The 57312-nt window shown below is 71.0% G+C and carries 51 protein-coding genes (2 of these 51 only partly in view); 25 read left to right on the top strand and 26 right to left on the bottom strand.

Translation table 11 applies throughout. The features are described from left to right. The 3 genes in view from ACIO3P_RS34460 to ACIO3P_RS34450 are tightly spaced (at most 13 nt apart) and all read left to right on the top strand, a layout consistent with a single transcriptional unit that may run on beyond the window. Nucleotides 1–2221, top strand: the 3' portion of a protein-coding gene (locus ACIO3P_RS34460) for a glycoside hydrolase domain-containing protein (protein ID WP_401850996.1). It extends 2 nt beyond the left edge of the window; only the last 2221 of its 2223 coding nucleotides appear in the window; the start codon is cut by the window's left edge — 1 of its three bases falls inside, at nt 1; its stop codon occupies nt 2219–2221. 13 nt (nt 2222–2234) lie between these two features. Next, nucleotides 2235–2699, top strand: a complete 465-nt coding sequence (locus ACIO3P_RS34455) for a hypothetical protein (protein WP_401850999.1) — start codon at nt 2235–2237, stop codon at nt 2697–2699. Beyond that, nucleotides 2696–3439: a hypothetical protein gene (locus ACIO3P_RS34450; RefSeq protein ID WP_401851002.1), complete on the top strand. Its 744-nt coding sequence runs from the start codon at nt 2696–2698 to the stop codon at nt 3437–3439. The genes ACIO3P_RS34455 and ACIO3P_RS34450 overlap by 4 nt, the downstream gene beginning before the upstream one ends. 112 nt (nt 3440–3551) lie before the next feature. On the opposite strand, the gene ACIO3P_RS34445 is transcribed toward ACIO3P_RS34450, so the two are convergent. After that, the gene (locus tag ACIO3P_RS34445; protein WP_401851005.1) at nt 3552–5888 is read right to left on the bottom strand and encodes a HelD family protein; all 2337 of its coding nucleotides are present in this window, start codon (nt 5886–5888) and stop codon (nt 3552–3554) included. A gap of 266 nt (nt 5889–6154) precedes the next feature. Between ACIO3P_RS34445 and ACIO3P_RS34440 the strand changes: the two genes are divergently transcribed. Beyond that, entirely contained in the window at nt 6155–6916 is a 762-nt protein-coding gene (locus ACIO3P_RS34440; RefSeq protein WP_401851007.1) for a response regulator transcription factor, read from the top strand. A 189-nt stretch (nt 6917–7105) separates the two neighbouring features. Then, a complete protein-coding gene (locus ACIO3P_RS34435) occupies nt 7106–7621 on the top strand; it encodes a hypothetical protein (protein WP_329829585.1) in 516 nt (171 codons plus the stop codon). Between the two features lie 141 nt (nt 7622–7762). On the opposite strand, the gene ACIO3P_RS34430 is transcribed toward ACIO3P_RS34435, so the two are convergent. The 5 genes from ACIO3P_RS34430 to ACIO3P_RS34410 all read right to left on the bottom strand — a co-directional run bounded on the left by ACIO3P_RS34430 (nt 7763) and on the right by ACIO3P_RS34410 (nt 14687). Continuing rightward, a complete protein-coding gene (locus ACIO3P_RS34430) occupies nt 7763–9085 on the bottom strand; it encodes an NAD(P)/FAD-dependent oxidoreductase (protein ID WP_401851009.1) in 1323 nt (440 codons plus the stop codon). Continuing rightward, the gene (locus tag ACIO3P_RS34425; RefSeq protein WP_401851011.1) at nt 9082–10695 is read right to left on the bottom strand and encodes an NAD(P)/FAD-dependent oxidoreductase; all 1614 of its coding nucleotides are present in this window, start codon (nt 10693–10695) and stop codon (nt 9082–9084) included. The genes ACIO3P_RS34430 and ACIO3P_RS34425 overlap by 4 nt, the downstream gene beginning before the upstream one ends. Next, nucleotides 10692–12134 carry an FGGY family carbohydrate kinase gene (locus ACIO3P_RS34420; protein WP_401791183.1) on the bottom strand — a complete coding sequence of 481 codons (1443 nt, stop codon included), beginning with the start codon at nt 12132–12134 and terminating at the stop codon, nt 10692–10694. Before ACIO3P_RS34420 ends, ACIO3P_RS34425 begins: the two co-directional genes overlap by 4 nt. Further along, nucleotides 12131–13816, bottom strand: a complete 1686-nt coding sequence (locus ACIO3P_RS34415; protein ID WP_401851012.1) for an amino acid permease — start codon at nt 13814–13816, stop codon at nt 12131–12133. Before ACIO3P_RS34415 ends, ACIO3P_RS34420 begins: the two co-directional genes overlap by 4 nt. Before the next feature lie 106 nt (nt 13817–13922). After that, on the bottom strand, nt 13923–14687 hold the full coding sequence (locus ACIO3P_RS34410) for a DeoR/GlpR family DNA-binding transcription regulator (protein WP_329829581.1): 765 nt from the start codon (nt 14685–14687) through the stop codon (nt 13923–13925). A gap of 360 nt (nt 14688–15047) precedes the next feature. Here ACIO3P_RS34410 and ACIO3P_RS34405 point away from each other — a divergent pair, with 360 nt between their 5' ends. Beyond that, nucleotides 15048–15905 (top strand): hypothetical protein, encoded by an 858-nt coding sequence (locus tag ACIO3P_RS34405; protein WP_329829580.1) that lies wholly within the window; start codon nt 15048–15050, stop codon nt 15903–15905. A 70-nt stretch (nt 15906–15975) separates the two neighbouring features. Here the strand turns inward: ACIO3P_RS34405 and ACIO3P_RS34400 are convergent, their stop codons facing one another. Both ACIO3P_RS34400 and ACIO3P_RS34395 read right to left on the bottom strand, forming a co-directional pair. After that, complete coding sequence (locus ACIO3P_RS34400; protein WP_329829579.1) at nt 15976–16332, bottom strand: thioredoxin domain-containing protein; 357 nt, start codon at nt 16330–16332, stop codon at nt 15976–15978. Continuing rightward, nucleotides 16329–16748: a MerR family transcriptional regulator gene (locus ACIO3P_RS34395; protein ID WP_329829578.1), complete on the bottom strand. Its 420-nt coding sequence runs from the start codon at nt 16746–16748 to the stop codon at nt 16329–16331. The genes ACIO3P_RS34400 and ACIO3P_RS34395 overlap by 4 nt, the downstream gene beginning before the upstream one ends. A 234-nt stretch (nt 16749–16982) precedes the next feature. On the opposite strand from ACIO3P_RS34395, the gene ACIO3P_RS34390 reads away from it, so the two are divergent. Further along, on the top strand, nt 16983–18446 hold the full coding sequence (locus tag ACIO3P_RS34390; protein WP_401851016.1) for a glycoside hydrolase family 16 protein: 1464 nt from the start codon (nt 16983–16985) through the stop codon (nt 18444–18446). A gap of 568 nt (nt 18447–19014) precedes the next feature. Here the strand turns inward: ACIO3P_RS34390 and ACIO3P_RS34385 are convergent. Genes ACIO3P_RS34385 through ACIO3P_RS34375 form a run of 3 tightly spaced genes read right to left on the bottom strand, consistent with a single transcriptional unit; the run spans nt 19015 to nt 21792 of the window. Then, nucleotides 19015–20655, bottom strand: coding sequence for a protein kinase (locus ACIO3P_RS34385; protein ID WP_401851018.1), 1641 nt, complete (start codon nt 20653–20655; stop codon nt 19015–19017). Between the two features lie 49 nt (nt 20656–20704). Then, entirely contained in the window at nt 20705–20881 is a 177-nt protein-coding gene (locus ACIO3P_RS34380) for a DUF397 domain-containing protein (RefSeq protein WP_401791195.1), read from the bottom strand. Between the two features lie 35 nt (nt 20882–20916). Then, on the bottom strand, nt 20917–21792 hold the full coding sequence (locus tag ACIO3P_RS34375) for a helix-turn-helix domain-containing protein (RefSeq protein ID WP_401791197.1): 876 nt from the start codon (nt 21790–21792) through the stop codon (nt 20917–20919). A gap of 262 nt (nt 21793–22054) precedes the next feature. On the opposite strand from ACIO3P_RS34375, the gene ACIO3P_RS34370 reads away from it, so the two are divergent. Continuing rightward, on the top strand, nt 22055–22498 hold the full coding sequence (locus ACIO3P_RS34370) for an ATP-binding protein (RefSeq protein WP_401851021.1): 444 nt from the start codon (nt 22055–22057) through the stop codon (nt 22496–22498). Next, nucleotides 22495–22959 carry a hypothetical protein gene (locus tag ACIO3P_RS34365; protein WP_401851024.1) on the top strand — a complete coding sequence of 155 codons (465 nt, stop codon included), beginning with the start codon at nt 22495–22497 and terminating at the stop codon, nt 22957–22959. The genes ACIO3P_RS34370 and ACIO3P_RS34365 overlap by 4 nt, the downstream gene beginning before the upstream one ends. Nucleotides 22960–23089: 130 nt before the next feature. Here ACIO3P_RS34365 and ACIO3P_RS34360 read toward each other — a convergent pair whose 3' ends face one another. Continuing rightward, nucleotides 23090–24109 (bottom strand): NAD(P)-dependent alcohol dehydrogenase, encoded by a 1020-nt coding sequence (locus tag ACIO3P_RS34360; protein WP_401851027.1) that lies wholly within the window; start codon nt 24107–24109, stop codon nt 23090–23092. A 102-nt stretch (nt 24110–24211) separates the two neighbouring features. Between ACIO3P_RS34360 and ACIO3P_RS34355 the strand changes: the two genes are divergently transcribed. Continuing rightward, a complete protein-coding gene (locus tag ACIO3P_RS34355) occupies nt 24212–24784 on the top strand; it encodes a TetR family transcriptional regulator (RefSeq protein ID WP_401851030.1) in 573 nt (190 codons plus the stop codon). A 4-nt stretch (nt 24785–24788) separates the two neighbouring features. On the opposite strand, the gene ACIO3P_RS34350 is transcribed toward ACIO3P_RS34355, so the two are convergent. After that, entirely contained in the window at nt 24789–25844 is a 1056-nt protein-coding gene (locus ACIO3P_RS34350) for a zinc-dependent alcohol dehydrogenase family protein (protein ID WP_401851032.1), read from the bottom strand. A gap of 82 nt (nt 25845–25926) precedes the next feature. After that, nucleotides 25927–27423 (bottom strand): B12-binding domain-containing radical SAM protein, encoded by a 1497-nt coding sequence (locus ACIO3P_RS34345; protein ID WP_401851035.1) that lies wholly within the window; start codon nt 27421–27423, stop codon nt 25927–25929. A 412-nt stretch (nt 27424–27835) separates the two neighbouring features. On the opposite strand from ACIO3P_RS34345, the gene ACIO3P_RS34340 reads away from it, so the two are divergent. Further along, nucleotides 27836–28612: an isopentenyl transferase family protein gene (locus ACIO3P_RS34340; protein ID WP_401851038.1), complete on the top strand. Its 777-nt coding sequence runs from the start codon at nt 27836–27838 to the stop codon at nt 28610–28612. Continuing rightward, nucleotides 28609–29166 (top strand): TIGR00730 family Rossman fold protein, encoded by a 558-nt coding sequence (locus ACIO3P_RS34335; RefSeq protein ID WP_329829566.1) that lies wholly within the window; start codon nt 28609–28611, stop codon nt 29164–29166. The genes ACIO3P_RS34340 and ACIO3P_RS34335 overlap by 4 nt, the downstream gene beginning before the upstream one ends. Nucleotides 29167–29179: 13 nt before the next feature. Here the strand turns inward: ACIO3P_RS34335 and ACIO3P_RS34330 are convergent, their stop codons facing one another. After that, a complete protein-coding gene (locus tag ACIO3P_RS34330; protein ID WP_401851041.1) occupies nt 29180–29500 on the bottom strand; it encodes a hypothetical protein in 321 nt (106 codons plus the stop codon). Between the two features lie 397 nt (nt 29501–29897). Between ACIO3P_RS34330 and ACIO3P_RS34325 the strand changes: the two genes are divergently transcribed. Further along, on the top strand, nt 29898–31079 hold the full coding sequence (locus tag ACIO3P_RS34325) for a Cmx/CmrA family chloramphenicol efflux MFS transporter (RefSeq protein ID WP_329829564.1): 1182 nt from the start codon (nt 29898–29900) through the stop codon (nt 31077–31079). Here ACIO3P_RS34325 and ACIO3P_RS34320 read toward each other — a convergent pair. Together ACIO3P_RS34320 and ACIO3P_RS34315 are read right to left on the bottom strand one after the other, a co-directional pair. Then, entirely contained in the window at nt 31054–31704 is a 651-nt protein-coding gene (locus tag ACIO3P_RS34320) for an SAM-dependent methyltransferase (protein ID WP_401851044.1), read from the bottom strand. The two genes, ACIO3P_RS34325 and ACIO3P_RS34320, sit on opposite strands and share 26 nt — an antisense overlap. Before the next feature lie 123 nt (nt 31705–31827). After that, complete coding sequence (locus ACIO3P_RS34315) at nt 31828–32922, bottom strand: NAD(P)/FAD-dependent oxidoreductase (RefSeq protein ID WP_329829562.1); 1095 nt, start codon at nt 32920–32922, stop codon at nt 31828–31830. Between the two features lie 201 nt (nt 32923–33123). On the opposite strand from ACIO3P_RS34315, the gene ACIO3P_RS34310 reads away from it, so the two are divergent. Next, complete coding sequence (locus tag ACIO3P_RS34310) at nt 33124–34338, top strand: cytochrome P450 (protein ID WP_329829710.1); 1215 nt, start codon at nt 33124–33126, stop codon at nt 34336–34338. A gap of 29 nt (nt 34339–34367) precedes the next feature. On the opposite strand, the gene ACIO3P_RS34305 is transcribed toward ACIO3P_RS34310, so the two are convergent. Further along, a complete protein-coding gene (locus tag ACIO3P_RS34305) occupies nt 34368–35009 on the bottom strand; it encodes a TetR/AcrR family transcriptional regulator C-terminal domain-containing protein (RefSeq protein WP_329829561.1) in 642 nt (213 codons plus the stop codon). A 58-nt stretch (nt 35010–35067) separates the two neighbouring features. Between ACIO3P_RS34305 and ACIO3P_RS34300 the strand changes: the two genes are divergently transcribed. Continuing rightward, nucleotides 35068–36672 (top strand): FAD-dependent monooxygenase, encoded by a 1605-nt coding sequence (locus ACIO3P_RS34300; RefSeq protein WP_401851047.1) that lies wholly within the window; start codon nt 35068–35070, stop codon nt 36670–36672. 176 nt (nt 36673–36848) lie between these two features. Here ACIO3P_RS34300 and ACIO3P_RS34295 read toward each other — a convergent pair whose 3' ends face one another. After that, nucleotides 36849–38243: a cation:dicarboxylate symporter family transporter gene (locus tag ACIO3P_RS34295; RefSeq protein WP_329829559.1), complete on the bottom strand. Its 1395-nt coding sequence runs from the start codon at nt 38241–38243 to the stop codon at nt 36849–36851. Between the two features lie 134 nt (nt 38244–38377). On the opposite strand from ACIO3P_RS34295, the gene ACIO3P_RS34290 reads away from it, so the two are divergent. The 5 genes from ACIO3P_RS34290 to ACIO3P_RS34270 all read left to right on the top strand — a co-directional run bounded on the left by ACIO3P_RS34290 (nt 38378) and on the right by ACIO3P_RS34270 (nt 44101). Next, complete coding sequence (locus tag ACIO3P_RS34290) at nt 38378–40069, top strand: sensor histidine kinase (RefSeq protein WP_329829558.1); 1692 nt, start codon at nt 38378–38380, stop codon at nt 40067–40069. Then, complete coding sequence (locus ACIO3P_RS34285; protein ID WP_329829557.1) at nt 40066–40776, top strand: response regulator; 711 nt, start codon at nt 40066–40068, stop codon at nt 40774–40776. Before ACIO3P_RS34290 ends, ACIO3P_RS34285 begins: the two co-directional genes overlap by 4 nt. A gap of 141 nt (nt 40777–40917) precedes the next feature. Continuing rightward, nucleotides 40918–42282, top strand: coding sequence for an ABC transporter substrate-binding protein (locus ACIO3P_RS34280; protein ID WP_401791221.1), 1365 nt, complete (start codon nt 40918–40920; stop codon nt 42280–42282). Beyond that, nucleotides 42279–43289 carry a carbohydrate ABC transporter permease gene (locus tag ACIO3P_RS34275; protein ID WP_401851051.1) on the top strand — a complete coding sequence of 337 codons (1011 nt, stop codon included), beginning with the start codon at nt 42279–42281 and terminating at the stop codon, nt 43287–43289. Before ACIO3P_RS34280 ends, ACIO3P_RS34275 begins: the two co-directional genes overlap by 4 nt. Continuing rightward, nucleotides 43289–44101 carry a carbohydrate ABC transporter permease gene (locus ACIO3P_RS34270; protein WP_401791222.1) on the top strand — a complete coding sequence of 271 codons (813 nt, stop codon included), beginning with the start codon at nt 43289–43291 and terminating at the stop codon, nt 44099–44101. Before ACIO3P_RS34275 ends, ACIO3P_RS34270 begins: the two co-directional genes overlap by 1 nt. Before the next feature lie 116 nt (nt 44102–44217). Here ACIO3P_RS34270 and ACIO3P_RS34265 read toward each other — a convergent pair whose 3' ends face one another. The 4 genes from ACIO3P_RS34265 to ACIO3P_RS34250 all read right to left on the bottom strand — a co-directional run bounded on the left by ACIO3P_RS34265 (nt 44218) and on the right by ACIO3P_RS34250 (nt 47014). Then, the gene (locus ACIO3P_RS34265) at nt 44218–44526 is read right to left on the bottom strand and encodes a GNAT family N-acetyltransferase (protein WP_401851053.1); all 309 of its coding nucleotides are present in this window, start codon (nt 44524–44526) and stop codon (nt 44218–44220) included. A 130-nt stretch (nt 44527–44656) separates the two neighbouring features. Then, entirely contained in the window at nt 44657–45124 is a 468-nt protein-coding gene (locus tag ACIO3P_RS34260; protein ID WP_329829552.1) for a MarR family transcriptional regulator, read from the bottom strand. Nucleotides 45125–45284: 160 nt separating this feature from the next. Beyond that, entirely contained in the window at nt 45285–45887 is a 603-nt protein-coding gene (locus ACIO3P_RS34255) for a DNA-binding response regulator (RefSeq protein WP_401791225.1), read from the bottom strand. Further along, nucleotides 45884–47014 (bottom strand): histidine kinase, encoded by a 1131-nt coding sequence (locus ACIO3P_RS34250; RefSeq protein WP_329829550.1) that lies wholly within the window; start codon nt 47012–47014, stop codon nt 45884–45886. Before ACIO3P_RS34250 ends, ACIO3P_RS34255 begins: the two co-directional genes overlap by 4 nt. Nucleotides 47015–47148: 134 nt before the next feature. Between ACIO3P_RS34250 and ACIO3P_RS34245 the strand changes: the two genes are divergently transcribed. Both ACIO3P_RS34245 and ACIO3P_RS34240 read left to right on the top strand, forming a co-directional pair. Continuing rightward, nucleotides 47149–48030 (top strand): ABC transporter ATP-binding protein, encoded by an 882-nt coding sequence (locus ACIO3P_RS34245; protein WP_329829549.1) that lies wholly within the window; start codon nt 47149–47151, stop codon nt 48028–48030. A 36-nt stretch (nt 48031–48066) separates the two neighbouring features. Continuing rightward, complete coding sequence (locus tag ACIO3P_RS34240; RefSeq protein WP_401851055.1) at nt 48067–48786, top strand: ABC transporter permease; 720 nt, start codon at nt 48067–48069, stop codon at nt 48784–48786. A 139-nt stretch (nt 48787–48925) separates the two neighbouring features. Here the strand turns inward: ACIO3P_RS34240 and ACIO3P_RS34235 are convergent, their stop codons facing one another. Next, nucleotides 48926–49951 carry an ATP-dependent 6-phosphofructokinase gene (locus ACIO3P_RS34235; protein ID WP_329829547.1) on the bottom strand — a complete coding sequence of 342 codons (1026 nt, stop codon included), beginning with the start codon at nt 49949–49951 and terminating at the stop codon, nt 48926–48928. A 457-nt stretch (nt 49952–50408) separates the two neighbouring features. Here ACIO3P_RS34235 and pta point away from each other — a divergent pair, with 457 nt between their 5' ends. The 3 genes from pta to pyk all read left to right on the top strand — a co-directional run bounded on the left by pta (nt 50409) and on the right by pyk (nt 55308). Further along, entirely contained in the window at nt 50409–52484 is a 2076-nt protein-coding gene (gene pta, locus ACIO3P_RS34230; RefSeq protein WP_329829546.1) for a phosphate acetyltransferase, read from the top strand. A gap of 65 nt (nt 52485–52549) precedes the next feature. Continuing rightward, nucleotides 52550–53806, top strand: coding sequence for an acetate kinase (locus ACIO3P_RS34225; protein WP_401851056.1), 1257 nt, complete (start codon nt 52550–52552; stop codon nt 53804–53806). Nucleotides 53807–53880: 74 nt separating this feature from the next. Further along, nucleotides 53881–55308 carry a pyruvate kinase gene (gene pyk, locus ACIO3P_RS34220; RefSeq protein ID WP_329829544.1) on the top strand — a complete coding sequence of 476 codons (1428 nt, stop codon included), beginning with the start codon at nt 53881–53883 and terminating at the stop codon, nt 55306–55308. Between the two features lie 121 nt (nt 55309–55429). Here the strand turns inward: pyk and ACIO3P_RS34215 are convergent, their stop codons facing one another. Beyond that, on the bottom strand, nt 55430–56830 hold the full coding sequence (locus ACIO3P_RS34215; RefSeq protein WP_401851059.1) for a hypothetical protein: 1401 nt from the start codon (nt 56828–56830) through the stop codon (nt 55430–55432). Next, nucleotides 56820–57312, bottom strand: the 3' portion of a protein-coding gene (locus ACIO3P_RS34210; protein WP_329829542.1) for a DUF6114 domain-containing protein. 77 nt of this gene lie beyond the right edge of the window; the window shows 493 of its 570 coding nt (coding positions 78–570); its start codon lies beyond the right edge, outside the window; its stop codon occupies nt 56820–56822. The genes ACIO3P_RS34215 and ACIO3P_RS34210 overlap by 11 nt, the downstream gene beginning before the upstream one ends.

Below are 57312 nucleotides of genomic sequence, written 5' to 3'. Positions count from 1 at the left end.
GGCCGACGAGATGGTGCGTAAAGCCCAGCAGTTCATCAACGGTGTCTACGGAGGAAAGCTCGGCATCGATCGTGTCCCCGAGACCGGGGCGACCGGATGGACGACGATGTTCGCCCTCACCCGTGCCCTCCAGTACGAACTCGGCATCACCAGCCTGTCGGACACCTTCGGGCCCACCACGCTCAACACCCTCCAGTCCAAGTACCCGACGCTCAACGGCGCCACGGTCCCGTCCCAGAACTTCGCCAAGATCATCCAGTCCGCCCTCTACTGCAAGGGCTACGACGGCGGCGACATCGACGGGACGTACAACTCCCGTGTGGCCGCGTCGGTCACCAAGCTGAAGCAGGACATGGGCGTGGACTTCGTCCACCCCGGCGGCAATCTGGTGCCGAAGGTCTTCAAGGGCCTGCTCAACATGGACGCCTACATCACCGTCAACGGCGGCTCCGACACCATCCGGGCCGTGCAGAGATGGCTGAACGGGTCGTACGTCAACCGAAGAGACTTCTTCGTCATCCCGGCCGACGGCCATCACTCGCGTGACGTCGCCAAGTCCATGCTGTTCGCCGTGCAGTACGAACTCGGCATGGCCGACGGTACGGCCAACGGCGTCTTCGGACCCGGCACCCAGAGCGGACTGAGGTCCCACACCGTCTCCAGCGGCAGCTCCGGCCCGTGGGTACAGCTCTTCTCGGCCGGCATGGTCCTCAACCAGCGGCCCGTGGCCTTCACCTCCACCTTCACCAGCGCCCTCGCCTCGGCGGTCTCCGCCTTCCAGTCGTTCGTGAAGCTCCCCGTCAACGGCACCGGGGACTTCGCGACCTGGGCCTCCCTCCTGGTCTCCTACGGCGACCAGTCGCGCAGCGGTGAAGCCTGTGACGGCGTCACCCTCATCACCCCGGCGCGCGCGGCGACGCTGAAGGCCCAGGGCATCACGTACATCGGCCGCTACCTCACCAACCCGATCCCCGACGACCCGGACCTGCCGGAGAAGGCGATCCAGCCCGGCGAACTCCGGACCATCGCCGACAACGGACTGCGCTGCTTCCCGATCTACCAGACCTTCGGGCGCGCCGCCGACAACTTCAGCTACCCGCAGGGGCGCGCGGCCGGGCAGGCCGCGATCAACGCGGCGCTGGACCACGGCTTCAAGTCGGGCACCCGGATCTTCTTCGCCGTGGACTTCGACGCCCTCGACGAGGACGTCACCAGCAGTGTCCTGCCGCACTTCAAGGGCATCGTGGACGCGGTCGCCGACGACGGCAACCGGTTCGGGATCGGGGTCTACGGTCCGCGCAACGTATGCACCCGGGTCTCCGCGGCCGGTCACGCCACCGCGTCGTTCGTCTCCGACATGTCCTCCGGGTTCTCCGGGAACTTCGGCTACCCGCTGCCCGAGAACTGGGCCTACGACCAGATCGTCACCCGTACCGTCGGCTCCGGTGCCGGATCGATCAACATCGACATCAACATCGCCTCCGGGCGGGACACCGGACAGGGATCGTTCAACGCTCCCCGTACCCCTCTCCCGGACACCCGGCTCGACTCCTCCGTCATCAGCTCCATGCAGACGGACGTCGGCAAGTACATGGAGTCGATCGGCTTCCCCAACGACGGCGGATTCAGGTCGCACACGCACGAGACGTGCTTCCGGACGGTCGTGGTCGAGTACGACACCGTCATCACCCAGCTCGCCTACCGGTACAAGATGCGCAAGGCCCTCATCCAGACGTCCGCGTACTGGGAGATGCGGCACATCGACGCGATCGACGTGGGCAAGGACCTCGAAGTCATAGCGGAGTTCAACACCACGGGATCGTTCAGGGACAGCTCCACGGGCATCTGCCAGATCTTCGGAAGGACCGCCGTTCTGGCCTGGAACCACTGCATCGGCAGGGGCTACACCGAGGGCACCATCCGCAATGTCAACAGCAACCAGGACAAGTACAACGTCTGGCGCGACTGCATGGACGACGACCAGTTCGCCATATCCACCGTCCCCCTGATCCACCTGTGGAACGCGGACGGGGCTCCGGGGAACGTCATCGAGGAGACCGCTCTCCGCTCCATGCGCCTCGACTACACGGAGAGCGAGATATTCCAGATACTGCGCCGCTACCAGGGGTCGGCCGAGTCCGAGGCGACCCCGCACGCCAGGCAGCGGATGGCGCTGTACCAGGTCATGGAGAAGTACAACTCCATCTCCCGCAACGTCTGACAGGCTTCGCCCCATGCTGGTGACAGACACGTCCGACGACCTCTCCATCGGCCTCGTGCTCCTGCTGAACGTGATCGGCCTCGGTGTCACGCCCTGGCTCGCCGTCCGCGGAGTGCGGTTGCTGACCCGGAGGAAGAACCGCGACACGCACACGGTCGTCAGAGGAACCGCCGCACTGGCGTGGGCCTGTGCGATCGGTATGTACACCTGGGGTGTGCTGCACTTTCTGCTCCTGGACGAGAGCAGCCAGACCCAGGCATGTCAGGAGCGGGTGGGATCGGAGCGGGCCAGGTCCGTCAGCGGCCACGAGTACTCCTTCCTCCCCCTGCGTTTCAGGTGTCAGGTCACCACCGGGGAGACGTACGACGCCGTCGTGCCCGGATATGTGAATCCCGCGGCAGGAGCCTTCGGGCTCGCCGCCGCCGCGTTGACCTTTGTCGCACGCCCCAAGTACTGGTACGAGGAGGAAAAGAAGTGACGGTGCACATTTCTCGCCGCACAGCCCTGCGACGGGCCGCGTTCGTCGCGGCCGGCGTCGCCGTCGGCTCCCATCTGCTGTCCCTTCCCGCCCACGCCGCGGGCAGGACCCCGGACCCCGCGAAGATCCGTCAGGAGATACGGAAGGCGCAGGAGCGCAACAAGCGGGTCCTGACCGGCGTTCCGTCGAAGAACGGGTGGGAGATGGAGAAGACCGTGGACGACCACGGTCACATCTACACCAGACCGCTCCCCGGACTCCCGCTCGACGGTGTCCAGATGCGGATGGCCGAGGTCGAGACGGTGCTGGTCCACGTGGTCAGCCGGTTCCACTACGAGATCGACGCCCTGCGCGCGGGCGAGGTCGTCGGCTGGCAGCGGCCCGGCTCCGTACGGAAGGGGCTGGCGGAGTCCAACCTGGCCTCCGGTACGGCGGTACGGATCCGGCCCGGCTCGTACCCGTCCGGGGCGCGCGGCGGCTTCTACCCGCTGGAGGAACTGGTCCTGAGGGACATCCTCGCCGACTGCGAAGGCGTGGTCCGCTGGGGCGGCGACGACCGTACTCCGGACGAGTCGCTGTTCTCCATCGACGTGCCCCCGGGTGACGAGCGGCTCACCGAGGTCGCCGCGAAGATCCGTGGCTGGACCCACACCCCCGGTCAGGGCTCCGGCGTCCTCGTCGACCCCCGCAGGCCCGAGCGCCGCAAGGCCGCCGAGCGGCTCGCCGCCCAGCAGGGCTGAGGCCGGGCCCCGGTGGTGAGGCGGACGGGCCGGTCCTCCTCACCACCGCTCAGGGGGCCATGACGCGGCGCGGGGGCGGCGTGCGGGAGACGCGGGTGGGCACGCCGCCCTTCTACAGCGTCGTCTTGAGCCGGGAGGGGACCGCCCTGTCCCTGACGATGCCGAGCCGCTGCGTCGCCCGGGTCAGCGCCACGTACAGGTCGTTCGTGCCGCGCGGTGAGCCGTCCATGATGGCCTCCGGGTCCACGACGATCACCGTGTCGAACTCCAGCCCCTTCGCCTGGCGGGGGTCGAGGAGGACCACCGGCCGGGTCAGGTCGGGGGTGACGCCCCAGGACGCTTCCGGGATTTCGGCCGCCAGGGCGGGGAGCAGAGCCGTCGGGGCGATCACCGCGAGACGGCCGGAGCCGGGGTCCGTGTCCGGGCGTTCGGTTGTCAGTTGTGCGGCGGTGCGGGCCAGTTCGGATTGGTCGACGGCACGTACGACCGGGCCGTGGCCCGTGGACCGTACGGACCTCGGCGGTTCGAAGAGCGGGTCCGTCAGCCGTCGTACCTCGGCCGCGACCTCCATGATCTCGGTCGGCGTACGGTAGTTGACGCCGAGCTTCGTCAGCTCCCAGCGCTGCTGGACGTACGGCTCCAGGATCTGGCTCCAGGAGTCGCAGCCCGCCGCGTCGCCCGTCTGGGCCGGGTCCCCGACCAGGGTCATGGACCGGCTCGGGCAGCGGCGCATCAGCAACCGCCAGGCCATCGCGGAGAGTTCCTGCGCCTCGTCCACGACGATGTGACCGAAGGCCCAGGTGCGGTCGGCGGCGGCCCGCTCGGCGGCGCTGCGGGTGTCGGTCTCCTCGTGGCGCTCCGCGAACCGTTCGGCGTCGATGATGTCGTGCGCCGCCAGGACCTCCGAGTCCTCGTCGGCCTGGTCCTCGAACTCCTGGGTACGGGAGCCGTACGACAGCTCCAGCACGCCCTGCGCGTAGGCGATGCGCTCCTGGCGCTCCAGTGCCGCCGTGGCGCGGGCCGCCGCGTCGTCCTCGCCGAGGAGCTCCGCCGCCTCGTCGAGCAGCGGCACATCGGCCGGGGTCCAGTCGATCCGCGCGTCGGCGCCGGTGCGGGGTCCCGGGCGGCGTACGGCGGCGGCGTCGGCCGTGTCGAGCCGTACCGGCGCCGCCAGGACGTCGGCGACGAACCGCTCCGGGGTCAGGCTCGGCCAGAGCGTGTCGATCGCGGCCTGGACGTCGCGGCTGGTGGCGACCTCCTTGCCGAGCTGGGCGACGTCCGCCGGTTCGAGGAGGTTGTCGCCGCCGAGCGGGTCGGCGCCGAGCCGGTCCACGAGCTGGGCCGTGAGCGCGTCGATGATCCGGAAGGCGAAGGTGGGCCGCGCCAGGTTGTGCGGCAGGCCGGTGTCGCGGGCGCGCTGCCTGGCCTCGTACGCCGTGGCGCGGTCCAGCAGCAGGGTGCCGTACTCCTCGTGCGGGATCTCCAGGACGGGGTCGGGCAGGGTCTGCCGGTCCCGCAGCTCCTCGGCCAGGACGCGCGCCATGTCGGCCCGGCCCTTGACCTCGGCGGCCTCCGGGGTGTCCGTACCGGTGGCGTGCACCCCGGGGAACAGCTCCCCGGTGGTCGACAGCAGCACGCCGGTCTCGCCGAGCGAGGGCAGCACCTCGCCGATGTAGCCGAGGAAGGCCGGGTTCGGGCCGACGATCAGCACGGCGCGGCGGGCGAGCTGCTCGCGGTAGGCGTAGAGGAGGTACGCGGCACGGTGCAGCGCGACGGCGGTCTTGCCGGTGCCGGGGCCGCCCTCGACGACCAGGACGCCGCGGTACGGGGCGCGGATGATGCGGTCCTGCTCGGCCTGGATGGTCTGGACGATGTCGCTCATCCGGCCCGTGCGCGCGGAGTTGAGCGCGGAGAGGAGGACGGCGTCGCCGTCCGGGTCCTCGTACCCGGTGCGGGTGGTGTCGCTGAGGTCCATGATCTCGTCGTGGAGCGCGGTGACCGTGCGCCCCTGGGTGGTGATGTGACGCCGGCGGCGCAGCCCCATCGGGGTGTGGCCGGTGGCGAGGTAGAAGGGGCGCGCCACGGGGGCCCGCCAGTCGATCAGCAGCGGGGTCCGGTCGGGGTCGTCGCGGCGCATTCCGATACGTCCGATGTGGTGGGTCACGGTGGCCCCGGGTGCGATGTCCTCGGGGCCGATGTCCGCCCCGGGCACGGTGTCCTCGGACGCACGGTCGTGGAGGTCGATACGGCCGAAGCACAGGCCGGACTCCACGGCGTTGAGGGTGGACATGCGGCCGGCGTGCTCCGCGACGCTGACGTCCCGCTCGACCCTGGCCTGCCGCACGGTGCTGACCTGGCCGATCGACGCGTCCATCGCCGACTCGGCCTGCTCCCTCAGAGTGTCGAGCCGGTCATAGAGGAGGGAGACGAATTGCTGCTCGTTCCGCAATTCCTCGAATGATTCCTCGGTTGACAATTCAGCCCCTGTCCGATACGCTGATTCTTGATGTACTGAGCTCCCGTTCTCCGCCAACTAATCGGCGCGAGACATGGAAACAATCAATATACCCAGACCCGCACCCCGGCCGTCAATTCGGTACCGGGGCATTTTTGTGCGGAATTCCGCGCCCTCCCGGCTCCCCCGCGCGCCGCTTCCCAGCCCGCTCCTACGTCGGGCCCAGCCCGCACACAGACTCGCGGGCGAGGCTGGGGCGCATGCACACCACCGCCCGGATCCTGGTCGTGGACGACGAACGCGCGGTGCGCGACACCCTGGAGCGGGCGCTGACGTCCGAGGGGTACGCCGTCGGCACCGCGGCGAACGGCCTGGAAGCGCTCCGGGCCGCCCAGGAGCTGCCGTACGACCTGATCCTCCTCGATGTCGCCATGCCGGGCCTCGACGGGCTGGCCGCCGCGCGCCGTATCCGCGCGAGCGGCGACACCGTCCCCATCATGATGATCACCGCGCGGGGCTCCGTCGGCGACCGTATCGTCGGGCTCGACAACGGCGCCGACGACTATCTGACGAAGCCGTTCGCACCGGAGGAACTGCTCGCGCGGGTCAGGGCGCTGCTGCGGCGGCGCGCGTACGACACGTACGACATGTGCGGCACGTACGGCAGCGGCGGGGAGGCGAGCGCCGCCGGGCCCACCGCCGCCGAGCGGCTCCTGTACGAGGACCTCACCCTCGACGCGCGCGTCCGGCACGCCACCCGCGCCGGACGCCGGCTGGACCTCACCAGGACCGAGTACGCGCTGCTGAAGCTCTTCGTCTCCCACCCGCGCCAGGTGCTCCCCCGGCCGGCCATCCTGCGCGCCGTGTGGGGGCTCGGCTTCGAGCCCGCCTCCAACACGCTCGACGTGTACGTGATGTACCTGCGCCGCAAGACGGAGGCGGGCGGCCTGCCCCGGCTGCTGCACACGGTGCGCGGCGTGGGGTACGTCCTGCGGGCGGGGACGCCGGCGACCCGGCGCTGACCGGTCGGTGCCGGTCCGGCGGAAGCGCCGGTCCAGCGGGAGCGCCGGCCCTGCTGGAGCGCCTGACCGACGGCCGACGCCGCATGCTGTTACATCTCCCGGAGCGGATGATTCCGCGCGTTTCCACGCCGATTCCCCGCGCTTCCCACCCAGCTCCCCCCGTTCTCACCCCTACGAGAGGCGGCCCCCTTGTCCAGCGTCTCCGTCCCTCGCCCTCCCCGGCGCCGCGCAGAGCCCCTGCAACGGCTGCTGTTCGGCGGGGTGTACGGGACCGTGCTCGCCAGCGTGCTGGTGGCGGCCCTGGATCACGACAGCGGGCGGCCGGATCCCGGGTACGACGCGGTGTGGGTGCTGCTGGCGGCCCTCGCCTCGGCGGCGGCGCACGGTTACGCGCACGCCATCGCGCACCGTACGGCCGGGGAGACCACGGTCACCACCAGCACCGTACGGTCGGTGCTGACCGAATGGCCGCTGGTGGCCGCCGTGGTGCCGACCGTGGCCGTGCTGCTCGGCGCGTACGGGGGATGGTGGAGCGAGGACGCCGCGATCGATGTCGCGCTGCTCATCAACACGGTCGCCCTGTTCGGGTGGGGGCTGTGGGCGGCGCGGGCCGCGGGACGGGGGTGGGCCTCGTCCTGCCGGGCCGGCGGGGTGGACATGCTGCTCGGGTTCTTCATCGTGGGCGCGAACGTACTGAGCAAGTAGCCGCCACGCGCCGCGCGGGGAGGCACTTGGGGAGGCACTTCAGGAAGGTGATCTCGCACCGGCTCGGGCACCGGCTCGGGAATTCTCCCGCTGGCGGCTGTGGAGCCGTGAGCGAATTTCAGGGAAATCCGGGAACCGAATTCACAGTCCGATCCGTACGGGCCCGTTCTTCGGGTCGATACCGCGCAGCACATTCCACGGCACGCGGAACACCCGTCCCGGCGCCGCCGGCCACGGCACCATCCGCCGGTTGAGGACCCGGGAGCCCTGACGGACCGTCACCCGGGGCGCGCGGACCAGCCGGTCCGTCCAGAGCAGCAGGCGTCCGCGCGGCGGCGCCGGGTCGCCGACCCGCAGCAGCCCGGGCGCCACCCAGCGGAACGGCTCGTCGGCGACGATCGGCACGGTGACGGCCGCCGGGACGAGCCCGTCCAGCCAGAGCCGTACCTGCCGCGCGACATGGCGCCCGTCCAGCGCGGCGATGTCGGCCGTGTCGACCGGGTGCAGCAGGTTCCCGGCGGCGAACACCCCGGAGCGGCTGGTCCGCAGCGCGGTGTCCACCAGCGGTCCCTTCGTCCCCGGGTCGATGTCGAGCCCTGCGGAGCGCGCGAGTTCGTGGTCGGGGATCCAGTCGCCGGTGAGGACGAGGGTGTCGCACTCGACGGTGCGGCGCCGGCCCGTGGCGATCTCCTCGATCTCGACGGCCCGCAGCCTGCCGTGTCCGATGATCCGGATCACCCGGGTGCCGGTCGCCACCGGGACCCCCATCAGCGCCCGCCCCGGCAGGTGGAACGCGGCGTACGAGTCGGGCGTCGGGTGGGCGGTGGTCATCAGCTCCGTACGGCATCCCGCCTCGCGCAGGGTGAGTACGGCGGACCAGCTCACCAGTTCCGCGCCGACGACGACGGCGCGCCGTCCGACCTCGCGGTGGTGCAGGTGGACGAGGTTCTGGAGCTGCCCGGTCGTGTACACGCCGGCGGGCCGGTCGCCGGGGATGAGCCGCGCGGGGCGGGGCCGCTCCCGGGCGCCGGTGGCCAGGACGACGGCGCGGGCGTCGACCCGTACCCGCCCCTGGGGCGTGGTCACGTCGAGCGAACGGTCCCCCGCCCAGCCGGTGACGGTGGCCTCGGTACGGATCGTCGCCCCGGCCAGATGGGCCCGGCCGACGAGGGTACGGGCGTACGCGGGGCCGGTGACACACCGCTTGAGGTCGCGGACGCCGTAACCGGTGTGGTCGCTGTGGCGGGGGATGCCGCCGGCCGACGGTTCGCGGTCCAGGACGAGGACGCCGCCCCGGAGGTGCGGGGCGAGGTCGGCGGCGGCGGTGAGGCCGGCCGGGCCCGCGCCGACGATCACGACGTCGGGGGTGAGCACGTCGGGGGCGGCGGCGGGCGAGGCCGCGAGGGAGGCCGTGAGCGCGCCGGTGCCGGTCCCTGTGCCGGTGCCGGGAAGGGGCGTGGTCATGTGGATGCCTCCTGGTCCTGCGCCGACTCGTTCTTCGCCGACTGGTCCTGCGCCGGTTCGTTCTTCGCCGGTCCGTCCGTCGCCAACTGTCCCTGCGCGCACTCGTCCTGCGCCGAGTGGGCCGGTGGCCGCGGCCCCGACGCGTGCCGCGTGCCGCATCCCGCGCCCGGCGCCGCGGTGCCGTGCTCGGCGAGCAGGGCTTCCGTCCGTGCCCCGCAGTAGAAGCCCTGGCAGCGGCCGTTCATCACGCGGGTGCGGCGGCGCAGCCCGTCGAGTCCGGCGGGCGGCAGCGGGGAGCGGAAGGCGTCCCTGATCTCGCCCTCGGTGACCCGCTCGCAGAAGCAGACGACGCGTCCGTAGGCGCCGTCCTCGGCGATGAGCGCGGCGTCCTGGTACGGCCGGGTGAACGCCTCGCCCAGGTTGGGCATCGCGGGCGGCTCCGGCAGGTCGGCGCGCGGCTCCAGGGCCGGGCCGGCCCCGGCGAGGACGTCCCGTACGTACTCCGCGATGGCGAGCGAGGCCGTGAGGCCGGTGGAGCGGATCCCGCCGACCAGCAGGTAGCGCCGGTCGTGGTCGGGCTCGATCAGGTAGTCGCCGTGGTCGATGGCGGCGCGCAGCCCCGCGTACGAGGCGGTCACCTCCTCCTCCAGGAGCGTGGGCATCAGCCGGGCGCCCTTGTCGAGGAGGAAGGCGAAGCCGGACTCGGAGGTGCCGGTGTCGGTGCGGTCGGTCAGGTCCTCGGCGGTGGGGCCGAGCATGACGTTGCCGTAGATGGTGGGGCTGATCAGTACGCCCTTGCCGGCCTTGCTGGGCACCGGCAGCACGATGCGGTCCGCGAGCGGCCTGGCCAGCTTGTCGTAGACGAGGAGTTCGCCGCGGCGCGGGGTGACGGTGAACCGCCGGTGGCCGAAGAGGGCGTCCAGGACGTCGGCGCCCAGACCGGCCGCGTTGACCACCCAGCGGGCGGTGACAGGGCCGCGGGAGGTGAGCAGGGTGGTCGTGGGACCCGTACCGCCGTCGGTGCCGTGGGCGTCGTCGGCGGCGTTCCGCCGTACCGACTCCACCCGGTGGCCGAGGAGCACGCGCGCGCCGCGCGCCTGGGCGTCGGTGGCCAGCGCCAGGGTGGTGGTCCACGTACAGATGATCGACTCGTCGGGGACGGTGAGGCCGCCGAGCGCGCCGGGGCCGAGCGCCGGGACCTGGCGGTAGACCTCCTCGGCGGTGACGGGCTCGCAGTGCTCGTACCCGTTGGCGACGGCCTTCTCGCGCAGCCCGGGGAGGGCGTCCAGCTCCTCCCGCGTCCAGGCGACGAGGAGCGCCCCGGTGCGTTCGACGGGGATGCCGGTGGCTTCGGCGTACGCGGACAGCAGGGTGTAGCCGCGCCGGACCAGCCGGGATTCGAGGGTGCCCGGCTTGGCGTCGAACCCGGTGTGCAGGATGGCGGTGTTGGCCTTGCTGGTGCCGTCGCCGACGTCGTCGCGGGCGTCGAGCAGCGCCACGGAGAGCGCGTGGCCCGCCAGTTCGCGGGCGATGGCGGAGCCCACGACGCCGGCGCCGATGACGGCGACGTCGTAGGGGGCCGCGGCCGGTGGGCTGTTGTCGTCGGTCATACGGTTCCTCCTGCGGCCGGCGGCACAGTCGCGTCCACCGCCGCCAGCCAGCGGGCGCGGAACTCCTGTGCCCGGTCCTCGGACCAGCGGGGTTCGTAGGTGGTGCCGGGTGTCCACTCCGGTACCGCCTGTTCGAGGGTCAGACCGGGCTCGACCGCCAGTCGTGCCATCGCCGCCGCGCCGAGCGCCGTGGCGTGCGGCGACGAGTAGACGTCGACGGGCATCCGGGCGAGGTCGGCCTGTGCCTGCATCAGTGTCCCGCACCGGGTGAGGCCGCCGTCCGCGCGCAGCCGGGTCAGCGGGGCGCCCAGGTCGGCGGCGACCAGCCCGGCCACCTCAGCGACCTGGGCGGCGATGCCCTGGAGCACGGCGGTGACGAGGTGTTCCCGCCGGGTCGAGAGTGTCATACCGGTGAGCGACGCGGTGGCGTCGGGGCGCCACCAGGGCGCGGCGAGCCCGGCGAGGGCCGGTACGCACAGGACGCCCCCGGCGTCGCTCGCCGCCACCTGGTCGAGATCGGCGGCGGTCTCGACGAAGCCCAGGTCCTGGAGCCAGCGCACCGCGGAGGCGGCGGTGTAGACCTGCCCGTCCACGCAGTACGGGGTCTCGCCGCGGGCCCGCCACGCCACGGACGAGGTGAGGCCGGAGGCGGAGCGGAGCGCGGTGTCGCCGGTGTGGGCGAGGAGGAAGGCGCCGGTGCCGTACGTGCACTTGGCGGTGGCGGGGGTGAGGCAGCCCTCCGCGAAGAGGGCGGCCTGCTGGTCGACGATCAGCCCGGCGAGCGGCAGCCGCTGCCCGCCGAACGCGTCCGTCGTCCCGACGATCTCGTCGCAGGCGACGATACGGGGCAGCTCCTCCCCGTCGAGCCCGAACAGCGCGGTGAGCTCCGGGTCCCAGTCGACGGCGTCGATGCCCAGCAGCAGCGAGCGGCTGGCGGTCGACGCGTCGGTGACGAAGGCCCCGGTGAGCTGGTGCACCAGCCAGGTGTCGGTGGTGGTGACCACGCCGTCCCTGGTCAGGTTCGCGCGCAGCCAGGCCATCTTGGGGGCGGAGAAGTACGGGTCGAGGACCAGCCCCGTGCGCTCGGCCACCCACTCCCTGGCGTCGGCGCGGTCCGTGCAGAGCTGCTCCGACCTGCGGTCCTGCCAGACGACGGCCGGGGAGAGGGGCCGGCCGGTGCGCCGGTCCCAGGCGAGGACCGTCTCGCCCTGGTTGGCGAGGGCGACGGCCCGCAGGGGGCGGCCCCCGGCCTGGTCGACGGCCTGGCGGCCGGCTTCCAGGACGGAGGCCAGAAGCTGCTCGGGGTCCTGCTCCACGCCGCCACCGGGCAGATGGACGGGGGTGACGGGCACCTCGGCGACGGCGACGACACCGTCCGCCGGGTCGACGACGAGGGCCTTGGTCCCCGACGTCCCCTGATCGATGGCGAGCACGGTCACAGCGAGTCGGCCTCCGTGGCGCGCTTCGCGTCGCCCTCGGCGGGCAGTTCGTCGCCGATCAGCCCCTCGCCGTCCAGGCTGGGCTGCTGCACCAGCTTCTCGCGGCGGGTGAACCAGACGGAGGCGAAGAGCAGACCGCCGACCACCAGGGTGGCCAGGGCGTACTGCTGGGCGCCGCGGAAGTCGGACGGGATCATGAAGATGCAGAGTTCCAGCACGAGCCAGAGCACCGCGCCCGCCACGACGGGCTTCTCCCACTTGCCGAGCTGGAAGTCGTCCGGGCCGGGGGTGTACTTGCGGCGGGTGAAGATGAAGAGGGTGACCGTTCCCGCGTACAGGATGGCGGGCATCAGCGTGCCGGCGCCGAGGAGCTGCGGCAGCGCGTCGGCGTTGCCGGAGAAGACCGCGACGATGGCGATGGACGCGAGGGCGACGGTCAGGGTGGCCCAGGTCGGGCCGCCGGTGGGGCGCGGCACCTGGCTGAGCGTCTCGGAGAACGGCAGGCGTCCGTCACGGGCCATGGAGTGCACGAGGCGGCTGTTGCTCACCATGATGACCAGGCCGCAGGCGAAGATGGCGATGCAGACGACGACCAGCATGGCGGTGGCGACGGCGCTGCCGACGGTCGACTCGATGATGGAGGCGACGGGCGCCGAGTCGGCGGTGAGCGCGGCGACGTCGTCGCCGACGCCCGCGGTGATCACGATGAGGAAGAGCATGCCGATGCCGCCGCTGAGCAGGATGGCGCGGACCATGGCCTGCGGGACGACCTTCTTCGGGTTGTGCGTCTCCTCGGCGAGGTTGGCCGCGGACTCCCAGCCGACGAGGGTGAAGGCACCGAGCAGCGCGGAGAGCATGAACGGGCCGAGGAAGCCGTAGTACCCGTCCGCCGGGATCGTGCCGTACGAGCCGAGGTTGCTCCAGTCGCCCTTGCCGAAGAAGAGGACGGCGCCCGCGATCAGCACGGTCAGGCCGACCATGGCGATCACCTCGGCGCCCACCGCCAGGTTGTTGACCTTGGTGGTGATGGGCGTCGACCAGATGATCAGCGACATCTGGAGGAGCAGGACGATGACGGTGCCGATGGCGCCGCCGGTCGCGGTGTACGTGATGTCGAGCAGCGGGAAGAGCGCGACCTGCGTCAGCCCGTAGTCGACGGCGACGACGACGATCGCGAGGAACGCGAACGACACCCAGCCGAACCACCAGCCCAGCACGGGCGAGGCGAGGCGGCTGGCCCACTGGTAGCTGTAGCCGGAGATCGGGATACGGCTGGCGAGCATCCCGTACACGAGGGCGACGAGGACCGTGCCGAGGGTGACCAGCGGCCAGGTCCAGATACCGGCGGGGCCCGCCGAGCCCAGCACCGTGCCGTAGGTGGTGAAGAGGCCGGTGGTGATGGAGATGAAGGAGAAGGCGACGGCGAACGACTCGAAGCGGCTGAGCGTACGGGCGAACTGCGGCTTGTAGCCGGTGGCATGGCCGTCAGCGGCGGACGCGGCGGCGACCGCGGCGGCGGTGGCCGGGTCGGCGGTACCGGTGCCCGTGGCCGGGGTGACCGGGGTGGCCGCAGGGGCTGCCGACGCAACCGACGCGGCGCCGTTTCCGTCTGTTCTTGTGGGTGTGCCGGGGGCGAGAGGGGAAACCGCCGCATTTTCCGCTGGTGTGGAAGACTGGGACACGATCGACTCCTTTACGTTGATAGGTGGGGATTTCGGTCATGGTCAGGTGACGTAGCCGCGTCACCTGACCGCTTTTCTTCACGTACGCGCGCTTCCGCGTTCCGCCCTAGGCGACGACGACCACACCACCGGAGCGCTCCATGCCCGCTTCCAGCGTCGGGGAGGGGCGGGCGTCGGTGATCAGCCCGTCGACGTCCTCCAGACCGCAGACGCGGTACGGCGCCACCCGGCCGAACTTGCTGGAGTCCGCGAGGATGTACGAGCGGACGGTGTTGGCGAGCATCACCCGCCGGGTGGCCACCTCGTCGAGGTGGAAGTCGGTCAGCCCGGCCGAGGCGTCCACCCCGCCGGAGCCCAGGAACGCCACATCGGCGCGGATGTCCGCGAAGAACGCCAGCGCCTGCGCGTTGGAACAGGCCAGATCGCCCGCGCGCAACCGGCCGCCGCTGACCAGGACTTCGACATGCGGGCGCCCGGCCAGTTCGGCGGCGACCAGCAGCGAGCAGGTGGCGACGATGCCGCGGTGGTCGGAGGGCAGCGCGCGGGCGACCTCCACCGCCGTCGTACCGATGTCGATCACCACGGTCTGGCCGGGGCGCACCAGCGCCGCCGCGGCGGCCCCGATGGCCACCTTGGCCTGCCGCTCCATCCCGGACCGCTCGTCGAACGGCGCTTCCTCGCCGAACCCGCCCGCGGTATTGGTCGCCCCGCCGTGCACCCGCACCAGCAGGCCCCGGCGTTCGAGGGTGACCAGGTCCCGGCGGACCGTCTCCTGGGAGACGTCCAGCATGCGGGAGAAGTCCTCCGTGGAGACGATCCGCTGCGCGCGAAGCGCCTCACAGATACGGCGATGTCGTTCAGCGGGCAGCACGGCGAATGCCCGTTCCTGTGGATTCCTGACCGTTCACGAGGAAGAGTGTGGAGGGTGCCGTCGACACGCGTCAAGGCTCGTACACCCCAACTGCGGCCTCGTAACCATGAATTAATCTCGGTGCGATCGCAGCACCCCGGCGCGGGGGAGGGAAGCGTCCTTTCGGGCAGATCGGTTGCCCTCGGGGAGGTACGGGCGACCGTTCCCCCGGGCGCCACCCGTCGGTAAGGGTGTGGCGGGATGAGAGCGCCGAGGCACACCCGCGAAGAAGTACAGGGCGACGGAAGGCACGGAGGGCGTGCACCTGGCCGGCCTCCCGCCCGCGCCCTGTCCCCGGAACCGCTGTCCGGCCCGCGGACGGTGCCGTCCGATCCGGCCACGCTGTCCTACGTCCAGTCCACCGCCGGCAACGCCGTCGCGGTACAGATGCTGCGCGGCGACGGACGGAACTCCACCGAGGAGCCGGCCGTCCAGCGCGTACCCACGGACACGGCGGCGGCGTCCACTCAGGCTCCTGCTCCTGAGCCGCGCTCGGTGTTCCACTTCGATTCGGACTCCGAGACGGAATCGGAGACGGAGGCCCCGGCGAAGCCCGCCGCGGACGCCCCGACCCCCGAGCAGGAAGCCCGACTGCCGTACCACAAGAGCCTGCGGGCGCTGCGGACGGTGATCAGGAAGGGCATGATCGCGCCGGAGGCACAGGACAAGAAGTGGACCGTCAAGGCGAAGATCGACCCCGGGGCGCCCTGGACGAGCAGCGAGTTCCGCGACGAGGGCGAGGTGGGCCACGTCTGGCTCGAAATCACCTCCCCGCTCGGTGACTCGACGGAGTTCGGGTTCTATCCGCAGACGCCCTCCCCGCTCCTCAGCGTTCCCGGGGAGATCATCTGCCCCGACGGGCACGGCGGCGACAAGGAGCAGAAGACCGCGAGCGTCGGGCTCGAACAGGTGCTGCACGGCTACCAGGCGGCGTTCGCCAGGAAGGACGCCAAGTACAACCTCACCCTGTACAACTGCGCCAGCTTCGCCTCCGACGTCTGGGAGGCCATGACCGGCAGGCCGCTGCCGAAGGGCCTGATCATCTCCAACCCGGCGTCCGCCTCGGACTCGATCAAATCCGAACGCGAGCTGCGCAAGGCGTACGGCGACAAGCAGAACGACGACACAGAAGACCTGATCGAGATGCTGACCTCCGGGCACATCCCGCCGGCCATGTGAGACCGGCGGGCCGACCACCGGCCCGGCGGTCGGCCCCGCCGACTCCGGCTCCCGTCAGCTCCGGCTCCCGTCAGACCTGGTGGGCGGTCGCCGGGAGTACGTCCTCCAACTCCCGCAGCAGCGTGCGCTTCGCGCGGGCGCCGACCATCGATTTCACCGGCTCACCCGCCTGGAACACCATCAGCGTCGGCATCGCCAGGACGCCGTACCGCGCTGTGGTCGCCGGATTGGTGTCCACATCGAGCTGGACGATCCTGATCCGGCCGCGCTCCTCCTCGGCCACGGCGGCCAGGACCGGCGCGATCTGGCGGCACGGCGGGCACCAGTCGGCGGTGAACTCCACCAGGACCGGCAGGCTCCCCTCCGCCAGGACCTTCTCGTCGAAGTCCGCGTCGGTCACGGAGTCGACGCCCTTGATCTCGATCATCTCTCATCCCTTCGTTCGTCCACGGGTACGGCCGTCATCGCGCACAGCGGATCCGTCTCCGCCCGGAACGCCTCGGCGCGCGCGAGCTGTTCGCCCACCTGGGCCCGTACGGAGACGAGCTGGTCGATCAGACCGTCCAGCTCGGTCAGCTTGCGCCGGTACACGTCGAGCGAGGCGGGGCAGGAGTCCCCGGCCGGATGCCCGGCGCGCAGGCACTCGACGAACGGCCGCGTCTCCTCCAGGTCGAACCCGAAGTCCTGGAGGGTCCTGATCTGCCGGAGGAGGCGCAGATCGCTCTCGTCGTACGCGCGGTAGCCGTTCACCGCACGCCGCGCGGGCAGCAGCCCGCGCGATTCGTAGTACCGCAGGGCCCGGGTGGTGGTCCCGGCCCGCCTCGCCAGCTCACCGATGCGCATGACACCGACCGTAATCCTTGACGCCGACGTCAAGGCAAAGCCCGGGACGGGAAAGGGAGAGGGACGGGGAGAAGGAGAGGGCGAGCACGGGGGCGGGGACGGGGGCGGTCCGATCCATTGACGACCGGCCGGGGCGCCGCTACAAGACGTACTGACAGCACTGAGAGCGCTCTCATCCCTCGTGGCGACCTCGCCTGCACCATCCCCGCGCACCATCCGTACCGGAGGTGTTCCTTGAGCACGAGCCACGTAAGACGCACGCCCCGCACGCCCGTCCTCGCCGCGCTCATCGCCCTGGTCGTCGCCCTGGCGGGCTTCGTCGGCGTCACCGGCGCGGGCACCGCCCAGGGCGCCATCCCGCCCGCGCCCGGCTGGACGCTCCAATGGAGCGACGACTTCAACGGCGCGGCCGGAGCCTCGCCCTCCGCCGCGAACTGGCAGATCGACACCGGTCACGGCTACCCCGGCGGGCCCGGCAACTGGGGCACCGGCGAGATCCAGAACTACACCGCGAACGCGAACAACCTCAGCCTCGACGGCAACGGCAACCTCCGGATCACCCCGCTGAGGGACGGCGCGGGCAACTGGACCTCGGCCCGGATCGAGACCCAGCGCGCCGACTTCAAGGCTCCGGCGGGCGGCACGCTCCGCATGGAGGGCCGTATCCAGATGCCGAACGTGACGGGCAGCGCCGCGCTCGGCTACTGGCCCGCGTTCTGGGCGCTCGGCTCCCCGTACCGGGGCAACTACTGGAACTGGCCGGCCACCGGCGAGTTCGACATCATGGAGAACGTCAACGGCCTCAACTCGGTCTGGGGCGTGCTGCATTGCGGCGTGAACCCGGGCGGCCCCTGCAACGAGACGACCGGCCTCGGCGCCAGCAGGGCCTGCCCCGGGTCGAGTTGCCAGTCCGCCTTCCACACCTACCGCTTCGAGTGGGACCGCACGGCCACCCCGAACCAACTGCGCTGGTACGTGGACGACCAGCTCTTCCACTCCGTCAGCCAGAACCAGATGGACGCCACGACCTGGTCCAACATGACCGACCACGCCGGGTACTTCATCCTGCTCAACGTCGCGATCGGCGGCGCGTTCCCCGACGCGCTCGGCGGCCAGACCCCGACCGCCGCCACCGTCCCCGGCCACCCGATGCTCGTCGACTACGTGGCCGTCTGGACCAGCGGCGGCAGCACGCCGCCCACCGACCCGCCCACCGATCCGCCGACCGGCTCCTCCACGCTGTACGCGCGGGCGGGCGGCGGCCTCGGCGACTCCACCGGCTCCGCCGCGACGGCGACGATCGCCTCGGCGGGCGGCGTCAACCACGACGGCACGGTGAACAGCCCGCAGGTCTTCACCTCCGGCGCCATCACCCGGACGTACAACGGCGGCGCCACGCAGTTCGACCTCTCCGTGGACGCGGGCACGACGGTCGGCAACGGCCAGCAGGTGCGGGTGAGTTACGACCGTACGGGCGACGGCACCTGGGACCGTACGGAGACGTACCAGTACTTCGCGACCGACCCCGTCGCCGGGTACGAGCACTACACGCAGGCGAGGGGGCTGAAGTCGGCCACCGGATCCCACGGAAACCTGGTCAACGGCAAGGTCCGTATCGAGGTCTGGAACGCCATCGGCAACGGCGCGAGCACGCTCGGCATCGGCAACCAGTCGGTGGTACGGATCCCGTTCGGCTGAGACAGCGGACAGGCAGGCCGCGCGTCAGCGGACGCCGCTGAGAGCAGAACGACCTCGGCACCGCCGGCCCGCACCCCGGCGACCGGTACGGCGCAGCTCGCGGCGACGGCGTCGACCAGGCTCACCCCGTCGCCCGACGTGAAGACCCGCAAGGCGCCGGTGCGCGTGTCCACCGCCGGTACCCACAACGCCCGGTCCGGCCACCGGTCCGGCCAGCCGTCCGGCCCCTCCCTCAGCAGGGCCCGGACGGCCCGGAGGACCTCCTCCTCGGGGACCGTACGGGCACGCAGCGCCGCCCGTCCGAGCCGGCCGGCCGATCCCTCCGGGCTCCGGGAACCGTAGGCCGCGCGGAGGAAGGCGAGGATCCCCCGGAGCGTGACCGTCCAGTCGGGCGTGTACGCCGAGCCGTCGAGCTGACCCCTGTACAGCTCGTCCGCCCCTCCCACCATCCCTCCGGGCCGCCGCCGGAGCACCACCCGTGCAGCAAATGGGGAGTGCTCCCCATTTGCCTCGGCCCAGACGGTAGCAGGCGACCCGAGGGTTCAGGAACGGGGCCGGGCAACGGCGCTCAGGACATCGCGGGGTTCACCTTCGTGACGTTGCCCTTACTGTCGGCCTCCAGATAGCCGCTGCCGTACGCGTTCGTCAGATAGAGCGTCAGGCCCGGCGACGAGCCGAGGAGCGCGTTCGGCTGCCTGATCAGGAGATAGCGCGAGGTCGGCTTGTCGATGTTCAGGTCCTTCGCGGCCCGCTTCAGCAGCGCGGGGACCGCGTCCCAGTCGAACACGTCGATACTCACCGGCAGTTGACCGCCTATGAGCGTCCCGCCCGCCGGGCCCTTGGTCACGCCCTCGCCCGGACGGTAAGTGTACGTGTCGTACCGCTTGTCGCTGCCCTTGACCATGCCCTGCGCGGAGACGAAGTCCGCGTACACGGAGAAGCTGCCCACCTGGTCGGTGCCCATCGTCGCCTTGAGCTCCTTGACCGCCGTACGGATACCGGTCGGCGTCAGCAGACCCTTGACGGCCTCCGTCGACCGCGACGACGACGGTGAAGACCCGGGCTGCCCGGTCGAGTCGGGCGCGTTCGGCCAGGTCAGGTCGCCCATGTCGGGCAGCAGCGTCCACAGGAGCACGCCCGTCAGCGCCGTCCCGGCGAGCGAGGACCCGATCGCGACCCTGCGGGCCACCCGGGACCGCCCGTTCCCCGGCGTCAGCACGGCCGGTCGCGGAACATCGCCGTACGGCACGGTGGTACGCGGGCCCGCCTCCGCCGGAACGGCGTCCTGCGGCGTCACCGCCGAGGGGGTCACCGGAGGAGCCAGGCGGTACGACGTCGTCCCGGGCTTCCCGGACTCCGGCTCCGCCGCCTCGCGCACCACGGCCGCCAGCATGCGGTCCACGGCCTCGGCGTCCGGCCGCCCGGCCGGATCCCGTACGAGCACGGCGTTGAGGACGGCGGTCAGCGGCCCGGCCTTGACGGGCGGCGGCAGCGGCTCCTTGAGGACGGCGGCGAGCGTGGCCAGGGTCGAGCCCTTCCGCAGCGGATGCCGGCCCTCCACGGCCACGTACAGCATCATCGCCAGCGACCACAGATCCGAGCCGGGCCCGCCGTCGTCCCCACTGATCCGCTCGGGGGCCATGTAGTCGGGGGTGCCGATGATGGCCCCGGTCGCGGTCAGCGCGGTCGCCTCCCGGATGGCGGCGATACCGAAGTCGGTGAGCACGGGCCGGCCGTCCGGCCGCAGCAGCACATTCGCCGGCTTCACGTCACGGTGCTGAATGCCCGCACCGTGCGCCGCCCGCAGCGCGGCCAGCACCTCCCGCCCCAACTCGGCCGCCTCGACCGGCTCCATCGGCCCCCGGGCCAGCCGGTCATGGAGCGTCCCGCCGGTGACCAGCTCCATCACGATCCAGGGGTACGGGTACGCGTCACTGTCCACGACATGGTGAATGGTCACGACATTGGGATGGTTGACCCGCGCCAGCGCACGGGCCTCCCGCAACACCCGGGCCCGCAGCAGATGCGCGGCCTCCGGGTCGTACTCGGCGAGCACCGGATCGACCAGGCGCATCTCCTTCAACGCGACGACCCGGTCCAGCACGACATCCCGGGCCCGCCACACCGTCCCCATCCCGCCCCCGCCGAGCCGCGCCTCCAACTCGAACCGGCCGTCGACGACCCGTCTGCCGCTCTCCCCGTCACTCATGGCCGGGAGCATACGAGACGTAGACACCCGGCCGACGGGTGGCCGGGCCCTACAACTGGGCGCCCACGGCCTGGACGAAGGCGGTCCACGCGGGGCCGGTGAAGACAAAGGCGGGGCCGTGGGGGGTTTTGGAGTCGCGCACGGCTATGCGGCCACCGGGGAGGTGGGCGCTTTCGACGCACATGCCGTTGTTGTCGTTGCTGTAGCTCGCAGTGAACCACTCCACACCAGTCAGCGCGTCTGACGTGGTTGTCGTCGGTATCAAAGCTCCTCCATTGCTTTCTTGATCAGGCTCAAGGACTCCTGCGGCCCCGGAGACAAGGCTCGCAGTTCATTGAACGCCTCGTCGTACAGCTCCACATCAGCCTCCCGCCGTAGAACCCAGTGATCGGCCAGGTGCTCCAGGTACGTGATCGGCTTCAGAGCGAAGCCGTCCGGGAACCGCAGGATCGTGAACGGTCCGTTCATCGCCCTGTGGACACCAGCCTTGAACGGAACGACCTGGACGTTTACATGGGGCGCGGAAGCAGCCTCCATGATCTGGGCGAGCTGCGCCCTCATGACCGATGGACCGCCCACCTGCCGAAGGAGTACCGCCTCATTTATGACGACGGCGCACTTCAGTGGTGGATCGCGGCGAAGCACCTCCTGCCTCTTCAGCCGCAGTTCGACCATGAGGTCGATGTCCTCGTCGGAGCAGTGGCCATGGGCATGCCGATGCAGCACACGAATGTAGTCTGCCGTCTGGAACAGACCAGGCACGTACTCGGAGTTGTAGCTGTGCACCGCAGAAGCTGAAGACTCCAAGCCAAGGAACGCCTTGGGAGCGGGGCCGATGACCGGACGGTACTCAGGCGATTGCCACCAGTCCCGCTTCGTCTTGGTGACCGCCGCATACTCCTTGAGCTGGTCGGCGGCCTCCTGTTCGACCCCGTAGATCTGGCAGAGCGCCATGACGTCGGCCGGCTCGACGGTTACGTTCTCCCCCGTTTCCAGTCGGGTCAGCTTGGACGGGCTCCAAATGAGCTTCTTGACCACCTGAGTTGACGTCAGCCCCCTCTTGAGCCGGATTTGCCGCAGCTCACTGCCCAGTTGCAGTCGACACAGAGTGGGCGTTGCCGCCTGTGTGTCCGTCATTGCCTGCCGTCCTCTCCGCACACTGCCCAGTGGAACGTTCTGCGCCACAGCGGGAGTCACCAACGCCAGGTGAACGACTCGTGCGCAAGAGGAAATTCACGACACAACTTGCTCGCGCACTTTCGCCGGACCACTTCCGGGAGCTACCGCCACGATGCGAGGCTATACCCGCTACTCACGCAGCGCAGCCGTTTCACTCCATAACGTGAGCATGCTCGGCGCCTGCGACGGCAACCCCAAGGTTCGACCGTAAGGACTCTCGATGCCCCCCTCGACACAGAGCGCAACTCCCCTTCCCGTCACGTCCGTCGAGATACGGGACGCTCTGCGGCTGAGCCTCACCTTCCGCGCCCACCCCCACCGCGTCGCACACATGCGGCGCATCGCCGGCACGGTGCTCCGCCAGGACGACATCGGCGGCGACGCGGTCGCGACCGTACAACTCCTGGTCAGCGAGATCGTCACCAACGCCGTGGTGCACGGGAAGGCCGAGCGGGTGCGGTTCTCGCTGTCGTACGACCGGAACGGCATCGTGCTGATCGAGGTGGACGACCACTCCCCCGCCCCCGTCGCCGTGCGGCTGCCCGGCCCCGACGAGGAGAGCGGGCGAGGGATGTTCCTGGTGTCAGAGCTGGCACGGGCATGGGGCAGGCGCGGGTCGTGTACGTGGTGCACCGTCGCCACGCGGGAGGTGGCGGCCGGATGACGCTCACGCCCCGCACTCCTGGCACCCATTGGCGCGACCGGGTCGGCCCGTCGTTCGTGTCCGACGCGGACACACTGCGTCGGCTGCGTGCCGCGCTGAGCCGGTGGCGCCTCCAGGAACGGCCGGTCACCGCAGGCGACCCGGCGCCCCCGATCGACGTGGCAACCATCTCCCGCACCGTGGACGAGGCCCTTGACCAGCGGACCGCCCTCCCCGAGCGGGAGTGGGTCGACGTCACCGTATTCCTTCTGCGCGACCACCTCGAACTGCTCGTACGCGAGTACCGAGGCACCACCGACACACCTGCCGTACGGCAACTGCACCGCGACGCCTACGCATTGCTCGAACTCGGCCGACGGTTCACCGCCGACACACCGCCCCTCCACCTCTACGAGCTGATGCTCGCCCTGGCCACCACCGCACACGCATTCCTCGCCCTGCATCAAAAGGGCCGGGCCTGAGGTGTGGTGCGGGGGGAGTGGGTGCGGGTCGGCCTGTCGGGGCGGGCCGGTGGTGAGTTGGGCGCCGCAGCCCGCCCCCTCGAACCCGGCCCACCCCGACAAGCCAACCCGCACCCCCGCCCCCGCCCCCTCAAAGCTCCAGCACCGCCCGGTACCGCGCGCGTCCGTTTCGTACATGGGCGAGCGCTTCGTCCATGCGCGTGACCGGGAACGTCTCGACCTCGGGTCGGATGTCGTGGCGTGCCGCGAAGTCGAGCATCTGGCGGTTCTCGATGGGCGAGCCGGGGATGCCGCCCACGAGTTTCTTCTCGCCCAGCAGCAGGCTCAGCGCGGGGACGCTCATCGCCTCGTGCGGGAGGCCGACGACGCACAGCGTCCCGTGCGGGCGCAGCGTCGCGAGGTAGGCGTCCCACGGCAGATCGGCGGTGGCCGTCGAGAGGACGAAGTCGAAGGAGTCGGCGATCGGGTCGAGTCCGTCGCTCGCCGCGTGGAACGCGTGCGCGCCGAAGCGGCGGGCGTCCGCCTCCTTCTCCGGGGTCGAGGAGATGGCCGTCACGTGGCAGCCCCACTTCGCGAGGAACTGGATCGCCAGGTGGCCGAGGCCGCCCACGCCGACCACGGCGACGCGGTCCGTCGGGCGGACTCCGTGCCGCAGCAGTGGTGCGAACACCGTCGCGCCGGCGCACAGCAGGGGCCCGGCCTGTTCGGGGCTGATGGCGTCGGGGAGGGGGTAGACGTGCCGCCAGTCGCTCGCGCGTACCTGGGTGGCGAACCCGCCGCCTTCGCCGCGGAACACGGTCCGGTCCTTGTCGGGGCACAGGTACTGCCGTCCACTGAGGCACCATTCGCAGGCGAAGCACGACCCCGCGATGGCGCCGACGCCCACGCGCTGCCCGACCGCCAGCCGCGTACCGTCGACCGCGCTGCCCAGGGCCCGGAGGACGCCGACCGCCTCGTGGCCCGCGACGATCGGGTATCCGGTGATGCCGTGCACGTCGTCCAGCATGTCCACGTCCGTACGGCAGATGCCGCAGTGGGTCACGTCGACCGCGACCTCCAGGGGGCCCAGGGGTCCGGGCTCGTACTCCCGCACGCGTACAGGGCCGCCGGGCCGTTCCATCGCGTACGCGCGCACTGTTGTCACCGTCATCGGGTGCCGCCTCCCACCAGAAAAACTAACTAGTTGGTTTTAGGTGGACAGTAGACGCCGTCGGCCCCTGACCGCAACTAACCGGTTGGTAAGCTGCTCCGCGTGTCCCCCGCCAAAGCTGACGCCACCCGCCGCCGTCTCCTCGACGCCGCCACGGCCGACTTCGCCGCCCACGGCATCGCGGGCGCCCGGGTCGACCGCATCTCGGCCGCAGCGGGTGTCAACAAGGCGCAGCTCTACGCCTACTTCGGCGACAAGCTCTCCCTCTTCGACGCCGTCTTCGGCGTGCACGCGGACGCCGTCGTCGACGCCGCGCCGTTCACGGCCGACGATCTCCCCGGCTACGCCCTGGGGCTGTACGACGCCTGTGTCCAGCGGCCCGAGCTGGTCAGGCTGGTCACGTGGGCGCGGCTCGAAGGCGTGAGCACCGCGAACCGGGGGGTCGACACGGCGGCGGGCGCCGCCAAGCTGCGGGCGATCGGCGAGGCGCAGCGCGACGGCCTCGTCCGCGCCTCGATCGCCCCGCAGGATGTGCTCGCGCTGCTGATGTCCATGGCGATGACCTGGTCGTCCGCCGGCCTGTCCGGCGCGGCGGCGGAGGACGCGCCGCCTGCCGAGCACGCGCGGCGCAGGCAGGCGCTGGCCGAGGCGGTGTCCAGGGCCTTCGTCCTGTGAAGCCCTACCCGGCGGTGTACGGGGCGGTGTGCGGGGTGATGACGGTGATGCCCGCGGCCGAGCCGTCGCTCAGCGCGGCCAGGGCGGCGGGGGCCGCGTCCAGGGGGATGGTCGTGGACACCAGCAGGTCGGGGCGGAGCGTGCCCGCGTCGATCTGGCGCATCATCTCCGGGTAGGCGTGGGCGGCCATGCCGTGGCTGCCCAGGATTTCGAGTTCGCGGGCGACGACGTGGGCCATCGGTACGGGCGTACGGTCCCCGGGGAGCAGCCCGACCTGTACGTGCCGGCCCCGGGTCCGCAGGCCCTTCACGGACGCCGCGCAGGTCGCCGCCGAGCCGAGGGTGTCGAGGGAGACGTGCGCGCCGCCGCCCGTGGCCGTCCGTACGGCGGCGGCCGTGTCGGGGACCGCCCCGGCGTTCACGCACACCGCCGCGCCGAACTTCCTGGCCAGTTCCAGGGCGCCCGGGGTGACATCGACGGCGACCACGCGCGCGCCCGCGGCCACCGCGATCATCACGGCGGAGAGGCCGACCCCGCCGCAGCCGTGGACCGCGACCCACTCGCCGGGGCGGGTGCGGCCCTGGGCGACGACGGCGCGGTAGGCGGTGGCGAAGCGGCAGCCGAGGGCCGCCGCGGTGGCGAACGAGAGGGTGTCGGGGACGGCGACGAGGTTGGTGTCGGCGCGGGGCACGGTGACGTACTCCGCGAACGATCCCCAGTAGGTGAACCCGGGCTGCTCCTGACGCTCGCAGACCTGCTGGTCACCGGCGACGCACGCCGGGCACGTACCGCAGGCGCAGACGAAGGGGACCGTGACCCGGTCCCCCACGCGCCAGTTCGCGACGGCGTCCCCCACCGCCACCACGCGCCCGGCGAGTTCATGGCCGGGCACGTGCGGCAGGGAGATCCCTTCGTCGTGGCCCATCCAGCCGTGCCAGTCGCTGCAGCACAGGCCGGTCGCCTCGACCCGTACGACCACACCGGCCGGGGCGGGCTCCGGGTCGGGAACGTTCCGTACCTCGGGCAGCCGCCCGAACTCCTCGAACACCACGGCCCGCACGCGCACCACTCACCTTTCCCGATGGTCCCGGACCCCCATTGGACCACCCGGGGCTTCCTCCCCCGCCGCTCCACCGCTTCTGTCACTCGGCGGTGGCGCTGACCCCCTGGTCGGCGAGCTGGGCGAGGAGGGCCGGCTGCCGGCGGGCCGTCTCGGCGGGGTCGGTGAAGTCCGCGCCGAGCATGCCCAGACGGTCGACCAGCTTCTCGACCACCCTGTTCCGGGCCGCGGAGCGGTCGGGCAGCAGGGGCGAGTCGTACGCGTGCTGCCAGACGCGGGCGATGGCCCGGTCGTTCTTCCAGCGCACGTCCCGCAGGGTGTCGAGCCGCAGCCGGTGGGCCGTGTCGCTGTCCATCCCGTGGTGGGTCCACCGCTCGGACTCGCCCTCGGGGTCGAAGACCTCAAGGCCGAAGCGCTCCGCGTCCTGCCAGACGGGCATGGTCTCGTCGTTGAGCATGAACGGATAGAGGCCGAACTCCCCCTCGTACTCCGAGACCAGGAACTGGCGGGTGTCCTCGTACAGTTCGGGGGTCTCGCCGGGATATCCGACGATGAAGGAGATCCAGTGGTGGATCGAGCTGCCGGAGAGGAGTTCGAAGGCCGTCCGGTTGGCGCGCGCCGTGACCTTCTTGTTCATGTAGCCGAGTGTGGTGTCGTTCATCGACTCGAACCCGATGGACAGGGCCCGGCAGTGTGCCGCCTCCAACGCGTCGACGACACTCCGGTCGCGCAGTGAGTTGGCGCGGGTGTACGCCTCCCATTCGAGCTTGGTCTCCGCGAGCATCGGCAGCAGGGCGCGCAGCCGGGTGGGCGGGACGGTGAAGGTCGAGTCGAGGGCCTTGATGTACTGGGCGCCGTTGTCGTCGCGGTAGCGGGCCCAGTCGTCCGCTATCTTCCGCGCCGACTTGTAGCGCCACTTGGGGGACGCGGCCGGGAACGAGCAGTACTTGCAACTGAACGGGCAGCCGCGCATGGACTCGTAGGGCACCACGGGATAGGCGCCGTCGAGGGTGGGCGAGGGCAACCCCTCCAGGTCGGCGTACTTGACGGGGCTCAGCCGGATCCGTCCCGTATCGCCGTCGCGCCACACGAGGTTGGGGATCGCGCCGATGTCACCACCGGTCCGCAGGGCGCGCAGCAGCGCGGGCAGCGACTCCTCGGCGTCGCCGCGGACGATGAAGCGGACGCCGGGGTGGTCGGCCAGGATCTGCTGGAACTTGAGGTTGCTGTACTGCCCGCCCAGCACGAGAGGGGTGTCGGGGAAGCGCAGGGACGCCCAGGTGACGGCGCGGCCCAGGGTGCGGCGGTCCCAGATGAAGGTGGTGGACAGGAGTATCGCGTCGAAGTCGCCGCCGGGTTCCGGTGGTTCCCGTACGGTCGCGGGGTCCTCGCCCGCCCCTTCGCCCCTCCCGTCTCCCGGCCCGCCGCTCCGCCAGATCCGTTCGATGGGGTAGGTGACGCAGTCGATCCCGGCCCGGTCGAGGATGGCCTGCAAGGTGAACGTGGTCAGATGCGGGGCCGCGGGCGGGGCGGTCGACGCACCGGCATCCGCGCCGTTGGCCAGGCGCACCGCGCTCACCGGTCGGGCCCCGCTCCCGTTACGTCGTGGCCTCAGCAGGGGGAGGTACGCGCCGTCGCCGCCGGCCACCCGAAGCCGCGACAGATCGAACGGGCGCCCCCGCGTCCTCCCGGTGCCGTCGTCCGTGCGTGTGTCGAAGGAAGAACCCGCCAGGAGTCTCCGGTTCGGAAACTCCGGCCCCATTCCTGAAATCAGCAGGGTGTTCACACATCACCGTCCGCATAGTTGGCACTGCTTCTCTGCGAGGTTAGAAGCCGGTCGATGACACGAGTCAAGTTAAGGCCGCGTCAAAGGGGAACTCTTTGCCTACTTTCCCGTTCGATGACGTTGTAAATACTTCAACTAGTGACTCCCTAGGGGCACTTCGACCTATCGTGAGTGATCGTCAGATGACCGGCCGAAGGAGTTTCCCGTGCCCATCAGCTCTGCCGTCAGCGGTGCCGTCACACATACGGAGAACACTCGACTCATCCATGTCGTCGCGGGCCCCACAGGGGTGGGCAAGAGCGCCGCCGCCACCGGTCTCGCCCGTATCACGGGAGCCCCCATCGTGGTGGCCGACCGGATCCAGTGCTTCACCGACCTGGCCACCACCAGCGCCCGCGCCGGCGACGAGGTGACCGACGTCCAGCGGTTCTGGCTCGGCGACCGAACCGTGGCCGAGGGGGACTACACGGCGGCGGAAGCGGTGGAGAGACTGGTCAGCACCTTGCTCACGCTCGGCGATGACCACCCGTTCATGATCGTCGAGGGCGGTTCCATCTCGGTGCTGTGGGACTTCGCGGAACGCCTCCCCGAGCTCCCGTTCCGCACGACCGTACGGCTCTTCCACATCGCCGACCGCCGGCGGCATGTGGAGAACCTGACCCGCAGAGCACGGACCATGCTGGTTCCCGACGGCCCGGAGAAAAGCACGCTGGAGGAACTGGCCACCGCGTGGAAGAATCCGGACCAAAGGTCCTTTCTCGCATCCGTCAACGGATTCGAGGCGATTCTGGAATGGTGCGCCACGCATTCCGTCGCGGTGGAATCACTCTCACCCGCGAGCCTGTCCGACGAACAGATGGAGACACTCGCCGGAATGATAGCCGTTCGACATGCCGAACACGGCTTCCTTCAGGACCGGATATTCTCCAGGATTTTCAACACGAGTACGAGTACGAGTACGACGATGACAACGGCCGCATGACCGCGGTCACCGCATTCTGTGGAGCGTTCTCCGGCTGCCGCCCCGTCCATCTGGCGGCAGCCGCCGCGTTCGGCCGGGCGGTGGCCGACGCCGGTCTGGACCTGGTGTACGGCGGGGCCTCGGTGGGCCTGATGGGCGCCATGGCGGACGCGGCCCTCCGGGGCGGGGCCCGGGTGGTGGGCGTCATCCCGCAGCACCTGGCCGACCACGAGATCGCCCACACCGGACTCACCGAACTGCGAATCGTGGCGGACATGCACGCGCGGAAGGCCATGATGGCCGAACTGGGCGACGCCTTCGTGGCGCTGCCCGGCGGACTCGGCACCGCGGAGGAGTTCTTCGAGGCCCTGACGTGGGCCCAACTCGGCATCCACCGCAAGCCCTGCGCGCTCCTCGACACGGACGGGTTCTACCGGCCGCTCCTGACGTTCCTCTCCCACGCGGCGGACGAGGGGTTCGTGGCGCGCCAGGACATCGAGAACATCATCGTCGAGGCGCGCCCCGGCGGCCTTCTCGCCCAACTCACCGCCCGGCTGACCTACGAGTACGGCTGAGCCGGGTCGGTCTTCACAGAACGGCCATGAGCACGAACGTCGGCGCCAGGGTCAGCAGCGCACCGGCCGGCCAGTACAGCCGGGAGTCCAGCGGGACCCTGCGCCGGACGGGGTAGTTGGCCAGCCACCAGAGCAGCGCGAACCCGACCGTCACCGGTGCCCCGAGCAGGAACCAGGGCAGCATGCCGTCGTTCTCCGTCGGCTCCCCCCGCGTCCAGCCGAGGGCCGCGAGCGGCCAGTTCGAGGCGAAGTACCAGCACAGAAAGATCGGTACGACCGCGGGAACGCCCAGCAGCAGGTTCACCGCCACGGACGTCAACGACCACTTCCACATGGGGTCAGTATGGATCAGCCGTCCGGTCCGCCGGGAAATGAACTGGACGGGGCGTACGCGTGCTGGTTACGGTGCCGTCATGTCCAGCCCTGAGGCGTCAAGACTCTAGCCACCGGCCGTCCGGTGGCGAGTCCGCGTGTGCCCGGCCGTAGCGCCGGCACGTCTCCATGTACCCCCGTGACGTACTCACGTGACGTACCCACATGACGCATCCCCGTGATGTGTCCATGTGCGGTCCCCACGTGCTGTCTCCATGCGTACATGCGCTGTCGCGACTCCCGCTCCTCCCCACCTCACCGGATCCGCCGGGCCCGCGCGCACCTGCCGTTCTTCGGCCGGTGCGCGATGACATGCGGTCATTTCCATGCTTTCCACGATGTGGTGACGGAGTCTCGCTGTGCCTTTCGCTCTCTACCTGCTCGGACTGGCGGTTTTCGCCCAAGGGACGTCCGAGTTCATGCTCTCCGGCCTCGGGCCGGACATCGCGCGCGATCTACAGGTGTCCATTCCGGCCGCCGGCTCACTGACCTCGGCGTTCGCCGTGGGGATGGTGGTCGGCGCGCCGTTGATGGCGGTGGTGAGCCGCCGCTGGTCGCGGCGGCGCGCGCTGCTGCTCTTCCTGGTGACGTTCCTGGTGGTCCATGTCGTCGGGGCGCTCACCACGAGCTACGCCGTACTGCTCGTCACCCGGGTCGTCGGGGCGCTGGCCAATGCCGGGTTCCTGGCGGTGGCGCTGGTGACGGCGGTCGCGATGGTCGACCGTACGAAGACAGGACGGGCCACCTCCGCCCTGCTCGGCGGTGTGACCATGGCGTGTGTCGTGGGTGTGCCCGCCGGTGCGGTGCTGGGGCAGGTCTGGGGGTGGCGCTCGGCGTTCTGGGCGGTGGCCCTGGTGTCGGTGCCGGCCGTCTTCGCGATCCTGCGGGCCGTACCGTCGTCGAGCGCCGCTCCGAGCGCGGGCGCGGCCGGGGGTGTGCGTGCGCGGGCGGAGTTCCGGGCGCTGCGCGAGCCGCGACTGCTGGTCACACTGGTGCTGGGCGCCCTGGTGAACGGCGCGACGTTCTGCACGTTCACCTATCTGTCCCCGCTGGTCACCTCCGTCACCGGTCTCAACACGGTGTGGGTGCCCGTGATGCTGGCGCTGTTCGGGGTGGGCTCGTTCGTCGGGGTCACCGCCGGGGGCCGGATCGCCGACGTACGCCCCGTGCCGCTCCTGGTGGTGGGCGGCCTCGCGCTGGTGGCCGGCTGGGTCGTGCTCGCGGTGACGGCGGGCAGCCCGGCGGCGGTGACGGTGCTCGTCCTGGTCCAGGGGGCACTGTCGTTCGCCGTCGGGTCCACCCTGATCTCGCAGGCGCTGTACGCGGCGACGGGCGCGCCGACCCTGGCGGGCGGGTTCGCGACGGCGGCCCTCAACGTGGGCGCCGCCGCCGGGCCGTGGTGCGGCGGGCTCGCCCTCGCGGCCGGGCACGGTTTCCGCGCGCCGGTGTGGGTGAGCGCCGCGCTGGTGGCCCTGGCGCTCACCACGGCGGGGGCGGCGGCGACCACGGCGACGGTCAGGCGCGCGAACGTCGCAGCTTGAGGGCGTTGTCCGTACGGGTGACCTGCTCGCCGTCCGGGGCGGTCTGGAGGCGTTCGTGCTCCGCGTTGAGCAGTACCTCCCATTGGCCTTCCGGGAGTTCGAGGGAGGCCAGCACCTCCTCGGGGGTGGGGAGGTGCACGTTCGGCGGGTTCGGGTCCCAGGACGGGAAGCCCGCGTGGCCGACGATCAGCAGGGTGCCGCCCGGGGCCACGGACGCGGCGGCGGCGCGCAGGATCCTTTCGCGGGGGAACTCCTCGCTGGGCGAGTGCAGGAAGTGGGCCGAGACGAGGTCGAATCCGCCCGTCGGGAACGTGGCCGTGAGGTCGTGCCACTGCCAGTCGATACGGTCGGCCACCCCCGCGTCCGCCGCGTGCCGGGCCGCGCGGCCCAGGGCGACGCGGGAGATGTCGGTGGCCGTGACGTGCCAGCCGCGCTCCGCGAGCCAGACCGCGTCGGCCCCCTCGCCGCAGCCCAGGTCCAGGGCGCGGCCGGGCGGCAGGCCGGTGGTCTCGCGGACGAGGACGGTGTTGGGCTCGCCGCTCCAGATCCGCTCGCTGACTCCGTAGCGGCCGTCCCAGAACTCCTCGTGGGACTCGCCAGGGGCGATGGTGTGGTGGTCCTGCATGCGTGTGGGCTCCCTAGTTCTTCTTAGTTCTTCGCGTTGTCCGTCACGGACGGGAAAGGGGAAAGACGGGAAAGACCGGAAAGGGGCAAGGGGAAAGGGGGAAGCGGACGACGGGGTGGCCGGTCATGCCGCGCCGACGAGGGCCCGTCGCCCGGCGACGGCGCGGGCCGTCTCCTCGGTGATCAGGTCGGCGTTGATCATCGAAGCGGCGCGTACGGCGGCCGCGGCGGCCCCGATGACGGTCTCCGCCATGCCGGTGACGTTGCCGGCCACCCACACGCCCGGTACCGATGTGGCGCCGGACGCGTCGGACGGCACGGTGGCGCCGATGACCTCTCCGGCCATCTCCTGGTCGGCGACGTCCAGGCCGAGCCCCTTGAGGAAGCCCGCGCGTGCGGTGAAGCGCGGCCCCGTCACCAGGGCGCCGCGGGGGATCACCCGGCCGCCGGCCAGGGTCACACCGGTGAGGCGGTCGTCGGTCACCTCCAGGGCGACCACTTCACCCTCGACCACGGCGACGCCCCGGGCCGCGAGCCGCTCGTACTCCTCGTCGGCGAGTTCGGGCCTGGTGTGCGTGAACAGGGTGACGTCGTCGGTCCACTGCCGCCACATCAGCGCCTGGTGGACGGCGAGCGGGCCGGTCGCGAGGACGCCGACGGGCTGGTCGCGGACCTCCCAGCCGTGGCAGTACGGGCAGTGCAGGACGTCGCGTCCCCAGCGCTCGGCCAGCCCGGGGACGGGGGGCAGCTCGTCCACCAGGCCGGTGGTCACCAGCAGCCGGTCCGCCTCGACCGCGGTGCCGTCGGTGAGGACGACGCGGAAGCCTCCCGGGGCGGCCGAGTCCGGGGCGCCTGGGGCGTCCGGGGCCTGCGCGGCCGGATTCGAGGGGTCCGGGGCCGGGGCGGCCGGGGCGTCCGGGGCCGGGAGGCGTTCCGCCGTGGCCACCTCGCCCTGAAGGATCTCGGCGCCGTACGCCGTCGCCTCCTCCCGGCCCAGGGCCAGCAGCCGCGCCGGGGCGGTCCCCTCGCGTCCCAGGTAGTTGTGGATGTGGTCCGCGGGGGCGTTGCGCGGGTGCCCCGCGTCGATCACCAGCACCGAGCGGCGCGCCCTGGCCAGGGTCAGGGCTCCGCTGAGTCCCGCCGCTCCTCCGCCGATGACCACGACCTCGTAGCGCCGTGCCCGCCGGGTCCCGTCCGTCTGTCCTTGTGGCTCAGTCATGTGCAGTACCTCCGTTGACGGAGATGGTGCGCCCGTACCCGGCGCGACGGCAAACACACTTGCTGATACCGCAAATATTCGAGGACGGCGACTCGTAGCCATTTGCCCGATAGCAGGCATATCCCCGATATGAGAGAGGTACGTATCCCTCGTTCCGTGACACCCGTTCAGAACACCGACGCGCCCGTGCTGGAGTACGCGATGACCGAGACCGGTACGACCGGTACGACCCCCACCTGCCCGTTCGACTTCAGCGAGGGCCTGGAGTTCGATCCCTCGCTCGCGGAGCTGATGAGCCGGGGGCCCGTCACCCGGATCCGGCTGCCGTACGGCGACGACGAGACCTGGCTCGTCACCGACTTCGACGAGGTACGGCAGGTGACGATCGATCAGCGGCTCAGCCGGGCCGGTGTCGTGGGGCACGACTATCCGCGGATGACCCCGGAGCCGATGGTCTTCGCCGAATCGCTCAACGTACTGGACCCGCCCCACTCCACCCGGCTGCGCCGGCTGGCCTCGCAGGCGTTCACGAAGAGCCAGGTGGACCGGATGCGGCCCGCCGTCGAGGGGGTCGTGGACGAACTGCTCGACGCCATGGCCGAGCAGGGGTCGCCCGCCGATCTGGTGCGCCACCTGTCGGACGAGCTGCCGCAGCGGACGATCTGCTCGCTGCTCGGGATCGCGCCCGCCGACCGGCCGACCATGCAGCGTCACGCCCACAGCCTGCTGTCGACGGCGCCGGAGAAGGGGCAGGACGCCGCCGTCGCCAAGCGGGAGCTGCGCGCGTACTTCAGCACCCTGGTCACCGAGCGGCGGCGGGCCCCGGGGGACGATCTGATCAGCACCCTGGCCGCCGCGAAGGACGGCGACGACGTCTTCGACGACCAGGATCTGGCGGTCATGTCGTTGACCCTGATGCTGAGCGGCCACGACACGGCGACGTGCCAGATCAGCAACATCGCCTATCTGCTGCTCACCCGGCCGGAGCTGATGGAGCGGGCGCGCGGCGGCGCGGAGAACCTGTCCCGACTCCTGGACGAGCTGCTCCGCTACATCCCGTTCCGCAAGGGGGTCGGCCTGCCGCGCATCGCCCTGGAGGACGTGGAGCTGGGCGGGGTGACGATCAAGGCGGGCGACTACGTCCAGGTCGCGTATCTGACGGCCAACCGCGATCCGAAGCGGTTCGCGGAGCCCGACGTCATCGATCCGGACCGCCCGCCGACCCCGCACATGACGTTCGGCTGGGGCGGCCACCGCTGTATCGCCGCCCCCCTGGCGATGGTGGAGCTGGAGGCGACGTTCGCGGGGCTGCTGGCGCGCTTCCCCGACCTGCGGCTGGCGGTGCCGGCCGAGGATCTGACCTGGGACACGGAGACCATCCGGCGCTTCCCGCACACCCTGCCGGTGGCCTGGTAGCCGGGCCACCGGCACGAGGGCCGCGGGGCCTACGCGCCCCGCCCCGCGGCCCTCAGTGAGCGCAGGATCAGCTCCAGCCCGTAGTCGAAGCGCTCGTCGAACGTCGCCTCCGTCAGGTGCGGCACGCCCCGGCTCAGCTCGGGGTACTCCCCCGCGGCGAGCGCCCGCGCGAGGCGGTCGCCGACCGCGTCCGGGGCCGCCTGCTCCTCCTGCGTCAGCCCGAGCACGTAGTAGACGAGGGTGAAGCAGGCCCACGCGGCCTCGCGCTCCCCGAGCCCGCCCGCGCGCAGCGCCGCGACCATCGCCTCGGCGCTGCGCAGCGTCGCGGGCTCGGCGGCGTACGTGCCCGCCACGATCGCGGCCCCGTCGCGGTGGGCGAGCAGCGCGCGGCGGTAGCGGGCGGTCAGCTCGCGCACCCGCTCGTCCCAGGGCTCCGGCAGTCCGTCCAGGGGCATGGCGGCGACGATCGCGTCCGCCATCAGGTCCAGCAGCCCGGCCTTGGTCTTCACGTGCCAGAGCACGGTGTTCATCCGGACGCCCAGCCGGTCCGCGACCGCGCGTACCGACACCGCGTCGGCACCTTTCTCCGCGAGCAGGTCCAGCGCCGCGCGCGCCACGGCGGCGGGGTCGAGCCGGGTCCTGCCGGGGTCGCCCGGTTGCTTTTTGGTCACTGACCTAGTCTACTCGTCCCGAGGCTATTGGTCAGTGACCAGGAAGCGAGGGGAACCCATGGGGAACCGAGTACGGACCAGGGAAGAGGTGGTCGTCGTCGGCGGCGGCCCGGTCGGGCTGTGGCTGGCGGCGGAGCTGCGGCTCGGCGGCGTGTCCGTCACCGTCCTGGAGGCGCGGGTGGCCAGGGGCCCGCACTCCAGGGCGCTCACCGTCCATCCGCGCACCATCGAGAACCTGGCCTTCCGCGGGGTCGCCGAGCCGTTCCTCGCGGAAGGGGTACGCATCCCGGAGGGCCATTTCGGCGGGCTGGCGGAGCGGATGGACTTCGCGGCGCTGGACACGCCGTTCCCGTTCACCCTCGCGCTCCCCCAGGCCCGTACGGAGGAGCTGCTGGAGGCGCACGCGCGGGCGGCCGGTGCGCGGGTCCTGCGCGGCCACCGGGTGACCGGGCTCGCCCAGGGGGCGGACGGGGCGGAGACGGGCCCGGAGGCCACCTCAGAGGCCGCAGCGGGCTCAGGGGCCGGGGCGGGCTCGGTGACCGTACAGGTGGAGGGGCCCGACGGTCCGTACGCCCTGGAGGCGGCGTACGTCGTCGGCTGCGACGGCACCCGCAGTACGGTGCGCGCCGCCGCGGGCATCGACTTCCCCGGCACCGACGCCACCATCTGGGGATGGCTCGGCGATGTCGTGCTGGACGACCCGCCCGCGGAGGTGGGGCTCACCGTGTGGGGTCCCCGGGGCGGGCTGCTCGCCGTACGGATCCCCGGCGGCCTGCACCGCTTCGTCGGGGCCACCCCGGAGGACTTCGGGGCCGCCCCGGCCGGTGACCCCACCCTGGAGGAGCTGCGGACCAAGGTCGCCGGGATCACCGGCCGGGACTTCGGCATGCGCGACCCGGTCTGGCTCTCCCGGTTCGGCAACGCGACCCGGCAGGCCGCGCGCTACCGCGCGGGGCGGGTGCTGCTCGCGGGCGACGCCGCGCACATGCACTTCCCGTCCGGCGGCGTCGGCCTCAACGTGGGCATCCAGGACGCCACCAACCTGGGGTGGAAGCTGGCCGCCACCGTGCGGGGCACGGCGCCCGCGGCCCTGTTGGACAGCTACCACGACGAGCGGCACCCGGTCGGGGCCGAGCTGCTGGAGAGCACGCGGGCACAGACCGCCCTCATGACGGGCTTCTCGACGGAGGGGCTGGCGCTGCGCGCGTTCATCGGCGGGCGGATCGCGTCCGTACCGGCCTTCTCGCAGGACCTCGCCGAGCGGCTGTCCGGGCTGGCCGTGGCCTATCCGCCCGCGCCGGGCGACCCCGTGCACCCGCTGACCGGGCGGCGCGCCCCCGATCTGGCGCTCGACCCGGCCGGTGCGGGCGGCGCGGGCGGCGCGGGCGCCGAGGGGCCGGCGGACGGCCCGTACCGGCTGTTCGATCTGCTGCGCGACGGCCGGCACGTCCTGCTCGACCTCGCCGGAAGCCCCGACCTCGCCGAAGGCGGAGGCGGGCGCGGCGAGGGCACACCGGAGACCCCGCCCGGCACCGTCCCGTACCGCGCCCGCCTCACCTCCGCGCACCCCGGCTGGTCCGGGGTGGGCGCGGTGCTCGTACGCCCCGACGGCCATGTCGCCTGGGCGGCCGACGCCGCCGACGCGGCCCCGCCCACGCGCTGAACAGCACCACCCGCTGAAACAGCGGACCGGCCCGTACGGAAGGCGTCTCCGTACGGGCCGGTCTTTCGCGGGGCCGGGGTCGGGGGGAAGTGGGGGGTGCCCCGGCCGGGGTTCCTCGTGGTTCCTCGTGGGTCCGCGCGGCTCTCGGCGGACCCACGCGGCCTACTGCGTCGGGGTCAGACGCCGGCCTTCTCGCCGTCGCGCGGCGCGGGCGCCGACTCCTTGGGTGCGGCGTCCGCGGCCGTACCGTCGTCGTCCGCGTCGTCGTGACCGCCGCCGTGGCCGTCGTCCACGAGCGTCTTCTCGTCGAACGGCCGGTTGCCCGCGAGGACCTCGGCGACCTGATCCTTGTCGATCTCCTTCGTCCACGTACCGATCAGTACGGTGGCGACCGCGTTGCCCGCGAAGTTCGTCATCGCGCGCGCCTCGCTCATGAAGCGGTCGATGCCGACGATCAGGCCGACACCGTCGACCAGCTCGGGGCGGTGCGACTGGAGCCCGCCGGCCAGGGTCGCCAGACCCGCTCCGGTGACACCCGCCGCGCCCTTCGAGGCGATGATCATGAAGAGAAGCAGCGAGATCTGCTCACCGATCGACAGCGGGTTGCCCATCGCCTCGGCGATGAACAGCGAGGACATCGTCAGGTAGATGGCGGTGCCGTCGAGGTTGAAGGAGTAGCCGGTCGGCACGGTGATGCCGACGACGGGCTTGCTGACACCCAGGTGCTCCATCTTCGCGATGAGACGCGGCAGCGCCGACTCGGAGGAGGAGGTGGAGAGGATCAGCAGGAACTCGCGGCCCAGGTACTTCAGCAGCGAGAAGATGTTCATGCCCGCGACCAGGCGCAGCAGTGCGCCGAGGACCAGGAAGACGAAGAGCGCGCAGGTGACGTAGAACCCGATCATGATCATCGCGAGCGACTTCAGCGCGTCGATGCCCGTCTCGCCGACCACGGCGGCGATGGCGCCGAAGGCACCGACCGGAGCGGCCCACATGATCATCGCGAGGATGCGGAAGACCAGGCGCTGGATGTGCCCGATCCCGCGCAGGATCGGCTCGCCCGACTTGCCCATCGCCTGGATCGCGAAGCCCGCGAGCAGGGCGATCAGCAGGGTCTGGAGGACCGAGCCCTCGGTGAAGGACGAGACCATCGTCTTCGGGATGATGCTGAGGAGGAAGTCCGAGGTGGACTCGCTCGCGCCTTCGGCCTGGGCCGCGCCGACGCCCTTGCTGGCCTCCGTGATGTGGAGACCCGCACCGGGCTGGAGAATGTTGCCGACGAGCAGGCCGATACCGAGCGCGGCGGTCGACATCAGCATGAAGTAGCCGAGGGCGAGGCCGCCGACCGCGCCGACCTTGGCGGCCTTCCTGACGGATCCGACGCCCAGCACGATGGTGCAGAAGATGACTGGCGAGATCATCATCTTGATGAGGTTGACGAAGCCGGTACCGAGCGGCTTCAGCTCGACGGCCACCCCGGGAGCCGCGAAGCCCACCGTGATGCCGAGTACTACGGCTGCGATCACCGCTATGTACAGAAAGTGGGTACGGTCCCGCTTTGCTGCGGCCACGGGTCCTCCTTGACTCGTCCCTGCGTTCCCCCGTCCCTGTCCGAGGGGTCCCGGTGACTATCCACCACGGTTGTGACGCCGGTCACCCTTACGTTCATTTCGTTCATATGAATCAGGCCAGGCATTCTTGTTTCATGCATCTGCCCCGACCCCGCAGTCTCGCCGCGCAGCTCTTCGCGATGCAGGTCGTCCTGGTCGCGGCCGTCGTCGTGGGGTGCTCGGTCTTCGCCTACGTGACCAGCCGTACCCACGCGGACGAGACCGCACGCAAGCAGGTTCTGGCCACCGCGCACGCGCTGGCCGACTCACCGTCGGTGCGGGAGGCCATCCGTACGCCGGATCCGAGCGCCACGCTCCAGCCGTACGCGGAGCGGGTCCGGCACGACACCGGCATCGACTTCATCACGATCATGAACCCGCGGGGCATCCGCTGGACCCACCCCGACCCCGGGCAGATCGGGCAGCGCTTCCTGGGCCGTACGGCGCCCGCGCTGCACGGCCGGGCGTTCACGGAGACGTACACGGGCACGCTCGGCCCCTCCGTGCGGGCGGTGGTCCCGGTCCGGGACGGCAGCCGGATCACCGGACTGGTCGCCGTCGGGATCACCGTGCAGCGGATCTCCAGCGAGGTGACGCAGCAGGTGAGGGTCCTGGCGCTGGCGGCGGGCGCGGCGCTGGCGCTCGGCGGGCTCGGTACGTACGTGATCAACGCGCGGCTGCGCCGGCACACCCACGGGATGAACGCGGCGGAGCTGAGCGCGATGCACGACTACCACCAGGCCGCGCTGCACGCGGTGAGCGAGGGGCTGCTGATGCTGGACGGCGGGCGCAGGATCGCGCTGGTGAACGACGGCGGGCGGGAGCTGCTGGGGCTCGACGAGTCCGCCGTGGGCCGCCCGGTCGCGGAGCTGGGGCTGCCCGCGCCGCTGACGGGCGCACTGCTCGCCTCGGAGCCGCGTGTGGACGAAGTGCACATGACCGCCGACCGAATCGTGGTGGTCAACACGCGACCGGTGGTCGGCGGGGAGCAGCGCGGTACGGTGATCACCTTGCGCGATCACACGGAACTTCAGGCGCTGTCGGGTGAGTTGGACTCGGAGCGCGGGTTCACCCAGGCGCTGCGTTCGCAGGCGCACGAGGCGGCCAACCGGCTGCACACGGTGGTCTCGCTGATCGAGCTGGGACGGGTGGAGCAGGCGGTGGAGTTCGCCACGGCGGAGCTGGAGCTGGCCCAGGAGCTGACGGACAAGGTCGTCGGGGCGGTCGCCGAGCCGGTGCTCGCCGCGCTGCTGCTGGGCAAGGCGGCGCAGGCGAACGAGCGCGGTGTGGAGCTGGTGCTCGCCGACGACAGCCGGATCGACGACGGGGTGCTGCCGCCGACGCTGCCTCCCCGTGACCTGGTGACCATCCTGGGCAATCTGATCGACAACGCGGTGGACGCGGCGCAGGGCGGCGAGGGCGCGCGGGTGACGGTGACGGCACTGGTGGACGGAGACGAGCTGCTGCTCGGGGTACGGGACACCGGGGCGGGGGTCGATCCGCACGACCGGGACGAGGTGTTCCTGCGCGGCTGGTCCACCCGGGGCCCCGGTCGCGGGCTGGGGCTCGGTCTCGTACGGCAGGCGGTGCACCGCGCGCGCGGGACGGTGGAGCTGGCGCGGGGCGCGGAGGGCGGCGCGGAGTTCACCGTACGGCTGCCGCTGGGCCCGCGGCCGGACACCTCGGACGGCTCGACGGCTGTTCGTCGGCCGGACGGGTCGACGGCTGCTCCTCGGCCGGACGGCGGCTCCTCGCAGGCGCCCACCACCACGGAGGCGGACCGGTGAGCGCGCTGCCGCCCACGGGCCCGGCGGGAACGGCGATCCGGGTGCTGGTCGTCGAGGACGACCCGGTCGCGGCCGACGCCCACCAGCTCTACGTGGGCCGTGTGCCCGGCTTCGCGGTCGCGGGCGTCGCCCACTCGCGCGCCGAGGCGGGGCGGCTGCTGGACCGTACGGAGATCGATCTGATCCTGCTCGACCTGTACCTCCCCGACGGGCACGGCCTCCAGTTGCTGCGCAGCCTGCGCGCCGCCGGCCACCACGCGGATGTCATCGCGGTCACCTCGGCGCGCGATCTCACGGTGGTGCGGGAGGGCGTCTCGCTCGGTGTCGTCCAGTACGTCCTGAAGCCCTTCACGTTCGCGACGCTGCGTGACCGGCTCACCCGGTACGCCGAGTTCCGCGCGGCGGCGGGCGAGGCCAGCGGACAGGAGGAGGTGGACCGGGCGCTGGGCGCGCTGCGGGCGCCGCAGCCGTCCTCGCTGCCGAAAGGGCTGAGCGCGCCGACGCTGGAGGCGGTGACCCGTTCGCTCCGCGCGTCCGCGACCGGGCTGACCGCCAGCGAGCTAGGCACCGAGGTGGGCATCTCGCGGATCACCGCGCGCCGCTATCTGGAACATCTGGTGACCAACGGGCGGGCGGTCCGCAGTCCGCAGTACGGACAGGTGGGGCGGCCCGAGCTCCAGTACCGCTGGCTGCCCGCGTCCCACTGAGCGCGCGCCCCGCACCGTCATGCGCCGGGGCTCACGCCGGGGGGAGCCAACTACTGGCCCCTGCACGGGGATTGACCCTGCGATTGAGCCGGTCCTACGGTCGCCGGGCAGCCCCCCGTGGCTCATGAGGAGGTCGTGCCCGTGCGCCCCACCGCCCCGCTCATCCTCGCCTCTGTCCTCGCCACCGTCCTCGCGGCCGGTTCGCTCACCGCGTGCGGCGGCGGTTCCGGCAGCGATCCGGACACCGTGAAGGTCGCGTACAACCGCTCCACCGACAACAAGATCCGCTTCAAGGACCAGCATCTGGAGTCCGTGAAGCGGGAGTTCGAGAAGGCCCACCCGGGCAAGCGGGTCAAGCTGATCCCGATCCAGGCACCGGACAACGACTACGCGACCAAGGCGCAGCAGATGATGCGCTCCGCGAAGACCGCCCCGGATCTGGTCTACGAGGACACCTTCCTGATCAACTCCGACATCAAGGCGGGCTATCTGCGCCCGCTGGACCCGTACGTGGCGAAGTGGGACGCCTGGGACCAGTTCGTCGACACGGCGAAGGCGGCGGCCCGGGCCGAGGACGGCAAGACGTACGGCATCCCGGACGGCACCGACACCCGTGGCCTCTGGTTCAACAAGAAGATCTTCGCGCGGGCCGGGCTGCCCGCCGACTGGGCGCCGAAGAACTGGGCGGAGGTCCTGGACGCGGCCCGTACCGTCAAGGAGAAGGTCCCCGGGGTCGTCCCGCTGAACGTCTACACGGGCAAGGCCCCCGGCGAGGCGGCGGTGATGCAGGGCTTCGAGATGCTGCTGTACGGGACGGGCGCGGACCCGCTCTACGACCCGGCCGCCAAGAAGTGGGTGACCGGCGGGCAGGGGTTCCGGGACGCGCTGGGCTTCGTCCGCACGGTGTACGCGGAGAAGCTGGGCCCGGACCTCTCGGACGCGCTGGACCCGAACATCGGCACGCGGGTCGCGACGGAACTCCTCCCGGAGGGGAAGCTGGCGATCTCGCTGGACGGCTCCTGGATGGGCCAGAACTGGATCAACGCGGGGCCGAAGGAGTGGTCCGCGTGGTCGCGGGATCTGGCGCAGACGCCGATGCCCACCCAGCGCGGCCAGGCGCCGGGCGCGGTGTCGATGTCCGGCGGCTGGACCTGGGCGATTCCGCGGAAGGCCAACAACCCTGATCTGGCCTGGGAGTTCATCAAGACCTTGCAGACGGCGGAGAACGCGGTGGCGTGGGACGTCGCCGCCGCGCAGATCGCCGTACGGAAGGACGTGGCGGCCGATCCGCGCTATCTGAAGTCCATGCCGGGCATCCGGTTCTTCACCAAGCTGGTCGAGTTCACCCACTACCGGCCCGCGCTGCCGGTCTATCCGCAGGTGTCGACGGCGATCGGCGAGGCGATGGAGACGGTGACGACGGGGGACGGCACCCCCGCCGAGGCGGCGAAGGCGTACGACGAGCAGCTACGGACCATCGTCGACGGCGCGGTGACCGGCGAGTGAGTACGGCGGGGCTCCGGGCCGGGACACCGGACGGGGTGCCGGGCGGTGCGGCGAGCGGTGCGGCGGAGGGGATGCCGGGCGACGGGCCGAACGGGTCCGGATCCGGATCCGGATCCGGGCGGTGGCGCTCCGGGCTCCGGAAGGGGCGGCGTCAGAGCGGGGTGTGGCGGTGGCTGCCGATCGCCCCGGCCACCGCCCTCCTGCTGCTCTTCCTGGCCGGGCCGATCGGCTACTGCGCCTGGATCGCCTTCACGGACACGCAGTTGACGGGCTCGTCGTCCTCGGACTTCGTCGGTCTGGCGAACTTCCGCCGGGCCTTCGCCGACGAGGCGTTCCGCAACGCGGTGTGGCTCACGCTCGTCTTCACGGTCGTCTCGGCCGTGCTCGGCCAGAACACCCTGGGGCTGGCGCTCGCCGGACTGATGCGCGCGGCCTCGCGCCCGGTCCGTACCCTCACCGGCGCGCTGGTGATCGCGGCATGGGTGCTGCCCGAGATCGTCGCCGCGTTTCTGCTCTACGCCTTCTTCCGCCGCGAGGGCACCCTCAACGCGATCCTGGAGACGCTCCATCTCCCCTCCCAGAACTGGCTGTTCACCCTGCCGATCCTGGCGGTGTCGTTCGCCAACGTCTGGCGCGGCACGGCCTTCTCGATGCTGATCTACTCGGCGGCGCTCGCCGAGATCCCCCAGGACGTGACGGAGGCGGCACAGGTCGACGGCGCGAGCGGGGTACGGCGGCTGTGGCACATCACCCTGCCGATGATCCGCCGCTCCATCGGCACCAACCTGATGCTCAACACCCTCTCCACCCTCTCCGTCTTCGGGCTGATCTGGGCGATGACCCGCGGCGGCCCCGGCAACCGCAGCCAGACGTTGCCGGTGTTCATGTACGACCAGGCGTTCCTGAAGAGCCTGATCGGCTACGGCACGGCGGTCGCGCTGCTCCTGCTGCTGGTCGGGGCGCTCTTCTCGGTGGTCTATCTGCGGCTGATGAAGGTGGAGGTGTGATGCGGCGCCGACTGGCCGCGGACGCGGCCCTGTTGCTGACGGGCGCGGCGTTCGCCCTCCCCCTCGTCTGGCTGCTCCTGGCGTCCGTCGACACGGAAGCCGATCTGCGGGTACGGCTGCCCTCCGCGGCCACGACGGAGAACTTCGACGCGGTCCTCACCGACGAGATCACCTTCACCCCGATGATCAACAGCGTGCTGCTGTGCGGGAGCGCCACCCTGCTGACGGTGGTCTGCGCGGCGCTCGCCGCGTACCCGCTCTCCCGCTACCGCTCGCGCTTCAACCGCCCGTTTCTGCTGACGATCCTGTTCACGACGTGCCTGCCGATCACCGCGATCATGGTCCCGGTGTACGGGCTCTTCGTGCAGGTCGACCTGATCGACACCCTGCACGGCACCGCGCTCTTCCTGGCCACCTCCCAACTGCCGTTCTCCATCTGGCTGATGAAGAACTTCATGGACGGTGTCCCGGTCGTCCTGGAGGAGGCCGCGTGGACGGACGGGGCGTCGAACCTCCAGACGCTGACCCGGGTGGTGCTGCCCCTGATGGGCCAGGGGCTGACCGTGGTGACGATCTACACCTTCATCCAGCTCTGGGGGAACTTCTTCGTCCCGTTCATGCTGCTGCTCACCCCGGAGCAACTGCCCGCCTCCGTATCCATCTTCACCTTCTTCGGCAACTACGGCTCGGTGATCTACGGGCAGCTCGCGGCGTTCTCGATCCTCTACTCGGTGCCGGTGCTGGCGCTCTACCTCCTGATCTCGCGCAAGCTGGGCGGCGGCTTCGCCCTCGGCGGCGCGGTGAAGGGCTAGGCCGTCCTGTTAACACCGACCCCGCCGTCCACGAGTTCGTACCGCAACGCGCCCGATGGACAGCGACGCATCACTCCGGCCAGGCGCCCGGCCTCGGCACCGTCGGGCCCGGCCGCTCAGTCGCTGACATTGCTGCGGGACTGGTACAGCAGGTCCTGGTAGTCGGGATGCCGTGCGATCCACCCCGAGACGAACGGACAGGTGGCCAGCACCCGCAGGTTCGCGGCCCGCGCCTCGTCGAGGGCGGTGCGGGCCAGTGCTGCCCCGACTCCCCTGCCCTCGTACTCCGGCGAGACCTCGGTGTGTACGAACGCGATCAGCTCCGTGGTGCGGATGTACTCCGCGACGCCCGCGACCTCGGCCTTTCCGTCGACCCGGGCCTCGTACCGCTTGGCTCCGGGAACGTCGCTCACTTCCACCGCCATGTGTCCTCCCTCAAGTCCACCGTGCGCGTCTCGATCCACACTAACCCAATTCGGTTGACGTATCACCTACAGGGGTGGCCTCGATGATCGGCAGATCGGGATCGACCGTCAGGTCGAGCAGGGCGCCCGGTCAGTCGGACTGCTTCTCCATATGGGCGAGGACGCGGCTCGAGATCCGGCCGAGCGTGTCGAGTTCTTCCGGGGTGAGGGCGTCGATGAACAGTCGTCGGACGTGTTCGACATGCAGGGGCGCGGCCTCCTCGATCGCCCGGTAGCCGGCCGGGGTGGCGACGACGAACGCTCCGCGTCCGTCATCGGGACAGTCCTCCCTGGCCACCAGTCCACGCGTCGTCATCCGCCGGACCTGGTGGGACATGCGGCTCTTCTCCCACTCCACCAGCTTGGCCAGGTCCAGGAAACGCATCCGCCCGCCGCCTCTTTCGGTGAGACTCACCAACACGACGTAGTCGGAGGCGGACATCTGGGAGTCGGCCTGAAGCAGACGGGAGAGTCGCCCGATGAGCGTCTCCTGCATGCGGATGAAACTGTCCCAGGCGACCTTCTGCTCCGAGGTCAGCCAGTGAGGCGTTGCGTTCATTGAGGGAGTGTAACGACAACGTTGACAGCTCATCTATCCCGTTGACGTGGCCGATTCCGATCGATGCGTCCTTGAGCGTCACGGCTGGGTGGCCGGTCGGGGAAGGTGTCCTCGGTCGATACGGTCCTGGCCGCGGCACGCGCCTGCACACGCGTACACGTCACAACCAGTCGTGTTCGCGGGCGTACCGCGCCGCTTCGTGCCGGGTCTGGGTCTGGGTCTTCCGCATCGCTTGGGAGAGGTAGTTGCGGACGGTGCCCTCGGCGAGGTGGAGCTGACCGGCGATGTCGACGGCGGAGTAGCCGTCGGCCGTGGCGCGCAGGACGTCGACCTCGCGGTCGGTGAGGGGGCAGTCGTCGATGAGGGCGAGCGCGGAGACGTCCGGGTCGATCCAGCGCCGCCCCTCGTGCAGGGTCGCGATGACGGACGCGATGTCCGCCGGGTCGGCGGACTTGCTGGCGAATCCCTGGACACCGAGCTTCAGTGCCCGGCGCAGTACCCCGGGCCGGGCGTGCCTGGTCAGCATGAGGATCACCTGGTCCGGCCGGACGCCGCGGATCGCCGAGACGGCGCTGAGCCCGTCGACGCCGGGCATCTCCAGGTCGATGACGAGCACGTCGGGCCGGTACCGCAGGGTGGCGCGGACGGCGTCCTCGCCGTCCGCGGCTTCGGCGAGCACAACGATGTCGCCCTCCAGCGGCAGCAGCGCGGCGAGCGCCTTGCGCAGGAGTGCCTCGTCGTCGGCGATGACGATGGTGGTCATCGGGCCTCCTGTGCCTCGGGGCCGGGCGACGGGAAGTCGGCGGTGGTCAGGAAACGCCCGTTCTTCTGTTCCACCGTGAGCTTTCCCCCGTTGTCTGCCACACGTTGTTCGAGAACGGCGAGACCGCTGAGTTCCGGGAGCGGCTTGTCCGGTACGCCGTCGTTCACGATGGTGATGCCCGACTCGGACAACCTGATCCGGACTTCCCTGGCCTGGGCGTGCCGCAGGATGTTGGTCGTCGTCTCGCGCAGGACCTGGCCGAGCAGCTCGCCCGCCCGGCTGTCCACGTCCGCGACGCGGCGGATGTGCACCGTGATGCCGGCGGCCTCGAACAGGTTCTTCGCGTTCTCCAGCTCGGCGGGGAGGTTGAGCCGACGCTGTGCGTAGACGAGCTCCTTGGTCTGGGCGATGGTGTCGCCGACGAGCGAGCGGATCTCGCGCAACTCCTGCTCCGCCCGGCCTGGGTCGCGGTGCAGCAGCTTCTGTGCGAGGGCGACCTTGAGCTTCACCACGTGCAGGGTGTGCCCCTGGATGTCGTGCAGGTCGCTGGCGAACCGCATGCGCTCACGCACCACGGCCAGCTCCGCCTCATGCCGACGCGACTCCTCCAACTCGTGGACGACGTCGTAGAACTGCTTGTTGGGGAACATCAACCCCGTCACGATGGCGGTGACGCCCGCGGGGACGATGACGTACCCGATCAGCACCTGACGCGGGTCGACATCCGTCAGCAGGAAGCGTGCCGCGCCCACGACGGCGACGTAGGCGACCAGGGTGACGGCGGCCGCGCCACGGTGGCGGCGCAGCCGCGGCACGACCAGCGGGCCCACGATGGTCAGGCCGAAGACCGCCTTCCCGCTCCCGGCCACCAGCGCGCCGAAGAGCCAGACGCCCGCGGCGAGGACCAGGCACGGCACGGCGACCCGGGCGGTCAGTGTGCCTGCCGCCCAGGACACGAAGGCCACCAGCGCCGCGACCACACCCAGGCTCAGGACCACGGCGTCCGACCAGGACCCGGCGTCCAGTGCCACCAGGTACACCCCGCTGACCGCGATCACCGGGAGCAGCATGATCAGGTTGAGCCGGCGCAGCCGTCCCTGTGTCGTCGCCTCGGTGATTTCAGACATCGTTCAGCCAGTATCCGTGCGGAGCTTCCGGTGCACCAGTGACACTGCGTCATGCCTGGCTGCCAGGAACGTCATGGCGCGGACGTGATACGACGCCACTACCGGGACCGCGTCAGGGTCGGTGGAATCGAGCCATGTCCACCACAACAGTCATCGAGGTCACGAAGCTCAACGTCCGCTACGGCGATTTCCATGCCGTGAAGGACCTGTCGTTCCACGTGCGGCGTGGCGAGCTCTACGCACTGCTCGGCACGAACGGCGCGGGCAAGACCTCGACCCTTGAGGTCATCGAGGGACACCGGCCGGCAGAGTCGGGCACCGTCCGCGTCTTGGGGCAGAGCCCGCGCGACCGTGCTGCCGTGCACCCGCGGATGGGCATCATGCTGCAAGAGAGCGGCTTCTCCCCGGATCTCACGGTGAAGGAGTCGGTCCGGCTGATCGGCACGCTTTCCCGGCGGCACGACGACGTCGACCGCGTTCTGGGCGTCGTGGGTCTGACCCACAAGGCGGGCACCAGGGTTTCGCAGCTCTCCGGCGGCGAGAAACGCCGTCTGGACTTCGCCACCGCCGCGTACGGCGGGCCCGAGCTGGTCATCCTGGACGAGCCGACGACCGGCCTGGACATCCAGTCCCGCGACGCGCTCTGGGCCGCCGTGGACAGGCTGCGCGACGAGGGATCCACGGTCGTGCTCACCACGCACTACCTGGAGGAGGCGCAGCAACGCGCCGATCGCATCGGGCTCATGCACCAGGGGACCTTCCACCGTGAAGGGACCGTCGTCGAGCTGACGCAGACCCTGCCGTCGGTGATCACCTTCGCCCTCCCGGCCGGCGCTCCCGAGCCGCCGAAGGGGGCTGTGCACGTGGACGGGGCCTTCCGCGTGGAGACCTTCAGCCTGCAGGAGGACCTCTACCGCCTGCTGGGCTGGGCTCACGACGCCGGGGTGGACTTCCGGGAACTGCAGGCCGGTCCGACCCGCCTCGATGACGTCTTCCGCGCCATCACCGGCGGCTGAACCCACCAACGCTCTGCCACGAAGGGACCCAACCCCATGCTCGCGATCGCTCGCAGTGAGCTGATCCAGATTTTCCGGAACCGGCTCGTTCTGGTCACCGGTCTTGTCGTGCCGGTCGCCGTCAGCGCGTCCTTCGTCTACCAGCACGAGATCTTCGAGGATCTGGCCGGCCTCGGCTACATCGCGGCGATCGTGATGTTCACCGTGATGGCCTTCGGGCTCTACACCACGGCCGTGACCACGCTGGCCTCGCGTCGGCAGAACCTCTTCCTCAAACGGCTGCGCTCCACCGCCGCGGGCGACGTCGGCATCCTCACGGGGCTGCTCCTGCCGGTCACCGTCATCGCGCTGGTCCAGGTGGTCGTGATCCTGATCGTGCTGGGCGTGGTCGCCACCGAACCGTCCCGGATCCCGCTCCTCGCGGTCGCGGTCCTGGCCACGCTGACCATGATGGTCGGCCTGGCACTCGCCACGGCGGGGCTCACCAACTCGCCGGAGCACGCTCAGGTGACCACGCTGCCCGTCAGCCTGTCGGTGATCGCGGTCACCAGTTGGGTGGGCCTCACCGGCACCGAGGACCTCGCCCTGCTCAAGCGGCTGCTTCCCGGCGGCGCCGCCACCGAACTGGTCGTCCATGCCTGGGACGGCGACGTACCCGTCGCGGACTCCCTGATCCTGCTGGTCCCCACACTGGGCTGGGTCGTCGTCGCCGTCGGGCTGGCCTCCCGCCTCTTTCGCTGGGAACCACGCCGGTGATCCCGGCCGGGCGCCGCCCACGGCGCCCGGCAGCGGTCGGCAGCCGTTGTCGGATGCACGGTGGATCGTCGTGGTCAGCCCGCCGCGGGACCGGCCGATCGGCTGATCCGAACGAAACGGCCCAGCCCCTTTCAGCGGGCTAGAACACCGACTCCGCCTCGAACATCCGGTCCGTCGGCACGGTCTTGAGCTGCGTGACCGCCTCCGCCAGCGGCACCATCTCGATCGTCGTGCCGCGCAGCGCCGTCATCCGGCCGAACTCGCCGCGGTGCGCCGCCTCCACCGCGTGCCAGCCGAACCGCGTCGCGAGCACCCTGTCGTACGCCGTCGGGGTGCCGCCACGCTGGACATGGCCGAGGATGACCGGCCTGGCCTCCTTGCCCAGCCGGCGCTCCAGCTCCGACGCGAGGACGTTGCCGATACCGCGGAACCGCTCGTGCCCGAACTGGTCGATCTCGCCCTTGCCGTACTCCATCGAGCCCTCCGCCGGGTGCGCGCCCTCGGCGACACAGATCACCGCGAACTTCTTGCCCCGGGAGAAGCGCTCCTCGACCATCTTCACCAGGCTGTCGACCTCGAAGGGCCGCTCCGGCAGACAGATCCCGTGCGCGCCGCCCGCCATCCCGGACTCCAGCGCGATCCACCCCGCGTGCCGCCCCATGACCTCGACGACCATCACCCGCTGGTGGGACTCGGCGGTGGTCTTGAGGCGGTCGATGGCCTCCGTGGCGACGGTGACGGCGGTGTCGAAGCCGAAGGTGCGGTCCGTGGAGTGGATGTCGTTGTCGATGGTCTTCGGTACGCCGACGACCGGCATACCCGCGTCGGAGAGCAGCCGGGCCGCGGTCAGCGTGCCCTCGCCGCCGATCGGGATGAGGGCGTCTATGCCGTACTGGCGGGCCAGCTCGGCACAGTTCTCGGCGGCCTCGCGCAGCCGGCCGCGCTCCAGCCGGGCCGAGCCGAGGATGGTGCCGCCGCGCGCGAGGATGCCGCTGACCTCGTTGAGGTCGAGGGGGCGGTAGTGGCCGTCGAGCAGCCCCTTGAAGCCGTCCTCGAAGCCGATGACCTCGTCGCCGTGGCCGGTCATGGCGCGGTGCACGACCGAACGGATCACTGCGTTCAGGCCGGGGCAGTCGCCGCCTGCGGTGAGAACTCCGATACGCATCGTGCTGTGTCTCCTGCTCGCTCGTGGTGCCGTCAATCCGCGTCGCGCGCATCCTCGTACGCGGCCCCGTGCGCGTCCGATCCTCCCACGGGTGATCGGGGCCACGTACCGGCCATCGGTCTTGTTGACCGCGTCACTGTTCGTTTCGTACGAGGGCTCCGGGGTAGCCGCCCGGCACGCGTCCAGCGGCTTGAAGAAACGTTCTGACCTGGGCTTTCTCCCGCCGCCATGGTCGCTTTACGCCTGGGGCTTGCCCGGGTGCGTTAACGATCCCCGGAGGTATTGTCAAGAGGACATGGCCACCCCAACGGGATCGCGCCATTCATGCGCCACTCACCGGGGGCGCGAACTCCCCTGGTGGTCCACACGAACCGGGACCCATCCCGCGGGGCCACGGGGACGATCCCCCGGCCGGCGCGCCGCGGAACGGGCCATGAGCAGGAACGGGAGAGCACGCGTGACGCGCAGCGTGTACGTGACCGGGATCGATCGCGGGGACGGCCGGCAGGTCGTCGAGCTGGGAGTCATGGAGCTCCTGACCCGCCAGGTGGACCGGGTGGGGGTCTTCCGGCCGCTGGTCCACGACGGCCCCGACCGCCTCTTCGACCTGCTGCGCGCCCGCTACCGGCTGTCGCAGGACCCCTCCTCCGTCTACGGCCTCGACTACCACGAGGCCGCCGCCCTCCAGGCCGAACGGGGCACCGACGAACTGGTCCAACGGCTGGTGGAGCGGTTCCACGGGGTGGCGCGGGGGTACGAGGTCGTCCTCGTCCTGGGCACGGACTTCGCCGCCACCCAGCTCCCCGACGAGCTGTCGCTCAACGCCCGGCTGGCCAACGAGTTCGGCGCCTCCGTGATCGCCGTCGTCGGCGGCAAGGGCCAGAGCGCCGAGTCCGTACGCGCCGAGGCGCGCAACGCACACCGCGCCTACGAGGTGCTCGGCTGCGACGTCCTGACCATGGTCGTCAACCGGGTCGCCGCCGAGGACCGTACCGCCATCGCCGAGGGCCTGGCCGCGCAGCTCCCCGTCCCCTGCCATGTGCTGCCCGACGAGCCCGCGCTCGCCGCCCCGACCGTCGCCCAGATCACCCAGGCGCTGGGCGGCACCGTGCTGCTCGGCGACGACTCCGGGCTCGCCAGGAACGCGCTGGACTTCGTCTTCGGCGGCGCCATGCTGCCCAACTTCCTGGGCGCCCTCACCCCCGGCTGCATGGTGGTCACCCCCGGCGACCGGGCCGATCTGGTGGTCGGCGCGCTCGCCGCGCACTCGGCCGGCACCCCGCCCATCGCGGGCGTCCTGCTCACCCTCGACGAGCGGCCCGACGACACCGTCCTCACCCTGGCCGCCCGGCTCGCGCCCGGCACCCCGGTGGTCTCCGTACCGGGCCGCTCCTTCCCCACCGCCACCGAACTCTTCGGCATGGAGGGGAAGCTGAACGCGGCGACGCCCCGCAAGGCGGAGACCGCGCTCGGCCTCTTCGAGCGCCATGTCGACACCGCCGATCTGCTGGCGCGGATGTCGGTGGCCCGCAGCGGCCATGTCACGCCGATGATGTTCGAGCACGACCTGCTGGAGCAGGCGCGCTCCCTGCGCCGCCGGGTCGTGCTGCCCGAGGGCACCGAGGAGCGCGTGCTGCGCGCCGCCGACGTACTGCTGCGCCGCGACGTCTGCGACCTGACGCTGCTCGGCGACCTCGACGTGCTGCGCAAGAAGGCCGCCGACCTCGGCATCGACCTGTCGGCCACCCAGCTCATCGACCCGGCCACCTCCGACCTGCGCCAGGACTTCGCGGAGCGGTACGCGGAGCTGCGCAAGCACAAGGGCGTCACGGTGGAGCTGGCGTACGACGTGGTGGCCGACCCGAACTACTTCGGCACGCTCATGGTCCAGCAGGGCCTCGCCGACGGCATGGTCTCGGGCTCGGTGCACTCGACGGCCGCGACGATCCGCCCCGCCTTCGAGATCATCAAGACCAAGCCGGACGCGTCGATCGTCTCGTCGGTCTTCTTCATGTGCCTCGCCGACAAGGTGCTGGTGTACGGCGACTGCGCGGTCAACCCGGACCCGAACGCGGAGCAACTCGCGGACATCGCCGTCCAGTCCGCCGTCACCGCCGCCCGGTTCGGGGTCGAGCCGCGGATCGCGATGCTCTCGTACTCGACGGGCACCTCGGGCTCCGGCGCGGACGTCGACAAGGTGCGCGAGGCGACGAAGCTGGTGCGCGAGGCCCGGCCGGAGCTGCGCATCGAGGGCCCGATCCAGTACGACGCGGCGGTCGAGCCGTCCGTCGCCGCGACCAAGCTGCCGGACTCGGAGGTGGCCGGGCAGGCGACGGTGCTGATCTTCCCGGACCTGAACACCGGCAACAACACCTACAAGGCCGTGCAGCGCTCGGCGGGCGCCGTGGCCGTGGGCCCGGTGCTCCAGGGGCTGCGCAAGCCGGTCAACGACCTGTCGCGCGGCGCGCTGGTGCAGGACATCGTGAACACCGTCGCCATCACCGCGATACAGGCGCAGGACGCGCCCGTATGACCGGGCCCCTCCCCCGTACGAGCACGTCCCCCTCCGTTCCCCCTCCAGCAGAAGGCCAGCAGCCAGTGACTCCCCGCGCCACCCGTGTCCTCGTCCTCAACTCCGGTTCCTCGTCCGTGAAGTACCAGCTCCTGGACATGGCGGACAGCTCCCGGCTCGCCGTCGGACTGGTCGAGCGCATCGGCGAGGAGAGCTCCCGCCTGGTGCACACCCCGCTGGTGTCCGGCCCCGGCGGGAAGCGCGAACGTACGGGCGGGATCGCCGACCACACGGCGGCGCTGGAGGCCGTCGCGGCGGAGCTGGCGCACGACGGGCTCGGTCTCGACTCCCCCGAGCTGGCGGCGATCGGCCACCGGGTGGTGCACGGCGGGCTGAAGTTCAGCGCGCCGACGGTCGTGGACGACGCCGTACTGGCGGAGATCGAGCGGCTGGTGCCGGTCGCGCCGCTGCACAACCCAGCCAACCTCACCGGGATCCGTACCGCCCAGCGGCTCCGCCCCGACCTGCCGCAGGTCGCCGTCTTCGACACCGCGTTCCACACGACGATGCCGGAGCACGCCGCGCGGTACGCGATCGACACGGCGACGGCCGACGCGCACCGTATCCGCCGCTACGGCTTCCACGGCACGTCGCACGCGTACGTCTCGCGCAGGACGGCCGAGCTGCTGGGCAAGGACCCGTCCGAGGTCAATGTCATCGTGCTGCACCTCGGCAACGGCGCCTCCGCGTCGGCCGTCGAGGGGGGCCGCTGCGTGGACACGTCGATGGGGCTGACGCCGCTGGAGGGGCTGGTGATGGGGACGCGCTCCGGGGACGTCGATCCGGCGGTCACCTTCCATCTCAAGCGGGTGGCGGGCATGTCCGTGGACGAGATCGATGAACTTCTGAACAAGAAGAGCGGTCTGGTCGGCCTCTGCGGGGACAACGACATGCGCGAGATCCGCCGCCGGGTGGAGGAGGGCGACGAGCTGGCACGGCTCGCCTTCGACGTCTACATCCACCGGTTGAAGAAGTACATCGGCGCGTACACCGCGGTACTCGGCCGGGTGGACGCGGTGGCGTTCACGGCGGGTGTGGGGGAAAACGCGGCGGCGGTACGGGAAGCTGCGGTGGCGGGCCTGGAGAACCTGGGCCTGGCGGTGGACGCCGAGCGCAATACCGTACGTTCCGACGAACCGCGGGTCATCTCGCCGGACGGTGCCCGGGTGGTGGTGGCCGTGGTGCCGACCGACGAGGAGCTGGAGATCGCGCGGCAGACCTTCGCCCTGGTGGAGCGGACGGACGACGACGCGTCGCCAGCCCTTCGCACATCTATCGCCTGAGCGCACACCCGCCCATTTGTACTTTCCACCAGACGGAATATTCCGCATCGAAACAAACCGATAGGATCCGCCTCATGCGCCGTTCCAAAATCGTCTGCACCCTGGGCCCAGCCGTCGACTCGTACGAGCAGTTGAAGTCGCTCATCGAGGCCGGCATGAATGTGGCCCGTCTGAACATGAGCCACGGGAGCCACCCGGAGCACGAGGAGCGGTACCACCGCGTCCGCAAGGCCGCGGAGGACACCGGTCGCGCGGTCGGCGTGCTCGTCGACCTCCAGGGCCCCAAGATCCGCCTGGAGACCTTCGCCGAGGGACCGGTCGAGCTGGTGCGCGGTGACGAGTTCACCATCACCACCGAGGACGTCGCCGGCGACAAGTCGATCTGCGGCACCACCTACAAGGGCCTGCCCGGCGACGTCTCCAAGGGCGACCAGATCCTCATCAACGACGGCAACGTCGAGCTGCGGGTCGTCGAGGTCGAGGGCCCCGAGGTCAAGTCCATCGTCATCGAGGGCGGTGTGATCTCCGACCACAAGGGCATCAACCTGCCCGGCGCGGCGGTCAACGTCCCGGCCCTCTCCGAGAAGGACATCGACGACCTGCGCTTCGGGCTGCGGATGGGCTGCGACATGGTCGCGCTGTCGTTCGTCCGCGACGCGCACGACGTGCTGGACGTCCACAAGATCATGGACGAGGAGGGCCGCCGGGTCCCCGTCATCGCCAAGGTCGAGAAGCCGCAGGCCGTCGCCAACATGGAGGCCGTCGTCGCGGCGTTCGACAGCGTCATGGTGGCCCGTGGTGACCTGGCCGTCGAGTACCCGCTCGAAAAGGTCCCGATGGTGCAGAAGCGCCTCATCGAGCTGTGCCGCCGCAACGCCAAGCCGGTGATCGTGGCGACCCAGATGATGGAGTCGATGATCACCAACTCCCGTCCGACGCGCGCCGAGGCGTCCGACGTCGCGAACGCGATCCTGGACGGCGCGGACGCGGTCATGCTCTCCGCCGAGTCGTCGGTGGGCGCGTACCCGATCGAGACCGTCAAGACGATGTCGAAGATCGTGGTCGCGGCGGAGGAGGAGCTGCTCTCCAAGGGCCTCCAGCCGCTGGTCCCCGGCAAGAAGCCCCGTACGCAGGGCGGTTCCGTGGCCCGCGCGGCGTGCGAGATCGCGGACTTCCTGGGCGGCAAGGCGCTGGTCGCCTTCACCCAGTCCGGCGACACGGCCCGCCGGCTCTCCCGCTACCGCGCGGAGCAGCCGATCCTGGCCTTCACGACGGACGAGTCGACCCGCAACCAGCTCGCGCTGAGCTGGGGCGTGGAGTCCTTCATCGTCCGCTGGGTGCACAGCACGGACGAGATGGTCGACCTGGTCGACGAGGAGCTGCTGAAGCTCCAGCGTTACAGCGAGGGCGACTCCATGATCATCACCGCGGGCTCGCCCCCCGGTGTCCCCGGCACGACGAACATGGTCCGCGTCCACCACCTGGGCGGCGCCTCCGCCTGACGCACCCGCTTGTCCCCGCGGCCCCGCCGGCGCTCCCGCTGCCGGCGGGGCCGCTGCGCGAGCCGGACCGGGGGAGCCGGCTCAACGGCTGCTCAACGGCTGCTCAACCGGCTCAACCGACTCAGCCGGTGATGTAGTTGTGGAGCCCCGGGATGGTCAGGGTGCCGCCGAACTGGCCCGCCTGGGTGACCTTGACGTCCGTGAAGAAGGCGAACGGGACGTTCAGCGGGGGTGGGGTCTCCGGGCTGAAGGTGATCGGGATCAGGCCGAAGAGATTGCCCTTCAGCTCCTCCGTGTACATCGTCACCTCGCCGTCGCGGATGGTCGACGTGGAGCCCGCGCGTGCCTCCACATGGGCCGTCCGGCCCTGGGGGTAGACGACGGTCTGGTCCAGGTCCCTGATGTCCAGGGACGCGGCCGTGAACTTCAGGACCTTCTTGATCTTGCCGCTGTAGGTCCGTACCTCGACGATGCCCTTGTAGTCGAGGCCGTTCAGCGTCAGCAGCGAACTGTGCAGTGTCCAGGGGTCGTCGGGGAGCAGCGGAAGGCCCTGCTCCTCCGTGGCCGCGGCGAGGGCATCGGGGTCGGCCGTCGGGCAGGGGTACGGCTCCTTGCCCTGCGCGCCCGCCGGGATGTCGTCGTCCTCGCGGGCCTTGAGCCCCTTGGCGTCGTCGTCGAGTTCCTCGACCTCGGCGCCGGCCTTCCGGGCCGCCTCCTTGATCGCGTCCTTGGCCTTCTCGGCGGCCGGGTCGTCCTTCGTACCCTCGTCCGCGCCCTCGCCCTCGCCCGTACCCTCGTCGTCCGAGTCGTCGTCCGAGGCCGCCCCGTCGTCCGACGATCCGGCGGCCGGCTTCCCGGCGGGCTTCTCCTCGTCGTCCTTCCCCGCCCCGTCCGGCTTCGCGGTGGCGGAGGTGCTCGGCGCGGGGCTGTCCGTCGCGTCCTTGTCCGGTACGCCGAAGAAGTCACCCAGCGCGTCACCGAGCCCCAGCGGGTCCAGTGGGTTCGTGGACTCCGTAGGGGTGGGGGTGGGGCTGGGGCTGGAGGTGGCCGTGGGGTCCGGGTCGACGGGCTTCTGCGCATCGCCCGCCCCGGAGCCGGATCCGGAGCCGGAGCCGGAGTCCGACCCCGCGCCGGACCCCGAGGGCTCCGGCCGCGCGGTGTCCGAGGCCGAGGGCGACGGGGAAGCTCCGGGCTCCTCCGCCTCCGGGTCCGTGCCCGGTTTCGTCGCGGACGCCGAGGGCGAGGGCGACTCCGAGGCCGACGCGGACGGTTCGTCCGAGCGGGTCACACAGGGGCCCGGCGCGAAGGGGATGTCGTCGCTGCCCTCGGCCATCGCGAGCCGGGGCGTGAGCCCCATGCCCACGAAGACCGCGGTGGGCATCGCCGCCAGGGCCATCGCCTTGCCGGCGGGTATCTGGAGCTTCGTCAGAAGGGACTTCTTCGGGGCCGCGTGCCGCGGCCCTTTTCTCACCCTGGGGCCATCGCCACCCGCCGCGATGCGCTGTGCGTCGTCACCCCGCACTGTTCCTCCCGCCGTTGGCGTGGGCAGTCGTATCCGTCACGTTCGGGTCCTCCCCGTCCCGTGAACCGGGGAAGGGGAGGCGGTCACCGGCGCCGTCGGGCCCCGGAGCCTCGTGCGGGGTGCGGCCCTCGGCGCCGGGCGCGGCCGGTACGCCAGGGGCCCAGGAGATCGAGAGTGCGCCGCCGATCAGGGCGAACAGGAAGCCGATGAAGAAGCCGCCGATGTTGGAGACCGGGATCGACACCAGCGACAGCATGATCGTGGCGACGCCCGCGAACACTCTGACGATCGAGTGGAACCACATCGTCAGACCGAGGGTGACCAGCAGGACGCCGATGATCAGCGATCCGGCTCCGGCCGTGGTCGCCATCGCCATCGTGAGGTTCCCGATCTTCAACTCCGCATAGGGGAAGTACGCGATCGGGAACCCGCTGAACAGCGTGAACAGCCCCGCCCAGAACGGCCGGGTACCGCGCCAGCCG

The sequence above is a fragment of the Streptomyces sp. NPDC087310 genome (assembly GCF_044744405.1).
In the GTDB taxonomy this organism is placed as follows: domain Bacteria; phylum Actinomycetota; class Actinomycetes; order Streptomycetales; family Streptomycetaceae; genus Streptomyces.
The sequence above is the reverse complement of the archived record's forward strand: the minus strand, read 5'-3'. Positions and strand labels throughout refer to the sequence as shown.

Bases quoted from the DNA above. Each gene is read 5' to 3' on its own strand.
- ACIO3P_RS34430 (WP_401851009.1), bottom strand. From the start codon at position 9,085: ATGACCACGCCCCTTCCCGGCACCGGCACAGGGACCGGCACCGGCGCG.
- ACIO3P_RS34365 (WP_401851024.1), top strand. From the start codon at position 22,495: ATGACGCTCACGCCCCGCACTCCTGGCACCCATTGGCGCGACCGGGTC.
- ACIO3P_RS34455 (WP_401850999.1), top strand. From the start codon at position 2,235: ATGCTGGTGACAGACACGTCCGACGACCTCTCCATCGGCCTCGTGCTC.
- ACIO3P_RS34400 (WP_329829579.1), bottom strand. From the start codon at position 16,332: ATGATCGAGATCAAGGGCGTCGACTCCGTGACCGACGCGGACTTCGAC.
- ACIO3P_RS34385 (WP_401851018.1), bottom strand. From the start codon at position 20,655: ATGAGTGACGGGGAGAGCGGCAGACGGGTCGTCGACGGCCGGTTCGAG.
- ACIO3P_RS34425 (WP_401851011.1), bottom strand. From the start codon at position 10,695: ATGACCGACGACAACAGCCCACCGGCCGCGGCCCCCTACGACGTCGCC.
- ACIO3P_RS34360 (WP_401851027.1), bottom strand. From the start codon at position 24,109: ATGACGGTGACAACAGTGCGCGCGTACGCGATGGAACGGCCCGGCGGC.
- ACIO3P_RS34375 (WP_401791197.1), bottom strand. From the start codon at position 21,792: ATGACGGACACACAGGCGGCAACGCCCACTCTGTGTCGACTGCAACTG.
- ACIO3P_RS34440 (WP_401851007.1), top strand. From the start codon at position 6,155: ATGCACACCACCGCCCGGATCCTGGTCGTGGACGACGAACGCGCGGTG.
- ACIO3P_RS34245 (WP_329829549.1), top strand. From the start codon at position 47,149: ATGTCCACCACAACAGTCATCGAGGTCACGAAGCTCAACGTCCGCTAC.
- ACIO3P_RS34310 (WP_329829710.1), top strand. From the start codon at position 33,124: ATGACCGAGACCGGTACGACCGGTACGACCCCCACCTGCCCGTTCGAC.
- ACIO3P_RS34255 (WP_401791225.1), bottom strand. From the start codon at position 45,887: ATGACCACCATCGTCATCGCCGACGACGAGGCACTCCTGCGCAAGGCG.
- ACIO3P_RS34260 (WP_329829552.1), bottom strand. From the start codon at position 45,124: ATGAACGCAACGCCTCACTGGCTGACCTCGGAGCAGAAGGTCGCCTGG.
- ACIO3P_RS34270 (WP_401791222.1), top strand. From the start codon at position 43,289: ATGCGGCGCCGACTGGCCGCGGACGCGGCCCTGTTGCTGACGGGCGCG.
- ACIO3P_RS34265 (WP_401851053.1), bottom strand. From the start codon at position 44,526: ATGGCGGTGGAAGTGAGCGACGTTCCCGGAGCCAAGCGGTACGAGGCC.
- ACIO3P_RS34395 (WP_329829578.1), bottom strand. From the start codon at position 16,748: ATGCGCATCGGTGAGCTGGCGAGGCGGGCCGGGACCACCACCCGGGCC.
- ACIO3P_RS34235 (WP_329829547.1), bottom strand. From the start codon at position 49,951: ATGCGTATCGGAGTTCTCACCGCAGGCGGCGACTGCCCCGGCCTGAAC.
- ACIO3P_RS34300 (WP_401851047.1), top strand. From the start codon at position 35,068: ATGGGGAACCGAGTACGGACCAGGGAAGAGGTGGTCGTCGTCGGCGGC.
- ACIO3P_RS34240 (WP_401851055.1), top strand. From the start codon at position 48,067: ATGCTCGCGATCGCTCGCAGTGAGCTGATCCAGATTTTCCGGAACCGG.
- ACIO3P_RS34320 (WP_401851044.1), bottom strand. From the start codon at position 31,704: ATGCAGGACCACCACACCATCGCCCCTGGCGAGTCCCACGAGGAGTTC.
- ACIO3P_RS34330 (WP_401851041.1), bottom strand. From the start codon at position 29,500: ATGTGGAAGTGGTCGTTGACGTCCGTGGCGGTGAACCTGCTGCTGGGC.
- ACIO3P_RS34315 (WP_329829562.1), bottom strand. From the start codon at position 32,922: ATGACTGAGCCACAAGGACAGACGGACGGGACCCGGCGGGCACGGCGC.
- ACIO3P_RS34335 (WP_329829566.1), top strand. From the start codon at position 28,609: ATGACCGCGGTCACCGCATTCTGTGGAGCGTTCTCCGGCTGCCGCCCC.
- pyk (WP_329829544.1), top strand. From the start codon at position 53,881: ATGCGCCGTTCCAAAATCGTCTGCACCCTGGGCCCAGCCGTCGACTCG.
- ACIO3P_RS34370 (WP_401851021.1), top strand. From the start codon at position 22,055: ATGCCCCCCTCGACACAGAGCGCAACTCCCCTTCCCGTCACGTCCGTC.
- ACIO3P_RS34250 (WP_329829550.1), bottom strand. From the start codon at position 47,014: ATGTCTGAAATCACCGAGGCGACGACACAGGGACGGCTGCGCCGGCTC.
- ACIO3P_RS34290 (WP_329829558.1), top strand. From the start codon at position 38,378: ATGCATCTGCCCCGACCCCGCAGTCTCGCCGCGCAGCTCTTCGCGATG.